Here is a 57,326-nt window from a genome sequence, read left to right as displayed (position 1 = left end):
CAACCAACGGAACACTTTTACCTTTATATGCTGATCAGTTGAAGAGAGCTGGTCTCAATAGAGTCACCATTAGTTTAGATTCATTAAATCCCGACCGTTTTAAGCAAATGAACGGTAGGCATATTTCTATCCAAAAAGTGTTTGATGGTATTGAGGCTGCAGAAAAGGCTGGACTTGCTATCAAGATTAATATGGTTGTTCAAAAAGGTGTGAATGATCAGGATGTCTTACCAATGGCAGCTTACTTCAAAAAAGAAGGACACGTTCTCAGATTTATTGAATTTATGGATGTCGGTAATACGAATAAATGGAATCTAGAACATGTCATGACAAAGAAAGAAATAATTGAATTAATTGATTCAACATATCCTATCAAACCAGAACCTCCTCAATATACAGGTGAAGTAGCCAAACGATTTTTTTACAAAGATGGTTCAGGAGAGATAGGTATTATTTCTTCCGTTTCAGATGCTTTTTGTGGAACATGTAACAGAGCAAGGCTGTCTGCAAGGGGGGAATTGTTTACATGTCTGTTTGCTTCATCGGGTTTTGATCTGAAACAGATGATTCGTACGACAAAAGATAATGAAGAATTAACGAACAGGTTAAAGGAATTATGGTCGAATAGACATGACCAATATTCAGCCGAGAGAGAGCAGAAAAAAGATCAGAAAAAGGTTGAGATGTCATACATCGGTGGTTAATGACAACAAAGTATCATGATCATGTATTTTTGAAAAGAAGAAAAAATGTCATAATCGTTGCTGAAAATCCTTTTTTGAAAACAGGCCATTTTATCTTATGAACTCAGTCATTATAAAAACCAGCAGAATCTCTGCTGGTTTTTAAATTGCTATTTTGCACTTCAAAAAGATTGAGATAAGATTGGAAAATAGATTTTCTCTCATTGTGTGCGGCTTTACTTTTACGAGTGCTGTGATAAGATCAAATCATTCTTTACCAGCTCGACTTTTTCACTCCAGGGATATGACCCTTATAGGCAAGCTCACGAAAAGCAATCCTAGACATTTTGAATTTTCGTAAATAACCTCTGGGACGGCCCGTTAATTCACAGCGGTTTTCTAAGCGGGTAGGGGAAGAGTCTCTAGGTAATTTTCGTAAAGCTTCATAGTCACCTTTTTCTTTTAACTCTTTTCTTAATTCTGCATATTTCAATACAAGCTGCTGTCGTTTTTTTTCTTTAGCAATCTTAGATTTCTTTGCCAATTAAAACCCTCCTGGCCTAATTTTGTATTTTCCATTGAAAGGGGTCCTCAAATGTAGTCCAATCTTGATCAAATTCCTCAGGTGTAAGCAAGCATTGATCAAGAGTACGAATGATTTCTGCTTTAGGTAAATCTACACCAATAAACACAAGTTTTGTATGGCGATCACCAAACTCTGCGTCCCACTCATCTAGAAGCTCTGGTTCCTGATTTAATATCCGTGCTTTTTCTTGTTCAGGCAAAGCAGCAATCCAGTATGCAATTGGTTCAATCGCAACAGATTTCCCAGCTTGTGAAATTAAAATGGTTAAATCATGATGTGTGGCAAGCCAAGTAAAACCTTTCGCACGAACGATCTGCTCAGGCATTTGATCTAACCAAGCATTCAGTCTGCCAGTATGAAAAGGGAGTCTTCTTTCGTAAACAAAAGATGAAATTTGGTATTCCTCTGTTTCCGGTGTATGCTGAACATGTCCTGCGTTGATTTCTTTGATCCACCCAGCAGAAGCACTTGATTTTTCAAAGTCGAATAAACCAGTATTCAAAATGTCATCTGGCTGTACTATACCTTTTGAGGTTCTGATGATAGATGCTTCTGGTTGTAGTTTGTTCAGCACATGCTCAAGTCGATCTAATTCAGAGGGAGATACTAGATCACATTTATTGATAATAAGCACGTCACAAAATTCAATTTGATCAATGAGTAAATCGGAAATTTCTCGCACGTCGTCATCGGAAACCGCTTCTTTACGATCTAATAAACTCTCTCCTGACTGGAAATCAGTCCAGAAACGATTTGCATCTACTACTGTGACCATCGTATCTAGACGGCAAAAGCGGGTCAAATCTATACCCATTTCTTCATCAATATAAGAAAACGTTTGAGCGACGGGAATTGGTTCACTAATTCCGGTTGATTCAATGACAATATAATCAATATTACCCGCCTTACAAAGGCGTTCTACTTCGATTAACAAGTCTTCTCTCAAAGTGCAGCAAATACAGCCGTTAGATAATTCAACGAGTTTCTCATCTGATCGAGAAAGCTCGCCGCCTTGTTTGACTAGTTCTGCATCAATATTAATTTCGCTCATGTCATTGACGATTACAGCCACTTTTAATCCTTTGCGATTTTGAAGAACATGATTTAATATCGTTGTTTTTCCTGCTCCTAAAAAGCCGCTTAATACTGTAACAGGTACACGTTTATTCATTTGTTTTTGTCCTTTTGAAAACGATCATTTTGTTTTCCGCCTCACTTAAAAAGTAATAATTACGATTTATAATATAAAAAATTTATTTTGTTTCTCTATGAAGGGTATATTTCTTTAATCGAGGAGAATATTTTTTTAACTCCAATCGGTCAGGATTCGTTCTTTTATTTTTTGTTGTGATGTAGTTTCTGTCACCTGTTTCAGTACAGGCCAACGTAATATTCACGCGCATAAGTAATAGGATCCTCCTTTAATTCGTAATAGTTACGATTTGTATTTTAAAATGATCAAGACTGAATGTCAAGCAGAGAAGAATGATTCAAGTCAAATGATAAAAACAAAAGGGGTATCGAATGACTATTGATACCCCTCTCCATTAATAAAAGTCACCGAGTTCTTGTTCGTAATCACCTTCATACTGCTGGACATCATAAGGAATTTCTTGAAGGAAGGCTAACCCGCCTAGTATAAGTATCAAAACGATAGCAATGAATGAAAGAATAACTGCGGCAATACTTGAAATGGCAAACAGTGTTTGCATTTTCATCATCTTAGCGTACTGTTCTAATAATTCTTCGTAAGAAGCATCTGGAGCCTGAATCAAGTGTTCAGCTGCTTTTACAGATTTTTGTACATGGATCCCCATCATAATGAGGAAGACGCCAAGGGCTGCAGGAAGAACAAGCCAAAAACCAATAAGAATAGCCAGACCGCCTGAAATATAGAGAAAGATACTACCAACCTTTCCCCACTTTACGATTGAATGAAGAGATTGAATGATTTTCTCAGTTTGTTGCAATGGTGTTCACTCCTTTATGTATTCATTCTTTATCATACTTGAGTAAGTAGTGCTTTAGGAAGAGTGAATGTTGATTGATTCAATGGTTTCTCTCTTCACTTCACTTCACTTCACTTTTTTTACAGCTGTTACATGCGTCATAAAAAAAGCGTCTCTTTTTCAGGGAGACGCTCGTTTTATAATTCTTTTCCTAGGATATCTAAATCGTATCTGCTGCCGTCCATTTCTGCGATGCGTGGCAGGTGGCCCCATGTCTCAAAGCCGTGCTTTTTAAATAGTCGAATGCTGGCTTCGTTGTGCCCGAAAATAAAGGCAAGTAACGTTCGAATGCCTAATGAGGGTGCTAAATCAATGGCTTCTTGCAAGAAAAGTGATCCTAAGCCTTTTCCTCGATAGTCTTGGTTTAAATAGATACTCATTTCAACGGTCCCGTTGTATGCAGGCCTTCCGTAAAACGTTTCAAAGCTCAGCCAGCCGTAGATATTTCCATCCTCATCTGTTTTCACATAGAGAGGTCTTTTCTCGGAATGATTCAAAAACCATTGCCGGCGGTCCTCGACAGAAACTGGTTCTGTATCAGCGGTCACTTCTCTTGAAGCAATGGTTGAATTGTATATATCAACGATGGCTTTGAGGTCATCTTCTGTTGCTATGCGGTTGAAAGTTTTCACAATTAAGTCCCCCATCTTTTTTTTCATTTATCATACATATTATTGATGCGATTGCGCAAAATAAAAAGAAAAATGATTTCGTGTGTATATATTTTTTGAAAAGTGTTCAGAATGTTGCTGAGGTGATGAAAAATGAGAGAGGAAGAAAAGAAACGTACTTCCAAAATCACAAAAGTTCAGCAATTTTTCCGTAAGCGCTGGGTATTCCCTGCTATTTACTTGGTCAGCGCAGCGGTCGTGTTAACAGCCGTTCTTTGGTATCAAGCTGTATCAAAAGATGTAAAAGACCAACTATCTGATGGAAATCAAACAGGGCAAGAACAGCGCGATGATGCCGTTGAAGTTGGAAAGCCAATTGAAAATGTCGCAATGCCGGTCCAGAATTCTGATAATGTTTCTGTCGTGAAAAAGTTCTATGAAGCAGATGCTGACCAAAAAGAAAAAGAAGCAGCACTTGTAAACTATAATAACACCTATACCTTGAGCAAAGGTATTGATCTTGCAGATAAAGATGGCAAAGTGTTTGACGTCACAGCTGCTCTTAGTGGAACAGTGGTTCAAGCGAAAAAAGATCCAGTCCTCGGTCACGTTGTTGAAATTGAACATGAAGATGGATTATCGACTGTTTATCAATCGTTGTCACAAGTGAGTGTCAAAGAAGGCGATGAAGTCAAGCAGAATGATGTCATTGGTGCTTCTGGTAAAAATCTATATGGTGCTGAAAGCGGCAACCATGTACATTTTGAAATTCGTATGGAAGGTTTAGCGCTTAATCCGCTTAGCTTCATTGACAAGCCTGTTTCTACAATTGAAAAAGCAGCGCAAGAAGTGACGGAACAAGCAAAAGAACCTGCTCAGCCAAAGACTGAGGAAAAAACGAAGGAACCTGCTGCTGAAGATAAAGCCAAAGAGCCAGCTGGAGAAAAATCTGAAGAAAAGTCTGATGAGAAGGGGAAATCCTCTGATCAAGAAAAGTCTTCTGATTCCTCTAAAGACAGCAGTCAGTCAGAAGAAACAAAACAATCTTAATGTTTTACAAGGTCCTCTGTGTATATAAATATGCAGAGGTTTTTTCTGCTTAAAAAGATCCTCCGCCACTCGGCGGAGGATACACTATAGGGCGGCAGGTCCTTCTTCACCTGTCCGAATGTTGATTGTATTCGCTATTTCATATATAAAAATTTTCCCATCCCCCGGTTCGCCTGTCCGAAGTACCTTTTGAGCTGTTTCAACGACCTGTTCGACAGGTACTTTGCTTAGGACGATTTCGATCTTTAACCGTTCGTACACGTTGCTTTCTTTTTTGACGCCGCGGTATAGCTCTGTATGTCCCTTTTGTAAGCCGCAGCCGTGTACATTTGAAAAGGTAATCGAGGTGACACCAATCTTTCCAAGCTCCACCTTTAATGTTTCAAAATTAGCTGGACGTGTGACAATCTCCACTTTATACATTTTGCTCATAGAGACACCCCTTTTTCTTTAATCTTGATAAGCTTTTTCACCGTGCATGGTTAAATCAAGACCCACTGATTCTTCTTCTTCGGTTGCACGAATTTTGAAGAAGACATTGACCACTTTGATGATCACGTATGTCACAACGGCAACAAAAGCGTACGTGGCAACAATTGCGACCACTTGCTTCCAAAGTAAGCTGGGATCTCCGTAAAATAAGCCATTGGCTCCGCCGTCATTGACAGAAGTTGTGGCGAAAAGTCCTGTTGCAATTCCTCCCCAAGTACCGCCAATTCCGTGAAGGCCGAATGCGTCCAGTGCGTCATCATAGCCAAATTTGGCTTTGAGTGAAAAGACTCCCCAGAAACAGACGATCCCGCCAATGATTCCTATTATAATAGAAGCAAACGGTGTAACAAAGCCTGCGGCAGGTGTAATGGCGACAAGACCTGCGATGGCTCCAGAGATCGCGCCGAGCATGGTCGGTTTTTTGTTGATCATCCACTCTACTAACAGCCAGCCGATGATTCCTGCAGCAGCAGCTGTATTGGTGTTAATAAAGGCATACATGGCCACGCTGTCTAATGTAAGAGCGCTACCCACGTTAAAACCAAACCAGCCAAACCAGATGACAGCTCCACCAAGAAGGGTGTAGATCAAGTTATGCGGAGAAGAGCTTGCTGCTTCTTTACGCTTCCCGAGCACAATTGCCACGACAAGACCTGCAACACCGGATGAGATGTGAACCACGTTTCCGCCTGCGAAGTCAAGCGCACCCATCTCGCCAATCCAACCGCCACCCCATACCCAGTGTGCGACTGGAGCGTATACAAATGTGACCCAAAGGAGTGTAAATACAACGACTGCTGAGTAGCGAATCCGTTCAGCAAAGGCCCCTGAGATGATGGCTGTTGTTAAGACGGCAAAGGTCATTTGAAACATCATGAACAATGAATGTGGAATGGTCTCACTATAGGAACCAGGCTCAAAGCCTACGCCTTTCAGGCCCACCCAGTCTAATCCTCCAATCCATGCATTGCCTGGTGTAAAAGCTAAGGAATAACCGAATACGATCCATACGATTGAAACGATTGCTAGTGACGTTAAGCTGTGCATGGTTGTGCTTAACACGTTTTTACTTCTCACGAGTCCTCCGTAGAATAAAGCTAAACCCGGTGTCATTAACCACACGAGTAGTGCGCAGAAGAACATAAATACTGTATCACCCATTTGCATGCTGCATTCCCCCGAATCATTCAGAATTATTGTTTTCTTAATTCTTCATTATAGAGAGAATAGTCATATATAACATATACATGGAAGTTTATCTGACATGGTTTTTGGTTAAGTTCAATATAAATGGATGAAAAGTTCGTAAAAAATGAGCAAAAACGTAAGTTAAGCACTAAAAATGAAGGGCGTTTGACCTATAAAATGGAACTGAGAAACAGTTTTGTACGTTCCTCCCTAGGAGAATCAAACAATTCCGAAGGGACGCCTTCTTCGACGATGCGGCCTTCGTGCATGTAGACGACACGATCGGCAACTTCTTTCGCAAAGCCCATTTCATGTGTGACAATGACCATGGTCATGCCTTCTTTTGCGAGGCTTTTCATCGTTTGCAGCACCTCGCCTACAAGTTCTGGGTCAAGGGCAGACGTAGGTTCGTCAAATAACATGACATCAGGCTTCATGGCGAGAGATCTGGCTATGGCTACACGCTGTTTTTGGCCGCCTGATAGTTTAGAAGGATATACGTTGGCTTTATCCGCAAGTCCGACTTTTTCTAGCAAGGTGCTGGCTTCAGCGATGGCTTGCGCTTTCTTTGTTTTTTTCACCATAACAGGCGCTTCGATGATATTTTCAAGCACAGTTTTGTGCGGGAAAAGATTAAAATGCTGAAACACCATTCCTATTTTTTGTCTCATTTCGTTTAATTGATCTCGCTTTGGATGAACAGGGCTGCCCTCAATGATAATATCTCCATCATTTTTTATTTCTAAAAAGTTCATACAGCGGAGCAAGGTGCTTTTTCCAGAACCGCTTGCACCAATTAAGACGACCACATCATTTTCATAAACAGTGAGATCGATATCTTTTAAAACATGAAGCTCTCCAAAGTATTTATTGAGTTTTTCAACACGTATGATTTCCTTTGATTCTGTCATGCTTCTCCTCCTATTGGTCACTGGCTGATAGTTTCTTCTCAAAGGTTTGGACAGCGAATGTTAACAGCAGGACAAGAACTAAGTAATAGACGGCTACAACAAGTAAATACGTCATATTGTCAAAGCTGTTGGAGCCTTGCGTGGTGGCGACGTTAAATAGTTCATTGACACTGATAAAGGCGGCGAGTGATGAGTCTTTTAAGCCGATAATGAACTGGTTGCCAAGAGGGGGAAGAGCACGCCGCATCGCTTGAGGGAGAATGATACGCCTCATTGTTAAAAAACGACCCATACCAAGAGATCGTCCTGCCTCTTTTTGCCCCTGATCGATGGATTGGATGGCGCCTCTGAATATTTCGGCTATATAGGCGCCGTTATGAAAGGCGAGCGCAATGGAAGCAGCCCAGAAGTCGGGTATATTCAATTCTGTGAGGCCGAAATATAGGATGAAAATCTGAACAATAAGTGGTGTTCCGCGTACAAGAAAGATATAAGCATTGGCGATATAACCGAAAACGGCTATGCGGGATATTTTCAATAAAGCAAAGAAAAGCCCGATGAACATACCGATGAAGATGCTGATCACCGTCAGCTGTAAGGTGATCAGCATTCCTTCTAAGAAAATACCTCTTGAATCAATGAGTGTCTGAAAAAAGTGTGATAGGGTAGGCAAAACAATCATCTCCATTTGAAGAAAGTGCGCCTATAAAAAGGGCGCACAATCGTGGTTTTAATCTTGTTTGACCGTGATGTCTTCATCAAAGTACTTTTCGCTAATTTGTTTTAATGTTCCGTCTTTTTTTAGTGCGTCAATCGCATCGTTGATCTCTTTTATGAGCTGTTCATTTTCTTTTGAAACAGCAATTGCCTGCTCACTTTGTCCGAGTCTTTCCTGCGCTGTGATTTTTAATTTTTTCTTCATCGCTTCTGCGCCTGTGGCGAAATCTGTCACGACTGCATCGTGTTTTCCGTTGGCCAGTGCTTCTAAGGCGACGACATCACTATCATAATATTTTGGTTCTTGCCCGCTATGTTCCTTGGCAATATCAGCGTAGGACGACCCTTTGGATACAGCAATTTCTTTGTCTTTTAAGTCATCCGCATGTTGAATGTCTGATCCGGGTCTTGTGAAAATTTGCGGACCAGAGTAGTAATATGGCTTAGAAAAAAGGACGTGTTTTTTTCGTTCCTCATTGATGGTATGACTTGCAACTGCCGCATCAAATTTACCTGCTTTCACGCCTTCGACGATGCCTGCGAATTTATATTTTTTCTGTATAGGTTCGAGACCTAGTTTGTCACTAATCGCAGTGCCTACGTCGATATCAAAGCCGGACATCTGATTTCCATCCATGTAACTAAACGGATGAAATTCACCTGATGCTGCAAAAATAAATTTTCCATCCTCCAAAATTGGCGACCCTTTCGCTGTAGAATTACGTTTATCTCCGTTCCCATTTGTTTCATTTGAACTGCACGAAGACAGAAGTAATACTGCAACCGAGAAAAGGGCTGGGACCCAAAACCGTCTTTTTTTAATAATAAGCTTCTCCTCCTTTTCAGCCGTTCTCCATATCAGGAGAAAGTAGGCTTTTCAATATGTGTAGCATCTTACCATTTGTTCCTCATATTCTCAATTTTATATGTGTTATTCCAACAATCGTCCTTTTTAGAATGTATGTCTTTCTTTTCTAAGAGAGAACTTGAATTGATTAGGGTAAAAAAGGGAAATGAATCTCATAATAACGAAAGGATTGCAAAAGGAGGTCAGTGTATGAACAAGTGGAGAGACAACCGAAAAGTTTTTTTAACCGCTATTGCCTTTGGAACGATGTTGAATCCACTGAATTCATCAATGATTTCTTTGGCCTTGCATCAAATTCAGCATGAATTCGGTTTGTCGTTTACGACCGTATCTTGGCTTATTTCTTCTTTTTATTTAGCCAGTGCAGTGACGCAGCCGGTGAGCGGCCGGATTGGGGATCATGTCATGAGCCGGAGAACCTTATTTTTATTCGGTCTGGTTCTTGTCGCAGTCTCAGCCATTTGCGCGCCGTTTGCCCCAACGTTTGCGGTGCTGATTGTGATCCGTTTGTTACAGGCGATGGGAAGCAGTGCCATTTATCCTTCTGGGGTCGGACTCATTCGGGATCATATTCAAGAAAGACAGGCTTCGGCGTTAGCGGTATTATCCATTTTTGCTTCAGCGATGACGGCGCTTGGGCCGACGCTTGGCGGATTTTTGATGACCATTGGCGGCTGGCCGGCTATCTTTTTAGTGAATCTGCCTTTTATTTTGATCAGTTTCTTTCTCGGCCTATTTTTGTTTCCGAAGGAGCAGAAGAAGAAAAAGCTCCGCATAGGCGAAACTGTGCGAACACTCGATTTGCCAGGGATGCTTCTTTTTACCGTCTGCATTGTTCTCCTGCTTTCATTTTTATTATCACTGGGTGATGGCATTCAATATGTTCAAGGTATTCTTTGTCTCCTGAGTGCAGGCGCTTTTATCTGGTGGGAGTATCAGGTGGATGAACCGTTTATTCAAATACGGATGTTCAGGGAGGAACAGCGGCTGTCACTTGTGTATGTGCAATTTATCATTTTAAATATCTTTTTCTATTGTCTCTTTTTTGGTTTGCCGAGTTATTTTCAGGATGAGTTAGGCTGGCGTGTGGAGATGACGGGTCTTTTTATGCTGTGTATGTCAGGGGTGAGTATTATTGTGTCACCGCTGACTGGAAAGTGGGTGGATCGCGGGGATGAACGCCATCCAGTTTTAGCGAGTGCTGTATTGATGCTGGCTGGAGCGTCTGCCATGACTTTCTTTTTTATTCCTGCGCCATTATGGGGGAAAGGATTGGTTCTAGCTCTGCTTGGGCTCAGTTATGGGATTGGGAATGTTGCGCTCCAAGCTGCGATGCTCAAGGCAAGTCCTCAGCACATGATTGGCACGTCCTCTGGACTTTTTCAAACATGCCGCTACCTTGGTTCTATTCTGTCGTCTGCTGTGCTTGGTATGCTGTTTGGGGATGAAATTGCTGGTGCTCACTTTGCGCAGTTAGGCTGGACATTGATCATCATTTCTCTTATTGGCATTGGTGTCAGTCTTTATTTTTCGAGTATGGTTAGAGGGGGAAAGCCAATAAAAAAAGCGGCGCGATAAGTGGAAGAAGAATCTTCATCACGTTATCGCAAGTCCGCTTAAGAGTTGGACAGGTCTGAGCCCTGATCCTTTGTCTTCCTTCTGAAAATTTTCCCTACAATTGTCTCGTAAAATGTCACGATACGATCAATAGGAGAGTCAAAGAACTTCCATAATTTATTCATGATAAAGACAACCACAATCGATACGACCAAGCTGCCTAAAACATCAAATGGATAATGATGGCCGACCCAGATGCGGGAGAATCCTGTAAGTAATCCAAAGACGAGCAAGATGTTGCCAAGCTTTTTATTACGGGATCGAATGGCAAGTGAAAGAGCCAATGCACCTGTTGTATGGTCACTTGGGAAGGAAGCATCTGCTGAGTGCGGGATGAGTGTGTCGACATTATGCGCCACAAACGGCCGCTCTTCATAATGAAACAATGTAATGGCAAAGTTGACGATAAGTGCTGCAATGCCTGTTACACCAGAAAAGAAGACATGCTTCTTAAATTTGTGATTCCCTAAAAACCAGCAAATCAATAAGACAAGGGCGTACACAAGAATGGCCTTTTTCGTAATAAAGATCATGGCCTGATCTAAAAACTCAGAATGGTGGGCCATCCCGTGTATGACTTTAAACAATTCGTAATTCAAAACATCACCTATACTTTCGTTTAATGCTAACTATTTTTCAACAAAGCCTGTATGCTCTATTTGGAATATCCTATATTTTAGCATGTTTCCGGTGAAGTTTAAAATAGTACCCTTTTATTCTGAAAGGGAGACCTTTTGTGCTTTTGCTTCCTGAGGTTTTCGTTCGCTCCAATAAAAAACGCCCATACTCAGTAAGACCACAATACCCGCAATGAGGTACACATTTGAAAAGTCTGTGAAGCTGACAAGGAGTCCAAAGACAAATGAGCCGGCAGCAATACCTGTATCATACAGGGTGAAGAAAGTAGCCGTCGCATATCCCGTACGATGAGCTGGAGAGTGCTGAATCGCAAGTGTTTGTAAACATGGCACGAGCGAACCGTAGCCAAGTCCAATCACAGCGCCTGATAGAAGAAGCATTGTAGCTGAATGTGTCGCTGTCAGCATCCATAAACCAATGGCAAAAAGGGCAATCGAAGGATAGATCACAACGTGAGCTCCAACCCGGTCAAAAAGTCTGCCTGTAAATGGACGTGATCCAAGCATTGCAGCCGCAAATACAATAAAGAAATAACTGCTTGCACCCATCAAATGAAGTGAATTGGCATAAACTGAAATAAATGAAATAATCGGCGAATAACAGAAGGAAATAATAATGCCGACGGCCGCTGTTTTTAATGCGCCTTTTTCAAACAGGTGAGAAAACGTGAATCGGAAGACAATGCTTCCACCGTTTTCAGGCTCTGGCTGTCTAATCAGCATCGTAAAAGCGGCTCCGATGGTCACGATAATGGAAAAGAGAAGAAATAATGAATGAAATCCTATTTTTCCTACTTGATTCAGTGCGATAAACGGACCGATGACAACAGCGAGGTTCATAGACATCACAAAGTATCCGAGCCCTTCCCCGCGTTTATGTTTCGGGATCATATCAGCCGCAATGGCACTGGCAACTGTCGTCAAAATACTAAAAAAGATCCCTTGTACGAAACGCAGCATAAGAAGCGTTTGGAATTGATCAATCGGGATGTATAAATAAGTGAGTAAGGCAAAGGCCGTAGAAGAGAAAATCGCCATCCGTTTTTTGCCGAATTTCTCGATAATGGCGCCAGAAAACGGTCTTGTCACAATAGCAGATAATAAGAAGACCGTCACAAGGAGACCGCCCTGTGATTCTGTTCCATTTAGTTCATCCATTGTGTAAATGGGCAGTAATGTCAAAAGGGCATAAAAAGAGGTGAACGTAAATAAATTCACCAGGACAATCATGATAAAGTCTTTTGTCCATATGCGTTCGTTCATGATGTATGTCACTTCCTATTCAGTTGATAATTTGTGTAAAAGTGTATGGAGGAGTTGTTTTTCTTCGTAGGTAAAATCTGAAAGACATTCTTCTTCAAATTGTTCCATCGTGCGTTTGATTTCTTCAAATCGGGCTTTTGCATCATCTGTCATCACGATCAGATTCTCACGTTTGTCTTTTCCTTGTACACGTTTCACCCAGCCGTTTGCTTCTAAACGGGTGACGGTTCTGGTGATGGTCGGTGCTTCGACGTTCAAATATGTCCAGATGTCTTTTTGGGTTTTCGGGCCGAATGTATCCAAACAAAAAAGCACAGTCCACTGGGACATGTACAAGTCATAAGCAGCAAGCGCTTCGTTCGCCTTTTTAGACAGCAGCCGTGCGCCTTGATGTATTTGATGTAAACACTCTCTATTTAACGTATCCATATGCTCACCTTTTTTAAATATTTAGCTAGGTAAATAAATTCACCTTTTCTATTTTACGTGCTGAACTCTTTCTTGTAAAGTGAAAATTTTCGCGCCCCGAAATGATTTTTTGTTTTGCCTTTTCTGATAAATCCCTTGTCCCATCTTCATTTTTAGCATATTCCCTATTCAATGCTAATACACTGTTACAAACCTGACAAAGAGAGTGTTTGAGGTGAGGGATCGTGTTTGGCATTTACTACCTAATGGATGAGAAATTACGACGAACAAGCGCCGCTGAAAATGGATAATCTTCATACGGATCTCATTTCACACTTCTCACATCCATTTTAGGGAGGTCGAGTGGTGTGCACGATTACATCAAAGAGCGAACAATCAAGATAGGAAAGTATATCGTGGAGACAAAGAAAACCGTTCGTGTTATTGCGAAAGAATTTGGAGTCTCTAAAAGTACTGTACACAAGGATCTAACAGAAAGACTGCCAGAAATTAATCCAGATCTGGCTAATGAAGTAAAGGAGATACTGGATTATCATAAATCAATCCGCCACTTGCGAGGAGGAGAAGCCACCAAGTTAAAGTATAAAAAAGAAGAAATTTTAGAAGGCGAACCTGTGAAACAGTAAGCTTAGTTCTTTGTTCATAAACATGATATATATATCTTCCTCATATCGGTAGTTTCTAACCACAAATTTTGTAAAGACTTTTGTAAAGAAATATCTTTTTTTCTGCAAATTATGATAGAATATATAATTAGGGCAGAATGTGGTATTTGCTATGGAAACAGATTTTCAAGGAGGATATATATAGATGTTTGCTAGGGATATTGGAATTGATCTTGGTACTGCCAATGTACTGATTCATGTCAAAGGAAAAGGAATTGTGTTAAATGAACCATCTGTGGTAGCTCTTGACAAAAACAGCGGAAAAGTTTTGGCTGTTGGAGAAGAGGCTAGACGTATGGTTGGACGTACGCCTGGGAATATTGTTGCGATTCGTCCATTAAAAGACGGCGTAATCGCTGATTTTGAAGTAACTGAAGCGATGCTCAAGCATTTTATTAACAAATTAAATGTGAAAGGGCTGTTCTCTAAGCCGCGTATGCTCATCTGCTGCCCGACAAATATTACATCTGTTGAGCAGAAGGCGATCAAAGAAGCTGCTGAAAAAAGCGGCGGTAAGCATGTATTTCTTGAAGAAGAGCCAAAAGTAGCAGCGATTGGTGCTGGTATGGATATTTTTCAGCCAAGTGGAAACATGGTCGTAGATATTGGAGGCGGAACGACAGATATCGCTGTCATCTCAATGGGTGACATTGTAACCGCCTCTTCTATTAAAATGGCTGGAGACAAATTTGATCTGGAAATTCTAAACTACATTAAAAAAGAGTACAAGTTGTTGATCGGTGAGCGCACGGCTGAGGATATTAAGATCCAAGTTGCAACGGTATTCCCAGACGCACGTCACGAAGAAATTTCGATTCGTGGACGAGACATGGTGACAGGATTACCAAGAACGATTACCGTCACAAGCAAAGAAGTAGAAGAAGCATTGCGTGAATCTGTATCTGCGATTGTTCAGGCTGCGAAACAAGTTCTTGAAAGAACACCGCCTGAATTATCAGCTGATATTATCGATCGCGGCGTCATCATTACAGGTGGCGGAGCTCTTCTAAACGGGCTTGATCAATTGCTTGCAGAAGAGCTGAAAGTACCAGTTTTCGTTGCTGAAAATCCAATGGACTGTGTAGCAGTTGGTACTGGCGTGATGCTTGATAATATGGACAAGCTGCCAAAACGTAAACTCAGCTAATGATTTCCCTCATTCTTTTTAGAAAGAATGGGGGATTTTTATTAAAGAACCCTGCTAATCAGCCGATATATTTCATAGAAGATTGTGTTTAGGTCATGTGAAAGAATTTGAATGAGGTGAGCACGTGTTAAAAGGACTATACACCGCAACATCTGCCATGATCGCTCAAGAGCGGCGGACAGAAATGCTTTCAAATAATATCGCAAATGCGAATACCCCAGGCTATAAAGCGGATGAAGGGGCAATGCGTGCATTTCCAGAAATGCTGCTGAGCCGAATGGAATCAGGACGTTTCCAAACATCCTCAGGCAAAGGCTTTAGCGTTCCACTGCAATCGCCGATTGGTGGAATCAATACTGGGACATATATGCAGGAATTAATCCCTCAATTTACACAGGGAACTTTAAAAACAACAGATCAAACAACAGATGTAGCACTAGTTGAAAATAATGTGCCGATCAATCCGGAGACCAATCAGAAATCAGCGCTATTTTATGCGGTCAACACACCAGAAGGCGTTCGTTATACGAAAAGCAGCTCCATTACATTGAACGCACAAAATCAATTGACGATTAATGGCCGTGCTCTTCTTTCCGTGACGGGTCAGCCGATTACGGTTCAGAGTGAGAATTTCAAAGTGAATGCAGATGGTACTGTGTCTGAAAATGGGCAAAATCTTGGTCAAATCGATGTACGTGTTGCGATGGATACAAGAAACCTAGCGCGTGAAGGAAATGATTTATACCGTACAGCTGATAACCAGCCCCTGCCAAGTGCAGTCAATAACGGTCAAATGTCCTATACGTTAAGCCAAGGCGTATCGGAGCTCTCGAACGTGGATGTGACGAAATCATATACAGATATGACAACGGCCTACCGAGCATTTGAAACAAATCAAAAAGTGGTTCAGGCGTATGATAAAAGCTTAGAAAAAGCAGTGAATGAAATTGGCAGAGTGTACTAATCAAGAAATGAAAAAGAAAGGAGGATTCTCATGCTTAGAACGATGATAAACGCAGCTGTATCGATGAATGAAGTGCAAAAGCAGCTTGACATCATCAGCAACAACATCGCGAACAGTGAAACAACAGGGTACCGCGCGAAAAACACCCGTTTCTCAGAGCTGATCAGACAGCAGTTTAATCAGGTAGATGAAAAAAATGAGCAGGTGGCAAACAGTCGTCTGACACCTGCTGGGTTAAGGCTTGGCACGGGGACAATGGTCAATGCGTCCATTAACTCGCTGCAAGGCTCTATTAAAGAAACAGGACGTGATCTTGATGTTGCCTTCGGAGCGCCGTCGCAGTATTTGCAGGTCAATGCCGGCGGTAATATCCGTTATACAAGAGATGGTTCACTTTACTTGCAGCCGGGCAATAATCGTAATCAAGTGCAGCTTGTCACGAGCGAAGGCTATCCGATTCTTGATGAAAACGGAAATGCGATCGTCTTAAATGCAAATTTCCGTGATATTTCAATCGATAAAAATGGACGGCTTACGGCGATTTCAAGAGACAATCAACCCAATCAGCAAGTGAATCTGGGCGTTGTACAAGTCAATAATTCGTCAGCACTTGTCTCTGAAGGAGATAATTTGTTCTCAGTCGATGGAACCTATCAAGGTGCATTAACAGCACTAAATGGAGCAAACCGAGAGGCGATTCAGCTTCAGCAAGGTGCACTGGAAACATCAAATGTGGACATGTCGAAAGAATTAACAGACCTCATGACAACACAGCGTTCCTATCAGATGAATTCAAGAACGATTACGATGGGCGATCAAATGCTGGGATTAATTAATACAATTCGATAATCAGCAGGCTGGTATCAGCCTCTCATGATAAAAAAGGCGGCTCGCTCAAAGTCGCCCTTTTTTTTATAAAAATCTGAGACATCAGCAAGAAGATCCTCAAGATCAATCCAGGCTTCTTTTCGTTCAAGACATGTGACGAGCGTGGCGATCTGCTCATCTGCCTTTGGCGTTTGGCTGTAGAGAAGAGATAAGATTTGAAACTTCATTCTTAATATATCAAACTGGGAAGCAACAGCTTCTTTCAGACCTTTTTGAATATACTTCATCCCTTCATCGGTTAAATTTTCTTTAAAACAGGAACGCACAGTTTCGTATAGGCACGATACATAGGAGTGTGCTGACTTTCGGTATGCTGGAAGACGAAGCGCTTTTTTGAAGTATTCCAGCGCTTCCTTATGACGGTTTTGTCTTGACTGAATAAAGCCAGCATCATAATAAACGATACCGAGCAGCTCTTGATCATCAATCTTTTTCACGTAATCAATAATTTCAATGAAAATATCTTCCGCTTCCTTATATTTTTTTTGGTCGCTATAGTTGAGAGCGAGCACAATTTTACACCGATAGATGCTATGGATATCACCGTGCTTTGCAAAAATATCCATGGCTTTTTGAACATGACGAATCGATAACAACGAGTAACGGTTGTTATAATAAACACCGCTTGTACGGAAATGGAACTCTGCTTCCTCCAGCTCATCGTTAAGTAATGGCAGTCGTTCCTCAGCCTTTTCGAGATAATGAATCGCATCATTTTGATCACTTTTTAAAGATTCATATAATCCGAGAAAGAAATAAAAATAATATTGCAGTTCTTCGTTCATTTCATCTTTGTGGGGCAGCAGTTCATGTTTGAGTTTTTCTAAGTCCTCTGTCTGATTCATCCAGAGCTGGTGACGGAAAAGCATCAGCTGATAATGGAAATAGAGTTCTTGTTTTTTTGATAATTTCCGTTTATATTTTAGCAGTGTTTTTTTGATTTCTTCAGCCTTCGAAAAATGTCGATGCTTTAGCATTGTATACCAGGAATGGAGAAGTTTTTTTACGGATTTATCGCTCATAAAATTCATTTTTACCCTCTTATTCAATCAATGATGTAATATATATTACCATATTTGTGAAAAAACATTGAGTGTAGTGTGGATTATATTTGATGACAATTGGTAATGGTAGATTCTATTTTTTACCATATGCATAAGGCGAATATTGAAAAATGCCAGCATTCATAATATACTTCTATAGGAATCAAATGAAGATCAGCGATATAGAAAAGAAGGAGAGATCAAGATATGCTTGATGCTCAGCAAATTCAAGACATTATTCCACACCGTTATCCATTCTTATTGGTCGACCGTATTTTAGAGGTTGAGGGAGAAAAAAGAGCGGTTGGAATTAAAAATGTTACAGTGAATGAAGAATTTTTTAATGGCCATTTCCCTGGTTACCCAGTCATGCCGGGTGTGCTTATAGTAGAAGCACTCGCACAGGTTTTTGGTGTGATTATGTTAGGCAAGGAAGAAAACAAAGGAAAAATCGGTTTGTTTGCAGGAATTGACGGATGCCGCTTCAAAAGACAGGTCAAGCCTGGAGACCAGCTTCGTTTAGAGGTTGAAGTGACGCGCCTCCGCGGGCCGGTTGCAAAAGGAAAAGCAGTAGCGACGGTAGATGGCGAGGTTGCATGTGAAGCAGAACTGACATTTTCTATTGGTCCTAAAGTATCATGATTTTTCTGGCGGTTCATCAAGCATGAATCGCTTTTTTATTTAGAAACGTTCAGTTAGAACGGATAAGGACTTGCAATTTTGACAAAAAAACGTCATATTAGACAAAAAAAGATGAAGGTGATAAAGGATGCTGAAAGAATTTAGAGAGTTTGCAGTCAAGGGCAATGTCATTGACTTGGCAGTAGGTGTCATCATTGGGGGAGCATTTGGCAAAATTGTCACTTCTCTTGTGAATGATTTAATCATGCCGCTTGTCGGTATTATTATTGGAGGGCATGATTTTAGCGGTTTATCCATTAAAATCGGAGCCGTTCAAATTTTATATGGGAACTTTATTCAAACAGTGGTTGATTTCTTAATTATCTCGTTTTCCATTTTTATCTTTATTCGTTATTTGAATAAGTTAAAACGGAAAAAGGTTGAGGAAGAAGAGGTTGTGGAAACGCCGGATCAAACGGAAGTTTTGCTAACTGAAATTAGAGATCTATTGAAAAATCAAAGCCAGTCTAAAGATGTGCAATAGAAAAAGAGCGGCTGATCCCGCTCTTTTTTATGTGTTTTGTTTAAAAGCATCCAGTAGTTTTTCTCCTGACAGCCCCTCTTTGACGAGGTCTTTTAATACTTCTTCAGTTTCTGTTCTGTAACGATTTGTAATCATTTTACCATCGAGTAACACAGAAATGTTTTCTTCTAAGGCAACGATGTTTTTGACTTGGACAGATAGATGAACAGGGCGGTTGTTTTCTTTAGTGATCGTTACAAGAATCTTCACTTCTGTGTGCTGCTGAAAGAGTACCTCAAACACCTGTCTATGTTTCTTTGGAATGAGTGCCTCGATCATCCAGTGATTTTCACCGTCTTCTTTATTAATGATTAAACCGTCACGAAGGGGAATGCTGGACATTTTATCTTGCTGTGGATCAAGTTCAATTTTTAAATCAATCAGCCTAAAGGTTTTCATATTTATCACCTCACAAGCGTTCATTATTCGTAAGTATTATTATAGCATACAACATCTGTATAAATGAAACCGCTGCCTGCTTAGAACTAGCTGCACATGAGTGAAAGGAGATGTTTTATGGAGTCCTATCAATTGAGAAACATTCATATTGGCGACGACAAGGCAAAGAGTGATATACGTGTTTATTCGTGGGGAGATATTCTTTCATTTTGTGATGTGTATATGGAAGAAGGAGAGTCACTCACGTTTCAATATGTCACGGAGGATCAAATGGACTGTTTTGAGTTTCAGCTGTCGGTTCATGATGGCCGGCTTTGTTTTTATTGGTTTGCGTGGGATGGATCTGATTATATTCACATGCCTTCTAGTAATTGGATTCATTCAGATATTTTTTATCAATTTATGAAAAATAAGTATTTTATCAAACAAAACAAGATGATGTTTTATACGCAAGCGGTAAAAAACAGAAATTAATGAGGATATAGAGAATTTGAAGGCCTATTTTGCTATTTTCCTGTTTTGTCACATACGGCCTTTCTCCGTAGACTAGGGGTAGCTGAAAGGAAAGGAGGCAAGTCCCGAATCAAAAGGTAATGTCTATCATCTGACAGCCCCCCTCTAGCTAAAGCTGATAGATGCTGCCTTGTTCATATGAACACTGCGTAATATAGAACCAATGCTTCTTTGTATAGGTCATGTGTCCCCTTGTGAATCCCCTTTGTGTGTATCCGGTCATATTTGCGTGGCCGGATACCCTTTTATTCACTGTTTAACCGATCAGCTCTTGCAAATAGTGGATACTCATTTCATAATGATGATGGATTTTGTTAACGGTATGTCGGTTGAAAATAAAGACAAAAAGGAGAGAACGATGACAAACATTCAATTAATCGCAACGGATTTAGATGGAACTTTATTGAACAGTGAACACAAAGTGAGTCAGGAAAACGAGCAGGCATTAAAGGAAGCAGCTGCGAATGGAATTGAGGTTGTCGTGTCAACAGGGAGAGCGTATTTTGATGTGAGGTCTATTTTTGACCAGCTTGGTATGAATACATGGGTGATTAGTGCCAATGGAGCTGTGATTCATGATCCAACTGGACAAGTGTACCATTCAGCTGCTTTACAAGAAGAAAAGGCTAAACATATATTGTCATGGCTTGAAGAACGTGATTATTATTATGAAGTCTTTACAAACGAAGCCATTTTCACACCAAATCGCGGAAGAGAGCTTCTTGCGATTGAAATGGACCGTTTAAAAAGTGCAAATCCAGAAACGGATCAAAATGTCTTAAAACAAGCGGCAGAAGTTCAATACAGCCAGTCGGGTTTTTCTTATATTGATACATATAAAGAATTGTTTCGTGAGGATCGAAAACTTTCATTTTACAATATCTTAGGTTTTTCTTTCTTTCAGGACAGATTGAAAGCTGGATGGGAGATGTTTGGTGATGATTCAGATGTAACATTGGTCAGTTCGGCTGATCATAACTTTGAAATTGGTTCAAAGGACGCGTCTAAAGGGCAGGCATTAACAAGGCTGGCAGAAAGACTAGGTATTCCTTTAAGTAGGGCAGCGGCTGTAGGAGACAGTTTAAATGATGAATCAATGCTTCGAGCTGCTGGTGTTGGGGTTGCAATGGGGAATGCGAGACAGGATATAAAAGAAATCGCTGATCACGTGACGTTATCAAATGATGAACATGGTGTCGCGCATATGATCCGTCACCTTTTGAAATAGATGAATCAGATGTCGTGGTATAAATCACATAGGATGAAGCGCATTCTACAAAAGAGGAATTCAGAACCACTTCTATTTACACATGATGTGGAACATCATATAATTTAATTATGAATATAACCCGCTTGTAAGGAAAATAAGGAGAGTAAACGAATGGCGCTGGAATCTTATAAGTCCGAAAATCTGCATTTAATCAAGGAAGCCTTGGACTATACTCAGGTTGGCCTGACGGTGACGGACCCGTCTTTACCTGATAATCCTTTAATATATGTGAACAAGGGCTTTTTAGATATGACAGGCTATCAAGAAACCGAAGTATTGGGGAGGAATTGTCGTTTCCTTCAGGGAGATGAAACTGAGCAAATCGCTCTCAAACAAATTAGAACAGCCATTGAGAACAAAGAGGCTGTCACGGTTCAGCTGAAAAATTATAAAAAATCTGGACAAATGTTTTGGAACGAGTTAAGTGTCGCTCCTCTTTGGATTGACGAAAAGGAAGGAAAACGTCTTTATTTCGTTGGTCTGCAAAAGGATGTCACGAAAGAGAAGGAACAGCAGGAGCTTCTTGAGCAATCAATTGATGAAGTGCTGAATATTTCGGTCCCAATCGTTCCTGTGAAAGATGGTATCTCTGTGTTACCGATCATTGGTACGTTAACAGCGCCTAGATTTGATAAGATCATTTCAACGGTCTCCACCTATATCTCTCAATCCAAGGATGATTATTTTATTGTCGATCTGTCCGGATTATTAGCAGTGGATTCATTTGTGGCAGATGCGATCTTTAAGCTGAATGATTTGATTTTAATGACGGGTACTGAACTCATTGTGACAGGAATTAAACCGAATCTTGCAATGAAGATGGGAGAAATGAGAGAGGACTTCCGTGAATTAAATACGTATATGAATGTGAAATCTGCATTGAAAAAACTGAACATTTAGCATACGTTTATATGAAATAAAAAAGAGGACTTTTCATTAGGCTTGAGAAAAGTCCTCTTTTTTGCTGTGATTAAGATGATTGAGCGGCGGCACTTAAGGTAAATAAGTCTTCTAGTTCGTTTGTCGATAGCTCTGTAATCCAGCTCTCGCTTTGGATAATTTGATCATTTAATGTTTGTTTTGTTTCGAGCATTTGATCGATTTTTTCCTCGATTGTGCCCGTTGTGATCATCTTATGGACGTGAACAAATCGTTTTTGTCCAATCCGATAAGCTCGGTCTGTCGCTTGGTTTTCCACAGCAGGATTCCACCATCTATCGTAGTGAATGACATGGTTTGCGGCGGTTAGGTTGAGTCCTGTTCCTCCTGCCTTTAAAGAGAGAATTAAGATATTGAATTCTTTCTTCTGAAAGCGGTCCACCATTTTGTCCCGCTCCTGTTTTGAGAGACTGCCATTTAAAAATTGGACTGGTTCTCCAAACATCTTTTCTGCCAGCTGCTTGATCATGTTGCCCATTTCAATATACTGCGTAAAGATGAGGCAGCTTTCTCTTTGCTCATGTATTGTTTTTAACAGCTCTGCGAGTTTATCCATTTTTAACGAACGTTTCAGCAGTTTCACATCTGTTCCCCGCTCTTTTAAATAGAGCGCAGGGTGATCACAAATCTGTTTGAGTCTGCCAAGCATACTTAAAATAATGGCTTTTCGCTGCATCCCTGTTAATGATGCCATATGTTCAAATGTATCCTTCACGAGCTGTTCATATAAAGACGCCTGCTCAGCGGAGAGCGGAATGAATTCTTTTTCTTCGAGTTTCTCAGGCAAGTTTAGGGCAACCTCTTCATCTTGTTTTGTTCGTCTTAATAAAAATGGTTTGATCAGCTGCTGCAGCTGTTCAATTCTTTTTTCTTCACGGTCTTTTTCAATCGGAAGGACGAACTTTTTATGGAAGCTGGTCAGGCTGCCGAGATATCCTTTGTTGACGAAGTCGAATATGGACCAAAGCTCTGTCAAACGGTTTTCCATTGGTGTCCCGCTGAGGGCTATGTGATGCTGTCCTTTGAGCTGTCTAATCGCTCTCGATTGTTTCGTATGGGCGTTCTTGATGTTTTGGGCTTCGTCTAAGCAAATGGTATTCCACTTTGCTGCCGTTAATTCATCACGATCAGAATGTGAGAGTCCATAGGACGTCAGAACAATATCTGTTGACTCGTATGCTTTTGTGAAGTCCTCTCCCTGTGGACGCGATGGGCCATAATGCAGGGCAACATTCAAATGTGGTGCGAATGTTTCGAGCTCTCGCTGCCAGTTTCCTAAAACAGAGGTCGGCGCAATGATGAGAGATGGAGCGGCATTTTGCTCCTGCTCCTTCAAATACGTGAAATACGCGATCATTTGAATCGTTTTTCCAAGTCCCATATCATCTGCTAAACAAGCCCCAAATCCATGAGATCTTAAAAATAAAAGCCAATTCACGCCATGCTGCTGATACGGACGCAGTGTGCCTTTGAAGGACTCACTCATTTCGTAAGAAGGCAGCTCGTGCGAATCATTTAATTGGTGGACAAGCCCTCTTAATTGCGATGAAAGTTCAAATTGAATATGGGCAAATGCTGAACTGTCTAGAAGCTCTGGAATCGATTCAGAGGAAGCTTCTTGATCTGCCAGTTCGCGTGACAAAATATCAGACATGTGAAGTCCTTCATTTTCGGCACGCTCCATCCACTTTTTCATTTGCTGTATGAAGGTCGGGTCTATTTTGATCCATTGTCCTCGAATGTTGACAAGGCGGCGTTTACTTTGGACAAGCTCGTTGAACTCATCTTCTGTCAGTTCAATGCCGTTTGTAGCAAAGCGCCAATTAAAGTCCATTAATGCGTCCATTCCGACATGTGATTCGCCTCGAGGGGTAGAAGAAATCCTTGCTTTTAACATCATCGTGCTGTCTTTGACAATTTGCCACCATGATGGGAGCAGAATCTCAATGCCCATATTGACAAGTGTTTCACTTGCTTCAGATAGGAAGAGCCATGCTTCTTCTTCTGACATAAGTGTGGTGCCAGATGTAAAAGAAAGCCAAGGGACGATTTGACTGAATCGTTCCAGCTCTCTTGAAATTTTATCTTGATATGGATGCCAAGACCTTTTCAATTTACGAATGCCTTCAAAAAAGTGAAGGTCGCTGTTTTTCTTGTCCCGCAAAAACAATTCGATTTTCCAATCATCTCCGTCAAAATCCGGTTCATTTAAGCGCAAGCCGACAGTGAACGGCGTCTCGTCATCAATCCAGCCAATTGTCTCCAGGAAATCCTGCTCATCTAGAAAATGTCCTTGGAAGGATGAGAGCGCAGGCGATTGTGCGGTCATGCGGTTCCATTTGTGCTGCAAGGCATCATCATATTGAATGTAATCCTGTACAGCAAGGGAGAACCAATCAGCCGTATAGCCATCTAATAGGCCTTCTTTATCTTTAAACCGAAGTTCGCCTTTTGTCCAAGCCTCATAATCGGGAACGAAATCTTCGTCCTCGATGAATTCGTAAATGGTGGAGGCTGTCTTCATCAGTGGTTCCGTTTCATCCGTTAATGTCACATGACTAAACGTATTAAATGAATTTTTTCCCAGCAACTCAACGGTCATCCAAGGGCTTAATAGAAAGGCAGGTGTGCCAATAAAGCTGACATCTTCTAAGAATGTTCCGTAGAAAGAAGATTCGTGCCATTGGAAAAGCTGCCTCTTCATTTCATTAAGCGGAACAGGGTGTCCGTCCTCTGCTTGCGCTGAAATGGTGAAAGAGAAATCTTCAGTTTGTTCTGCATGAATGACAATTTGTTTATGGCGTGTCATCAATCAATTTTCCTTTCTTCATTTCCTCTTGGAACGCACGCAGCCGTTTTGTTGAATCTTGCAGCTGCTTTACATACCTTTCCCAGATCGCGGTTTTTTTCGTTTTATGATAAAGCGTGCGCAGTTTCTTCAGCATTTTCACAGACTCTCGATAAGCACTTCGATTCTTTTGATCGAGGAGCAGTGAGATTTCACGGTGGTACGATGGAATGAGGGCTTCCGGCTCCTCTTTTGCAATCTGTTTGATCAAATCCTTCTCCAGTTCACTAATGGAGAAACCAACAAGGCTGTGAATCTCTATCCATTCCGCATAACGCTGCTGTGCATACAAGAGCTGACTGTATTCTGTAAACGCATAGGGCATACAGATTTGTAGGTAGCGTTCATATAAATGATGATCCTTCGTCTGCTTAAAGTATGCATCTAAATAAAAGAAGAAATCACTGACGGCTCCCCGCAGTTCTCTATAGGAAAGGTCGAGCTGGCAATATTCCTCTAATATATAGGTGATTTCATGATACCAGAGCTTGAGGCGCTTCCAGTCCTTTCGGTTTGTGAGATCCTTCAGCCAATTAAGCACATTTGGCAGCATATCCGCATTGAGCAGCTGTAATTGCTGAAAGAGGCTTTCGTCTTCTTTCAGTAAATAATCCATGTGCATCAGGCCGATGGTACGTTCAACCGTTTGTTCTTTCTTCTGTGCGTTCTTGAGTAATTCTGTTTCTTTTTTGACCCATTTCCCTCTATTTAATATGGTGCCCCAAATCTCCATAAAGACCGCTACTCGTTCATGCTGGAAAGGTCCATTGATTTGAAGAAGTGTGCGAACGGCAGTTGGTGTGTTTTCAAGAAACGGATCGAGGGAAAAGGAAAGGGCGTATGTCTTCAAATGATCCACTGAATCGAAAATGGTGTTCATGAGCTGTTCTACATATGGATTCATGGAATAAAAGTCCTTTTCGGCATCAAGCCGGCCGAGGTCGATGAGTTCATGAAGCCTCAGCCATACATCGATCGACGTATGAATCGCATACAAGCTCTTGAATTCAGGTGAAGCAGGTGCGTGTTTTTTTAGGATCGATAAATAGCCGTAATACAAATGCTGCGGTGTTTGCTGATGCTTCGGTGTCCGTTTCAGCCAGAGGTTAAATTCCTCTTGGAAAAAAGTCAGCCAGCTTTGGAGTGATTGTTCGTCTGGGCGCTTCACTTGGAAGTGCTGGCGAATCAGTTCTTTGCTGCGCTGTAATTCATCTTTTTCTGACCAATTTTCTGTAAATCCGGTCACACTCTCTACTTGAGCGTATAGCGAAAAGAAGACAGCAAGAATGTGTTTGCAAAGTCCATCTGCTGGACATGAGCAGCTGCTTCTCACAGGAAACAGCACATGAAGGTGGACCTTTGCTGCCACGACGTCATGTACATAAGCTGACCATTCGGTATCAGACTCTTGCTTGAGCCGATATACGCTGTCCTGTCTATAAGTAATCAATGCTTTTTTGATGAGTTGTTTGTTCTCATCTGTTGCAGGAAGAAGTTCTTTGATCTGTTCGGCAGTTTGTTTGATTTCTTCTTCGTTGATGTTGTGCTGAAGCATTTGATCCGCTCCTAACCAAGTAAAAGATTCCAATTCTTTTATTATAGCTCAATGGGGATTCATAAAAAAGTTTTTCATGAAAATGGTCATAAATTTCAAAAGCTGTCGAATGATGTAATAGAGTATTGCATAAACCAACCTTACAGCATATAATAATGAAATTAGTGGAATCGAAAGGATACAGACATGGATAATAAGGGTTTAAATCAAGAAGAATTTTTAAAGATTTTGATGTACGCTCATGATATTGGTGAAAATTCAAATGATGTCACAACAAAAGAAATGCTTGAAAATCTGATTGCTCATATTCGAAATGGTCTTGTTTCATAAAAGTGACCCCCTGCTAGTGATGGCAGGGGGTTTTTGTATGCTTTTAAGAATGGAATGAAAGCTCCCGGCATACGATGTCATTACAAGCATAAGGAGTATGGGGAGCTGATGGTGTCATGAATATTGCGATTGCAGGCTGTGGGTATGTGGGGCTTGTGACAGGTGTGTGTTTAGCGGAGGCAGGTCATGATGTCGCGTGTATTGATATTGACCGCCGAAAGGTCATGCAGCTGAAACAGGGAAATCCCCCAATGTATGAGCCAGGGTTAAAAGAGCTATTGAAACGCAATCTTGAGCAGGGACGAATTCATTTTCACATAAATGGAGCGGAAGTCTACTCGCGGGCAGATGTGTTAATGATTGCAGTCGGCACCCCGCAGCAGGCAGATGGCCAAGCTGATTTACAGTATGTGTTTCAGGCTGCAAAAGAGATGGGGATAAAAGCAAAGTCAGGGGCGATCCTTGTGGTGAAAAGTACGGTGCCTGTTGGAACGGGTGATCAAATCGATCAGTTGATCCATCAAGAATTAGGACGGAAGGAGCCGCTAGCGATTGCATCTAACCCAGAATTTTTACGGGAAGGCTCTGCCATTTCAGATACATTGAGGGCGGACCGGCTTGTGATTGGAGCTGAAACAAAAGTCGTATTAGATCAGCTGGAGGAGATGTATGCTGATTTCCACCTTCCAATGGTCAAAACAGACCGTAAAAGTGCTGAAATGATCAAGTATGCATCAAATGCATTTCTTGCGACAAAAATCAGCTTTATGAATGAGATTGCCTCCATTTGTGAAAAAACAGGGGCTGATGTTGAATGGGTGGCGCAGGGAATGGGGCTTGATCAGCGGATCGGTTCGTCCTTTCTCAGAGCGGGCATTGGCTACGGTGGTTCTTGTTTTCCAAAGGATACAAATGCACTTGTCCAAATTGCAGGGCATGTGTCCCATGATTTTGAGCTGCTAAAGGCTGTCATCAAAGTAAATAATGAGCAGCGGGCAGGTTTTATCCGAAATATTCAGGATCGGCTGGGGGCAGCTCTTGAAGGGAAGCGAATTGCGCTTCTTGGTCTGTCCTTTAAACCGAATACAGACGATATGAGGGAGGCACCATCTATTCCGATCGCTCATGAGCTCCATCAATTAGGTGCGGAGCTTGTGGCATATGATCCTGTTGCTGCCAGGCATGCAGCTCGCGAGCTGCCGGATCAAGTCTTATTTGCTCAAACGATTGAAGAAGCGATCAAGGATGCTGATGCGGTCTGTCTATTAACAGAGTGGGCGGATATTCAGTCGTTTCCACTTGCTTCCTATAAGAAATGGATGAAGCGGCCGCTTATTTTCGATGGACGAAACTGTCATACACTTGAAGCGGCAGAACAAGCTGGGGTCGAGTATCATTCGATTGGGCGCAGATCAGTTTCTCCAATTTATATGTAAAAGAAAACCGATAACAGTGAATGTTATCGGTTTTTATGAATGCGGCAGAATGAATCCGCCATATAAGAAAGCAGCCACAATCAGAAAAGCAGGGTGCAGCTTGAATTTGGTCATCAAGAAAAAGGAGACCGCAGCAATGGAGAGCGATTGCGTCCAGCCGACGGCTTTCACTGCATCTCCGCCGATTTCCCATGTTAATAAAAGCATCATCATCGCAATGACGGGCTGAACGGATAAGGTCATGCCTTTTACGACGAGAGATTGACGAAAGCGGTCAATCAGCTTGAGCAATAAAATCAGCCCAACAGCGGACGGCAGTACAGTGGCAAGCAGTGCCACGATAAAGCCTGGCCAGCCCATGACGTCATAACCGACATATGCTGCAATCTTCGTAGCGATTGGCCCCGGCAGTGCATTGGCTAAAGCCAGCATATTGGAGAATCCTTCGTTCGTCATCCAATGAAAATGATTGACGATTTCTTCATAATTGAGCGGGATTGATGCAGGACCACCGCCATATCCTAATAGATTAGATAAAAAGAATGCCCAGAATAAAAAGAGAATCAGGATCATGAAGACACTCCTTTCTCTTTATTTGGCCGATTCCAATGATTTTTCAGTTTAAAATGAAAAGCGCCATAAAATAAAAAGATCATCACGATGATTCCTGGATGAATGGACAGCACTTGCAGTCCAATAAAGGCAAGAAGGAATAGAGCGATCCCGAAGATCATGCCGAATCCTTTCAGCGTTTTTTGTCCAAATTCATATGCCATGAGGCCTAACAGAACCGCTATGACAGGGGTCACAGCGCCAATCATATTTTGAATGATTTGTGAGGAGCTTAAGACGCTGACAAGCGTGACAAGGGCTACCATGGCGAGACAAGTAGGTAAAATATGAGCAGCTGTGGCAACAATTGCGCCAGATACACCCTTTAATCGATAGCCGAGGTATGCTGACATTTTTGTTGCGATCGGGCCTGGTAAGGCATTGGCGATGGCGAGTGTTTCTCCGAATTCGTCATCGTTGATCCATTGATATTTCACCACCGCTTCATGGCGAATAAGCGGTATGACGGAAGGGCCTCCGCCAAAACCGAGAATCCCGGTTCGCACCATAGCGATAATGAGTTCGATATATGATTGCAAGTGGTTCAACTCCTGTCTACAATTTCATGCCCATGCGGCTTTTGTATCGTTTAATGAGCATTTGGCAGTCCACACTGACGACGCCTTCTAAGGGGTATAGCTTTTTTGTCAGGAAAGTCTCCATTTCCTGTTCATGTTGAAAAATGCCATGCATATGCAGCTTGCTTGGTCCTGTCATGTGATAAAGACTTGTGACAGCCGTTTCCTTTTCAAGCTGAAGGGCAACCGCTTCTAAAAATTTTGGCTCTACCTCTACATTAAAAAAGACAGAGACATGAATGCCAACCTTCGCGGGGTTAATTACAGCGGTGAATCGTTCAATGACCCCTGCTTCAATGAGCTGCTGAATGCGGGCTTGTACGGCTACACGTGACAGACCGACCTGTTTGCCGAGATCTGTATAAGACATGCGCCCGTCCTCGTGTAATAGGGATAGAATTTGTTTATCTCTTTCGTCTAATGTTAGGTTTGGAATGCTATAGTCTTTTGACACCGTATAACCACCTTTCTTCTGTTGATATTCTATCATATTTTATTACGAATAGACTGGATAATTTCTATTTTGCTATCGAAACGAAAACATCACGTGCAAGAAATCATCTTTGTGCATAAAAAAACACCCCGGAATCATCGGGGTGTTTTCATTTATTGATCCGGGCTGCTTTCTGCACTGGCAATTTGCTGTGCAAGGTCAGCTCGATCAATGTCTGCTTGGAAGAATTCCTGCGTATTTGGCAGATGTAAATTCATATGGCGTTTTTGAGAAATGCGGATGGTGACTTGATCAACGGTGTAATCAAATACGTGTCCGCCAACACTTCGATCTTCATCAATAAAATGAAGATGATATCCACTCACCGCAATGCCGTGTGCGTACTGCGGTGTACGGAAGCCTGCGATCGTACCTTGAATATCCTCAAAGTCGAAAATAGGCTGAGACTTGACTGCTTCTACCATCGGAACGTAAGGTTTTTCCTGTTTTTCAACCGTACGTGTTTGAACCTTTTTGAATGATCCATCAATGCGGACCGCATAAAAGATATTCTTACTTGGTAAAATGCGGTCGATTTCTTCTTCAAGTTCTTTGGACGTCATTGGTGCATCAATTCGATGAACGATATCTGTTTCAAAGAATGCTAGAGAGCAGAATGGTGAATAATCTTGATTGGTGACCGGTGTCGCTGTTCCATCCGAGCGCAGCCGGTAGAATGCGCCGTCAAAGCCGATCAGTTCTCCATCTAATTGATTGAATGTACCGATGCCAAAATCACCGTGTTCAGGAATATGTGCGAGGGAGAAATCTCCATCATATACGGCTTCCAGCAGGGAGGTCATTGTCGATACTTGATAGACCTCTTGCTGTTTGTCATGCTGTCTTGTGTCATTCTGTTGATTCATTGGGTGCATCATACCCATAACCGCTCACTCCTTTAATGTAATGTATCGAAGTCTTATCTGACGTTCATTGCATGTTTTTTGCGAAAGACTTCTGGCCATTTTTGACTGGCGAGGTCAGGGTTGTCTTGATAGTCAATCGGAATATCAATAATCACGGGTCCTTCTATGTTTATACCCTTTTGAAGGACGGTTGAAAGCTCCTCAGGTGAGTTGACCCTTAGTCCAGTCGCTCCAAAGCTTTCTGCATATTTCACTAAATCGATCTGCCCGAATTCAACGCAGGATGTACGGTCATATTTCATTTCCTGCTGGAACGCGACCATGTCGTATGTGCTGTCGTTCCAAACAAGGTGAACGAGATTTGTTTTCTTCCGGACTGCTGTTTCTAACTCCATTGCGGAGAAGAGAAAACCGCCATCACCTGAGACCGAGATAATCTTTTCATCTGGATTCATGATAGAAGCTGCAATTGCCCATGGTAATGCGACGCCTAATGTTTGCATGCCGTTACTCACCAGGAATGAGTTCGGTTCATAGACGCGGAAGTGACGGGACATCCAAATCGCGTGAGATCCGATATCACACGTGACCTTCGTGTCATCAGGAATCAGACGTCTCAATGTATGAATGACATCCAGTGGATGAGATCGATAACTTTCTCTTTCTGGTGTCTTTTCGATGTCGCTTAATAGCTCCTGTAATTCAGTGACTAATTCTATGTTCTCTTTGCTTAAAGAAAGGGGAACACTGTCATGCGCTAGATGTTTGACGGTTTCAGAAATATTGCCTATAAGCTCAAGCGCTGGCTCATAAAAATGGTCAATGTCTGCCTGCATGTCATCAACATGGATGATCTGACGCTGCTGCGGCTGAAGATTCCAATGTTTCGGATCATATTCAATTGGATCAAAGCCAATGGTCAAAAGGACATCTGCTTGTTCAATGAGAAGGTCACCCGGCTGATTACGGAATAAGCCGATTCTGCCTACATATTGAGACTCGAGCTCTCTTGAGAGAACGCCGGCTCCTTGGTACGTTTCAACAAATGGGATACCAAGTGTTTTTAATAATGCTCTTGTGGCATTTGCAGCAGCTGGACGACTAGCTTTCATTCCCACAATCGCAATAGGTAAGTGTGCATTTTGAATTTTGGCGATAGCCGAACTGATGAGAGCATCTGGTGCAGGACCTAATTCTGGAGAAGGGTGAGCAGACACTGGTGTTTGTGTGGTGTGTTCTGTCACGACATCTTGTGGAAAGCTGATAAATGCTGCTCCAGCCTGCCCTTTTTGTGCCGCGCGAAAAGCATTTGTTAATGCTTCTGGTATATTGTTTACGTCTTGTACTTCAACGCTATATTTTGTGACTGGTTTGAATAATGCCGCATTGTCGAGTGATTGATGTGTTCGTTTCAGACGATCTGCACGAATGACGTTTCCAGCGATTGCGACAACAGGATCACCTTCTGTATTGGCTGTTAATAGACCTGTTGCTAAATTAGATGCACCAGGTCCTGATGTGACGAGACAAACACCTGGTTTGCCAGTTAAACGTCCGACAGCAGCTGCCATAAAGGCTGCATTTTGTTCGTGTCTGCATAGGACAAGCTCTGGACCTTTGTCTTTTAATACATCAAATACAGCGTCAATTTTTGCACCTGGAATCGCAAAAACATGGGTCACACCTTGAGCAATCAGCGTATCAACAATCAACTCTGCTCCTCGTCTTGTTAGGGGTTGTGCTTGAGATTTCATTTACCCCGCACTCCTTTCGGCAAGTAAAATTTTTTATGAAAATATATTTTCATGATATGATTTACTATACAATTCATAAAATAAATTTTCCAATATATGTTTAACGTAGTTTTGATATGTTTCACGAATAAGTGTGTGAGGAGTGAAAGGATGGAACTGAGACATTTGCAGTATTTTGTCACAGTAGCGGAGGAGCTGCATTTTGGCAGAGCAGCCGCGCGGTTGAATATGACACAGCCTCCACTTAGTCAGCAAATTAAGCAGTTTGAGGAAGAATTGGGTTTTCCTTTATTTCACCGGTCGAAGCGGGTGGTGGAGCTAACAGCAGCTGGAAAGGTCTTTTTACAGGAGGTTCGGGGAGTGCTGCAGCAGCTTGATAAAGCCGTTGATCATGCACGTCATACAGCAAGAGGAGAGCTGGGGAAAATCATCATAGGTTTTGTTGGAACGGCGACATATGATATTCTGCCGCCCGTTGTACGTGAATTTAGGGAGCTGTATCCCTCTGTCAGTATTGAGCTGCAGCAGCTTTCCGTTCCGCAGCAGCTAGAGGCACTTTTAAATGGTGAGATTGATATCGGTTTTTTACACCCTACATCGCCGCATGAAGAATTAGTCAGTCGTTTGATGAAGCAGAGTGAATGTATTTTTGCGATTCCAAAAAATCATCGATTGGCTAAAAAAGAGACGGTCACAATTGAAGATATCCGTCATGAACCGATTATTTCTTTATCACAGGAATCATGGCCGTCTCTTTATCAGCACTTTGTCCTGCTATGTGAAAAGTACGGATTTTCTCCAAATATCGTGCAGGAAGCAGCGGAATATCAAATGATCATTGGCCTTGTCACAGCAGGGATCGGTATTGCAGTGATTCCACAATCAGCCCGGCGTTTATTTAATCTGGATGTTGTATATCGCTCCATTGAGGATGAACAGCTTCTGGCGGAATGGACGATTTCCTATAGACGGGAAAATCATAATCCTGCTTTATTTCATCTGGTCCACCATATCCTGCATCGCACCGAGCTGGAATAAGAGGTAGAGAGAAAGGGTTATGGTATGATGTCGTTACATTAAAAGGAGGCGTACCTGAATTGATTACATTGCTACTGGATCAGCTGTCACGAAAAGAGGCATATAAATTATTATCTGGATCTATCGTTCCAAGACCGATTGCATTTATTACAAGTCTATCTAAAGAAAATGTCGTCAATGCCGCACCATTTAGTTTCTTTAATGTCATCAGCGGACACCCGCCGCTCATTGCGGTTTCTATCGGACGACGTGATGGTCAGATGAAAGATACTGCGCAGCATATCATCGATAAGAAAGAGTTTGTCGTTCATGTGAGTGATGAAGACATGATAGAAGATATTAATGAAACAGCTGCTACTCTGCCTAGGGAAGAGAGTGAGCTGGATCGCACCGGACTTCACCAAGTAGAGAGTCATGTCATTTCGGTGCCGGGGATCAAGGAAGCACGCATTCGTTTTGAATGTCAGCTGGAAAAACATCTGACCTTTCAAAATGATGAAGGGGAGATCACAGTTGATCATATCATTGGCCGGGTTGTATGTGCACATTTAGATGAGGCTGTTTATGATGCAGAAAAAGGCTATGTTTCTACTAATGAACTGAAACCAGTCGCTCGCCTAGCAGGTAATGATTATGCCCATTTAGGCACGTCATTTGTGCTGAAAAGACCACAGTAATAGAAAAATACCCCCGAGGGATATCGGGGGTTTTCTGTTTATTTCTTCTGTTCTAGTTTGAGTGGAGCTGCGATGTTCTTTTGTACTTTTTTCCCTTTTAATACGTCGTTTGCAGCACCGACTGCCAGTTGACCGATCAGCTCTGGCTGCTGCGCAACCGTTGCAGAGAGCTTTCCTGCTTTGATCGAGCTGAGTGCATCTTCGTTGCCGTCAAAGCCAACGACAAGAATGTCTTTCCCAGAGCTTTGAATCGCTTCTAGTGCGCCGAGAGCCATTTCATCATTGTGGGCAAAAACGGCTTTGATGTCAGGGTTTCCTTGAAGAAGGTTTTCCATGACATTCAGTCCTTTTGTCCGGTCGAAGTCAGCAGCTTGTTTTGCAGTCACTTTTAGATCTTTATCCGCTATTTGATGGAATCCTTTTCCACGCTCACGTGTAGCGGAAGCGCCTGGTACGCCTTCTAATTCAGCGACTTTTGCTCCTTTGCCAACCTTGTCAATGATAAATTTAGCTGCCATTTCACCGCCTTTGACGTTATCTGAGGCGACAAGTGCTTCTACCTTTCCACTTTCGGCTGAGCGGTCTAATGTGATGACAGGTATATCTGAAGCGTTTGCTGATTCGACAGCGGTTGATATGGCAGATGAATCCGCTGGGTTGATGAGCAATGCGTCGACACCTTGCTGAATTAAATCTTCTACATCACTTGTTTGTTTAGCAGAATCATTTTGTGCATCTGCAATCACGACTTCAATGCCAAGCTTTTTTGCTTCTTTTGTCACACCGTTTTTCAGAGAAACGAAGAATGGGTTATTTAATGTCGAGATCGACAGACCGATTTTGATGTCTTTTTTCTTGCCATCCTTAGATGACTTGGCCCACTCCGGCGGTTCAAGCGAGCAGGCAGAAAGCAGAAACAAAGAGAGAGTCAGGATGAGAATAAGATATTTTTTCATAGCAGCTGCCTCCTTAAGCAGATTTCTTTCTGTCTAGCAGGACTGCAATCAAGATGACAATCCCTTTCACAACAGATTGATAGAATGATGAAACACCAAGTAAGTTCATACCATTGTTCAGGACACCGATAATGAGCACCCCGATGAGTGTGCCGACAATTCGTCCTCTTCCGCCGGACAGGCTTGTCCCGCCAAGTACGACGGCAGCAATGGCATCAAGCTCATAGGACGTACCAGCTGTTGGCTGCGCTGAATTTAGGCGAGATGTTAAGATCGCACCTGCTAAGGCAGACATGAAGCCTGCTAATGAATAGATCATAATTTTCACGCGCGGTACTTTGATTCCTGAGATGAGAGCCGCTTTTTCATTCCCGCCGATGGCATATGTTCTTCTGCCGAAAGGTGTTTTATGAAGCAGTACCCAAAGTACGATAAAGGTGAGAAGCATCGTGATCGCTGGAACAGGAATGCCTAAGAAATATCCGCGGCCGAATAACTGAAAGGCATAGTTAGAGCCAAGCCCAGTAATCGGGTTTCCGTCTGTATAAACGAGTGTCAAACCTCTGAAAATCGTCATCGTGGCAAGCGTTGCGATAAAAGGAGCCATTTTTCCTTTTGTAATTAAAAGACCGTTGATCATCCCAAGAACGGCACCGATGATACAGCCGACAATAATGGCTAAAATCGGGTCCATGCCAGAAACGATAAAGCCGGCAGTCAGGGCACTGGACAGTGCAAGAATGGCACCGACAGATAAATCAATGCCTCCAGTTAAAATAACAAATGTCATCCCAAAGGCAATGAGGGCATTAATGGAGATTTGTCTCAGTAAGTTTAAGATGTTTAATGGCTCTAAAAAGGCCGGGTTTAAAATAGAAACAATGGCGACAAGGATGATGAGTCCTAAGAATGGCCCAAGCTTTTGCATGATGTGATCAAATCGTCCATTTGAAGTAAGTGGTTTCATGTTACTTCCCTCCTGTAGCTAGTGTCATAATTCGTTCCTGCGTTGCTTCTGTTTTGTCTAATTCTCCGCTGATGGTTCCTTCATGAATGACGAGCACTCGATCGCTCATCCCGAGTATCTCTGGGAGTTCAGAGGAGACCATTAAAATGGCAACGCCTCGATCGGTCAATTCATTCATTAACTGATAGATTTCTCGTTTCGCTCCGACGTCGACACCTCGTGTCGGTTCATCTAAAATCAACACCTTTGGCTGTATGCCGATCCATTTGGCGATGACGACTTTTTGCTGATTTCCACCAGACAGGCTTCGGGCAGAGATGTCAGAGGAAGCCGTTTTAATCGTCAGTCTTTTAATGAGCAGGTCGACAAAATCCTGTTCAGTTTTCTTATCAATCAATCCCTTTGGAGAGAAGCTTTTTAAGTTTGGCAGACCGATGTTTTCTCGGATGGATGCATCAAGCATCAATCCTTCATCCTTGCGATCCTCTGTGATAAAGCCGATGCCGAGCTTGACGGCATCACTTGGTTTTTTAATAACAGCCTTTTTTCCATGAACCCAGATTTCTCCTTGATCAAGAGGATCAAGGCCAAACAGCGACCGCATCATTTCGGTCCGGCCAGCACCCATTAAGCCTGCAACACCAACGATTTCTCCAGCCTTAACTGAGAAATTGATATCTTGAAATTGTCCTTTTCTCGTTGCTTGTTTCACCTCAAGGACAATGTCTCCTGTAGAAGGCGTTCGCTCAGGATATCGATCTGTCAATTCACGGCCGACCATTTTCTTGACGACTTCATGGAAATTCGTTTCAGGTATGGCTTTCGTATCGACCGTTTTCCCATCACGCATGATCGTAATCCGGTCACAGATTGCAAAGATTTCCTCCATACGGTGAGAAATATAGACAATGGAAACGCCTTCTTTTTTGAGAGATTCAATGACCTGGAAGAGCTTCTCGATTTCCCGTTCCGTAAGAGCTGCTGTCGGCTCATCCATGATGATGACCTTTGCATCGGTCATTAATGCTTTTGCAATCTCAATCATCTGTTTTTGTCCAACAGAACAGCTGCCTGCCTCTTGTTCAAGTGAGAGATTCACAGACAAACGGTCCAGCTGCGTTTGGGCGAGGGTCTTCATTTTCTTAGTATCTAGCAGTCCGAGTTTCGTATAGATTTCTTTCCCGATGAATAGATTCTCCAAGACGGTCATATCCGGCCATATGTTGAGCTCCTGATGAATGAAGGCGATGCCGTGCTGTTCCGCTTCCTTCGGATTTTTGAAAGCGGTTTCTTTTCCGTCGATTTGTATCGTTCCTTGATCTAAAGAATAAAGACCTGTAAGCAGATTCATTAAAGTTGATTTTCCCGCACCATTTTCACCCATGAGTGCGTGGACTTCACCTGTGACGAGGTCAAAGGAGACCCCGGAGAGAACGGTGTTTTTTCCAAAAGCCTTATGGATGTTATGCATCTCTATGTTCATATCTGGCTCCTCCTTTTAAAAGATGACACCGGCATGAAGAATGCAGTTTGCGTATGGGGTGGCTTCACCCGTTCGAATGACTGCTTTTGCCTGTTTGGTCATGTCTTTGAACGTCTCGTGGTCTACTTCATGTAACGGTTTTGAGAGCGCTTTCTTAAGAAATAAATGATCTCGTTCATTGGCTTCTTTGATTTCACTAGCTACAGTGATGTTTTCAACGGCCATTTCCTGAAGAAGGAGGGAGGTGACCTCCTGAAAGGATGGTGTGCCGATTGATAACGCCAAGTCGATTTTGACTGGACCTTCTGGGATAGGGAGACCACAATCTGCGATGACGATTGTATCTGTGTGGCCAAGGTCAGCAAGCACCTTGGCGATATGGCTGTTTAGGATGCCGTTTTTTTTCATTTCTTTTTCTCCAATTCTTCTCTTGTTGGCATGCCGCCTTGTGCGCCAAACTTTGTGACGGACATTGATGCTGCAAGGTTGGCAAAGGCAAGTGCGTCATAGAGGGATTTGCCTTCTGTTAGAGCGACAGCCAAGGCTCCGTTAAAGGTATCGCCAGCTCCTGTTGTATCGACTGCTTCGACAGGAACGCCTGGAACCAACACGTCTTTCGTTCCATCAAAATATCGAACCCCATTTTTTCCTTCTGTGATCAATAATTTGTTAGGGTATTGACGCAAGGCCTCACTGGTTGGCAGACCATCAAACATTAGAACAGCTTCATGTTCATTCGGTGTAATGTAAGCAGCCTGCTCTAAAACCTGCTGCGATACTTTGCGGGCTGGTGCAGGGTTTAAAATGACAGGGATTTCTTTTTCACTGCAAATGGCGCAGACCGCTTCGACCGTTTCTTCAGGTATTTCCTGCTGGATGAGAACCATCCCGATATTATCAATTGTAGAAAGAGCATCACTTACATAGTCAGGAGTAACCTCGTCATTTGCCCCTTTGACCACTACAATGCTGTTATCACCTTCTGCTAAAATGATATGAGCTGTACCGCTCTCCATTTCGGTAACCGGTTTCATATATGAGGTGCGGACACCTTGTGCTTCTAAATTGCTGAGAATATCCTGACCATAAGCGTCATCACCAACTCGGCCGACCATGTATACATCTGCACCGAGTCTGGCGCTTGCGACTGCCTGATTGGCACCTTTCCCGCCTGGGACCGTTTTAAACGATTTGCCTAAAACCGTTTCACCGGCATTTGGCCGTTTATCTGATGTGACGACTAAATCCATTGAACAGCTTCCTACTACAACAATATGACTCATTGTGAATCCACCTTTCTTGTGGTCTCTCGTTCAATAAAAGAGACGGGCATTTGAATAACTGGTTCATCTATCGGTTGTTTCTGAATCGCTTTGATTAACAGCTGTGCCGCTTCTTTTCCCATCTCATAGGCGGGCTGCCTTATGGTCGATAAGGAAGGGAAGAGCAGCTCACTTTGCGGGATATCATCAAATCCAATGATTTGAACGTCTCTTGGAATGGCTTTTCCGATCCGAAGCGCTTCATGGATGACCGCTGTTGCGACGATGTCATTGCTGGCAATGATCCCATCTGTTTCAGGGTACAGCTGGAAAAGGGCCTTGGCGCTTTTTCGGGCTTCTTGAAAGGAAAATGAAGCATTTGACATCACATGAAAGTCGACGCCTGTTTCCGTGAGAACATCGAGTGCGCCTTTGAATCGCTGCCGCGCTGTTTGCAGATGGGCAGGTCCTTTTAACAGTGTGATCTGCCGGCTGCCGCGTCTGATTAATTCCATTGCCGCCATTTTCCCGCCAGCTGCAGCATCTGCAAAAACAGAAGGTGCATGTGGGACCGTTCGATCTAAAAACACAACAGGCAGATCATCATCATTGTATATATCTGATTCAGGTTCATTTGTGACCGCGATGACACCGACTACTTGATTTTGTTTAAAGGTTTGTAAGTAAGCCATTTCCTTCTCTCGATCTTCATCACTGTTCCCGAATAATAACCGAAAACCGTGCGCATGAATCTCATCCTCAACGCCTCTAGCAAGCTGAGGAAAGAAGGGATTTGTGATATCAGGCAAGATTAAGCCGATTAAGCGTGATTCTCTTTTAAAAAGGGATCTAGCCACTTCATTGGGAAAGTAGTTCAACTCCTGCATCGCTTGTGTCACGCGGATTTTCGTATCTGAATGAACATATCCAGTATCATTGAGCACGCGTGAAACAGTGGCAACAGACACTTGTGCAGCTTTTGCAACATCTTTAATTGTAGCCAATGGAGAGCCTCCCTTCATGAATGTGTAACCGTTTACACACATAGATTATCACGAAAGCATCGAAATGACAATCTAAAAAAATAAAAAAAGAAAAGAAAGATGGCTTCTTCCTTTTCTTAACTAATGATACCTGTTTGTGTAATGTTCACTTTCACTTTTGGAATGATTTTCACCTTCGGATAATCGGTGACCCAATTCATTTTCATATATTCATCATAGTGTCTGACCCGATATTTTCTGCCAAGGCTGAGGACGTCAGAATTCGCCTCTTGCAGGGCTGCAATGACTTTTTCGGCATCTTTTGTAAAAATAGCTGACAGCCTTTTATTTAACATTTCGATTTTCTTGTCTGTATCTAAATTGTCTTTCGGATATTCAACAACAGAGGTGGTGAATTCATAGTCAAGAGAGAAGGTTACGTTTCGATGATCAGGATTGACGATTTTTATGTCTCTCTTTGAATCCGTTACTTGAATGGTGATGTAATTGTTCTCGTTTGATTTCATATCACTTCTTACTTTTTTCGTGAAGTTTGCATAACTGCCCATTTTTCCATCCATAATGGTGAGCAGAATGGCATCCTGTGCATACAGTTCACCTTTCTTTTTCTCATTATCAAATAAGGCAACCCCTCTCACACTCGTTAACTTTTTTGACTTATCGTAGTAGAGTAACGGCAGTGTGAAATCCTCGCCGGTTTGCAGCATTTTGGACCGGATATTTTGAATGTTCTTAGGTGCAACTTGTGAGGAGCGTGATGCGGAAGTGATCAGGTTGTTTAAATAGTCGCTCACAATGAGTTTTTCCTTGAGCAGAGAATTGATTAAGTCCACACAGCTCCCCCCTTGCACCACTGCCAAGTTTGCGAGCAAAGGGCTTTTGGGATCGCGATAAAACATATCTAAGTAAGGAAGCAGCCGGTTTTGGGCAAATTCATCACCGATCAGCAGCACCCTCATTTTCGACATATCAATTTTTTGGTCTACACTCCGGCTAAAGTTGCTTCTTGCTTTTCTTAAAGTAGGCGCATCGGTTGTGAGAACAGTGGTTAAATAGCTGCCAGAATTCCCTTGCTGCATACTTTGAGACTGCTGCACCTTTCGATAGGTAATCGAATATCTCGCATTGTCATCTTCTCCTTGATCAACAGCTGAAGTTAATACGAGAGAGATGTCTTTTAATAGGTTTTGATCCCAGCAGCCAGGCATGAAAATGAGGGAAACACACATAAGCAGTGTCAACATGTACCTATGATGCATGTGATTTCACCTTCTTTTTACGGTGTTTGATCAAGATGATCACGGCCATCATGATCGGAAGTGTGTAAATAAATGAATATTGTGCAACGGTGGTAAAGTCATTGAAGCGCTGAATTCTAAAGTTATCAGTTGACAGAAAACAGCTTGCAGCATAAATCAAAATGGCAAAATAGTAGACATATTTTTTGTGATTTTTTTTCTTCAGCATACTGGACACACCATTTGCACAAAAGTACAGATAATTACTCAGTGTGGCTAAAATGACAAAGACCCAAAAGCTCAGAAAAATTAAGTCCGTGCGTTCAATGACACCGAATGTAATGGTTTTTAATAGATACAAAACAGGATTCGGGATCACATCAAGCTCAGCCGGGCTGAAAAACATAAAACAAATCAATGTAATAAATAGGTAATAAAGCGTCGTGCATATATTTGAAATGGTCATCACTTTATATCGTTCCTTAATGGTGCCCTTCATCAGTGGAGAGATGATCAAAATCATCTCAAATCCATTCATTGACAGCACTACGTCCTTCAATCCAAGCTGAAATTGAGAGATACCCGTTTGGAAAACAGGCAGGAGGTAATCAATATTGGTTCCTTTCAATGCATAGAACATCAATAGAGAGAGCATGAGCAAAAAGGGAGTTAAGATAAAGTTAAACCTGACAATGGCTGTAATTTGCTCCTTTGCGATATAGATAATGCATATCATCAGTAATAGGTTAATCACCCAGTTTGGTGTGAGCGGGAGCACCCATATGCCAAGAATCCTTGTGAATATAGAAAGGACAACGATGCAAACCGAGGCAAAGTATACCGTATAGAGCACGACCAAGGCGTGTCCAATCCATTTTCCAAAGACCTCAATCAGTGCTTGGAAGAATGACGTTTCTGGATACTTGTAGATAATATAAAGAAAAATGGTATTGATGATTTGGATGAAAAAACAAGCTAAAATAATCGCTATCCAGCCATCGTGCCCCATGTCTTTCATCAGCAAATGGGGGAGCGCTAAAATACCAACACCAATTTGAGACTGGATGATAAAAAAAACAGCTTGAGGTGGAGATATTTTATTTTTCATTTTTCTTTGTCCACCCTCTCAGTTGTTCAATTTGTTTTTTCTTTTGCGGATTTAAATAAACAGGTCGATTTTTGTACATCCACATTGGGAGTCGAATCACAGTATCTTTTAAGTCCTGCCAGTTAAATGGAGCAACAGGTGATAAATATGGCACCCCTAGTGATTCTAATCGGCATAAATTCATGAGAATAATGGCCAGTCCAAATGAAATGCCAATAAATCCAAACATCGATGCCATAAACATGAGCGGGAAACGAAGCATCCTGATGGTGGACGTCATTTCAAACGACGGAAGTACAAATGAAGCCACAGCCGTCACAGCGACTACAATGACTAGGACATTCGAGATAAGTCCTGCTTGTACAACCGCATCCCCAATAACCAAACCACCTACGATCCCAATGGTTTGCCCGATTGGTTTAGGCAGACGCACCCCAGCTTCACGTATAAGTTCAATCGTGATCTCCATCAGCATGGCCTCTATCAATGGAGGAAAGGGAATTCCGATAATAGAGTTCTTCATCGTAATGGCTAGTTCATCTGGGACAACCTCATAATGAAACGCAATAACAGCAATATAAAAAGATGGCAATATGACTGCAATGATGCAGGCAAGATAACGAAGAATACGAATAAACGTAGCAGGAATCCAGCGGCTGTTATAATCATCTGGCGACTGAAAAAAACTAAAGAACGTGATAGGCAGAATGATGGCCATTGGACTGCCATCCATGAGTACGACGATCCTGCCTTCAAGGATCGCAGATCTCACCTTATCCGGCCGTTCTGTATCAATCAGCTGCGGGAAAATAGAAAATGAATCATCCTCAATTGCCTCAACGATAGAGCCAGGACTTATCAGTGTGTCTACTTTAATAGAAGAAATCCGTCTGTTGACCTCTTCAACCTTTTCTTGATTGGCAATATCAGATATATAAACCGTCGCAAGCTTTGTTTCTGATTTTGTACCGACCTTATGATATTGAATGGCGAGCTTCCGATCATTTAAATGCGAACGCAGTAAGTAGATATTGGTATCAAGACTTTCAACAAATCCATCATGTGCGCCTGCGATAATACTTTCAGAAGAAGGTTCAGAAATAGAACGCAGCGGAGGCTGTCCGACAGCAAATAGCTTTATTTGCGAGGAGTTTTCATCAAGAAAGGCAATACTTCCTGCAATAATACTATCTGTAATGAGCGTCAAGTCGCCTGTTTCAAGTGTGCTAAGAGATTTTATATAATCCTGCTTTCCGGGAGAGCCTAACAAGTTGCCGATAATGAAATCATTTAGTTTTCCTTCATCTATTCTTGTTTTAATAAAAAACAGTGCAGATTTTGTTTCATTCACCATTAACTCTCGGTATTCAAAATCGCCGCTTTGCTGAAATGTTTTTTTTAGGATACGGATTTTTTCCTCGAAGCTGCCTGATAAAAAATGCAGGCGGGTCTGCTCATTGGTGTTTGGCATCTTTAGCCTCCTCTCACAGATTTTTTACCCATAGTGTAAGCGGAGAAGCGAATTTTATTCGTCTCCTTTGGGGAAAGCATGACATAAGCTGACAACTTTCAACTAAATTCACATTAAAAATGTTAAGAAATGATGAATCTTGATAAAAACAAATGAATAATGTTTCATTGTTTAGGTCATAAGATGCGAATCTCGTAAAGAGAAGGTACACCGAAATGATCAAATATTTACATCTTATCCCAATTTTTCGTGACCTAAAAATAAGCAGATGACTTGATTTTTTTAGAGGTGACCTTTGTCATAGGTCAACACACAGCAATCTGATCAATGAGAATGACTTTCTAACCTGTTCATTCAAAAATATAAAACATTCCAAAACACGCACTATTCATTTAAAGCGCTGATATGACTGTTTTTATAGAGAAGAGCGGGCTTTAAAACATTGATTCAAAATACATCTTAATAATTGTCAAAAAATTTAGGGAGAAAAGGACAAAAGATTTTCGGATCATTGATGGTAACGCTTTCTCATGAATTCAGCGGAAATTCAGACTGATTTTTGTCCGCCTTTTGGCCTTTTCATTTAAAGGATGGGTAGGCAAAAAAGCCTTCTGATTAGAGGAATTTGGCATATGAGGAAGTGAAAGATTATGTTACATAATACCGATTGTGATTTTATGCTGAACAGATATACTGTTGATTGAATTTACATATCACACTCATAAAAAAAGGAGATGTAGATAGCGATGTGGTTAATCGTTATAGCCTGTGTCATCATGTTAGGGATTGGCTTTATTGAAAAGAAGCGTCATCAGAAAAATATCGATGCCCTGCCGGTGCGCGTCAATATTAATGGTATTCGCGGAAAGTCTACCGTCACAAGATTGACAACCGGTATCTTAATGGAGGCAGGTTATAAAACTGTCGGCAAAACAACGGGAACGGATGCAAGAATGATTTATTGGGATACGCCAGAGGAGAAACCGATTAAAAGGAAACCGCAAGGACCGAATATCGGAGAGCAGAAAGAAGTTATGAGAGAAACAGTTGAAAGAGGAGCAAATGCCATCGTCAGTGAATGTATGGCGGTAAATCCAGATTACCAAATTATCTTTCAGGAAGAGCTGCTTCAAGCAAACATTGGCGTGATCGTAAACGTTCTTGAAGACCATATGGACGTCATGGGGCCGACACTTGATGAAATAGCAGAAGCCTTTACAGCGACAATTCCTTACAATGGACACTTGGTTATTACGGATAGTGAATATACGGATTTCTTTAAAGAGATTGCGAAAAAACGCAACACAGAAGTCATTGTTGCAGATAATTCCAAGATTTCCGATGAGTTTTTGCGGAAATTTGAGTACATGGTTTTCCCAGATAATGCTTCACTTGCACTTGGTGTTGCCCAAGCATTAGGGATTGATGAAGATACGGCATTCAGAGGAATGTTAAATGCGCCGCCTGATCCAGGAGCGATGAGAATTCTTCCATTAATGGACGCGAAAACGCCTGGACACTTTGTAAATGGATTTGCGGCAAATGACGCAGCATCTACATTGAACATTTGGAAGCGTGTGAAAGAAATTGGATATCCAACAGATGAACCGATTATTATTATGAACTGCCGTGCGGATCGGGTAGATAGAACGATCCAGTTTGCGGAGGATGTACTTCCCTATATTGAAGCAAGTGATCTTGTCTTAATTGGTGAAACAACAGATCCAATTGTGAAGGCATATGAGGAAGGGAAAATTCCGGCTGACCACTTACACAACCTTGAATATCAATCTACAGAAGAAATTATGAATATGCTTGAGAAAAAGCTTCATAATCGAGTGGTTTATGGAGTCGGCAATATCCATGGTGCCGCTGAACCGTTAATCGAAAAAATTCAAGAATACAAAATTAAGCAGCTTGTCAGCTAGGAGGAAATATAGAAAATGTTCGGATCAGATCTTTATATCTCGTTAATTTTAGGTGTTCTACTTAGTTTAATCTTTGCAGAAAAAACAGGAATCGTACCAGCTGGACTTGTTGTACCAGGTTATCTGGCGCTTGTATTTAACCAGCCAGTCTTCATTTTAGTCGTCTTATCTGTCAGCTTGCTTACGTATGTCATCGTTCGCTTTGGTCTATCAAAATTTATGATTTTATACGGACGCAGAAAGTTTGCTGCGATGCTGATTACAGGGATTGCTTTGAAACTGATATTTGATTTCTTCTATCCTGTGGTCCCATTTGAAATAGCAGAATTCCGCGGAATTGGAATCATCGTTCCTGGATTGATTGCGAATACGATTCAAAAGCAAGGTCTTACGATTACCCTTGGAAGCACGTTACTTCTAAGTGGTGCAACATTTGCCATCATGTATGTTTACTATCTATTTTAAGATAAGGTGTGTCCAATGATGAATAAAAAATTGAGCTTTCAGGAAAAGCTGCTGAAAATCACAAAGAATCAAAAGAAAAAGACGAATAAACATGTACTGATTGCTTTACCGATCGTTATTGTTTGTACATTTCTATTTACGTTTATCGGGCAAGCACAAGTGCCAACTGTACAAAAGAATCCAGAAAACATCCTGACCGCTTCGTTTGTCGGTGACATTATGTTTGGAAGAAACGTAGAGAAAGTAACAGACCGCTATGGAAAAGAGCATCTCTTTCGTTATGCCAAGCCATATTTTGATGTGTCAGATTATGTGACAGGCAACTTTGAGCATCCAGTCGCTTCAGATAAGGAGCAGGCAGCCCAAAAGAATATTCATTTAAAAACAGATGAAGATTCTGTCCAAGCGTTGAAGAATTTAAATTTCTCTGTCTTAAACTTTGCGAATAACCATGCGGCAGACTATGGTGAAAAAGGGCTGAACAACACGATCAATGCCTTCGAACAAAATGGCATGGATTATACAGGTGCAGGCCGTAACCTCCAAGATGCAAAGCAGAACATTTCATACAAAGAAGTAAATGGTGTCAAAATTGCTACACTTGGTTTTACAGATGTGTATGGGAAAGATTTCAAAGCAACGAATCGCCAGGCGGGTATTCTGCCAGCCGATCCATCTATCTTTATTCCGATGATTTCGCAGGCTGCTGAAAAGGCAGATCTCGTCGTTGTTCATGCTCACTGGGGACAGGAGTACAACAATGAAGTAAACGACAGACAAAGAGAATTGGCAAGAGCGATGTCTAAGGCCGGAGCTGATATCATTATCGGTGCTCACCCGCACGTCCTTGAACCAATGGAAGTCTATAACGGAACAGCGATTTTCTATAGCCTAGGCAACTTTATTTTTGATCAAGGCTGGTCAAGAACACGTGATTCTGCACTTGTTCAGTATCATCTGAATGAAGATGGAAAAGCGACATTTGAAGTTGTCCCAATGTACATCAAAGAAGCAACACCTGCTCCAGTAAAAGCAGGATCTCTAGAATCAAAAGCCATTATCCGTATGCTGACCAATGGAACGAATGCGGATTGGAAAGAAAAAGACGGACACATTTTCTTTGAAGTAGATCACGCTGATAAAGTTAAAAACTTAAAAGAAAACGGAGGGAAAGAGAAGAAATGAAATTCCTAAAAGCAAGCTGGCCGTTTGTTGCGTTAATTTTAGTCTTTGTCTTTATGTCTGCTTTTAAATTTAGTGACAGTCTGACAGATCACGAAAAACAAAAGATTTCGGTTGAAATGCAGAAAATTGAACAGCAAAAGCAGTCAAAAGCGGAAGCAGGTAAATAACCTAAAAAGGATAAAGGGCACGCACATCGCGTGCTCTTTTTTTGTCGAAATACGGTGTAAAATGAAAGGTGTCATGTCGAAACTATAGAAGAAAGGAGGGAAAGGATCATGAAATGGAAAGGAATGTTAATTGGAGGGTGTGCGCTTGTAGGGCTGATGTTCATGTCTCAAACAGCGGTTTCTGCTCAAACACCATCTCTTTTGGAGCAAGCGGAAAAGCTGATTGGCTCACCTTATCATAAAGGAGGAACCGATCCAAAAACGGGCTTTGATGCATCTGGGTTTATTCAATATGTGTACAAGACATCCGAAACATTTGATTTGCCGCGGAAGGTCATCGACCAATATCAGATTGGAAAAAAGGTATCATGGGATAAAGCGCAGCCCGGTGACCTTGTGTATTTCCGAAGCCTTGAAGAAACAAAGGATATCCCAACACATGTGGCGTTGTACGCTGGGAACAATCAGGTTATCCACATCACGCTTAGTCAAGGTGTGGTGAAAACAGATGTCAGCAAAAGCAAATATTGGACTGATCGATTTTATGCGGTCAAACGACTGCCTGGCACACAGGAAATTTCTGATGACCCTCTTGTGAAAGATGCGATGACCTACTTGGGAATTCCTTATGTGTTTGGAGGAGCAGATCCAAAGACTGGATTCGACTGCTCAGGATTTTTACAGTATTTATTTGAAAAATCACTTGGAATCTATTTACCTCGAAGTGCTGAACAGCAGTGGATCGTTGGAGAAAAAGTGGCATTAGGCGATATCCGCCCTGGGGATTTTGTTTTTTTTAGTAACACATATAAGCCCGGAATTTCTCATGTAGGTATGTATATTGGAGGCGACCGCTTTATTCATGCGAGCCGTTCTGAAAGTGTGACAATTTCTTATTTGTCTGAATCGTATTGGCGCGAAAAATGGACAGGTGCGAAACGATTAACAGATCTGGAGCTTGCGAAAGAGGACCCTATCGTATCAAAAGCCGCTACGTATATTGGTGAAGTCCCTTATGTCAAAGGCGGTACGAACCCAAAGGAAGGATTTGATACAGCAGGGTTCACGCAGTACGTGTATCAAGAAGTGCTTGGCATTGAGCTGCCCCGCTATGCATCAGGTCAAATCAAAGCAGGTATACCTGTGAAACGTTCTGAACTTCAGCCGGGAGATCTTGTCTTCTTCAGCGGAACATCATTGATGCCGGCGATATATGCAGGATCCAATCAAGTCATTCATGTGACTGTCTCAAACGGTGTTGTCTTAACCAATATGAAAACAAGTACGTACTGGAAGGACAAATATGAAACGGCTGTTAGAATCAAAAAATAAAGAAAAAGCCCGATCAATACTATCGGACTTTTGCACTTCTCTCTAGGCGCTGATCAGACAAGCGTCTTTTTTTCATAGAATTGATTTTGTAAAAGAAGATCAATAAAATAAGCGACACCATCTTCATGATTTCCTTTTGTGATGAAGGTGCTCTTTTCTTTAATGACATCAACAGCATTCCCCATTGCAATGCGGTGGCCTGCTTCTTCAAACATAGAAAGATCGTTTGGGCTGTCACCAATTGCATAAATATGTGAGCGGTCTACACCATAATGGGCTGCGAGCTTTTTCAGGGCATGTCCTTTTCCAGACTCTTTTGGCAGCACCTCAATAATATGTTTACCAGACGAGGTCAATGAAAGCTCGGGCATGTCTGCCAGAAGATTTCGTGCTTCGTTCAGTTTGTTCATATCAAACGAGAAGCAGAGTAATTTATAGGTCGGTTCGTTCGACTCAAAAATCTCACGGATATCATCCACTGGTTTGATGCCAAATTGTTTAAATTGCGTCATGGCACCTTCCCATAGATCAGCGAGATCCTCATTTGGGTTTGCGCTTTTGATCAGATCAAATTCTGCTTTCAGCTTCTCTTTTCCATCAAAAGGAGAGAGGAGAGCATCATCTGTATAGACTTCAAAGTAAATGTTTCGTTCCACTAATGCCTTTGCAGCCCGCTTGCCCGCTTCTTGGTCCAATGTGATACGGCTGAAGAGCTCGTATCCTTCTGTATGGACAGTCCCGCCGTTTGCCGCAATAATGGGGATGTCCAAATCGTCAAGCAGCTCCTTTACATCAAAAGTTGCCCGCCCTGTACAGATGGTCACAATATAGCCAGCATCCTTCGCACGAATCAATGCCTCACGGTTTTGAGCGGATATTTCACTTTTTGTATTTAAGAGTGTACCGTCTAAATCAATTGCAATCATTTTTTTCATCGCTGTCAAATCCTCCTTCATTCATGCAATAGCCTCTTCAAAGTATGTACGATTTCCTTCATTCTCATAAAAAAGGAAGGTTGATTCCTCTCTATCAAGGCTAAACAAAAATGAGTGAATGATCAAGGAAATAAGAAAAAGCGCCCCATAGGGACGCTTTTATTTATGATAATTCAAGCTGCTTCTTCAATTCAGTTTTCACTTCGTTCAGCTGGTTTTGATCCAATTGGAAATAATAAACACCGTTTGGCTGGTAATCAGATCCTTTAAGCTGAATGGTATCAACCGATTTCAATGATGTCAGAAGCGGAAAAAGACCGACTAACTCCTTCATTGAAAGGGTGGTTGACACATTATCGCCGAGTGTATCAATGATATTGTCGTATGACGGAATAGATGTTAATGATTTTGATTTATCAAAAATGGCTTTTAACACTTCCATTTGACGCTGTCCACGCATTAAATCACTATCTGCTTTTCTTGTTCTCACATATGCGAGCGCTTGATCACCATCTAGTGTATGAGTTCCAGTTTGAAGCACAACCTTGCCTTTTGTATCCTTTTTAATCTGTTTCACAAGATACTCATCCTTGATGTTAATAGGAACACCGTTTAATTCGTTGACGATTTCTTTAAACGCTACGAAATTACTTTGAATGACAAAATCGACCGGAATATCTAGTAAATCTTCAACTGTGCTCACTGTTAAATCTGCACCGCCAAATGCGTGTGCGTGAGTAATTTTATCAAAACCGTGGCCTGGAATATTAACGTATGAGTCCCTAGGAATGCTTAATAATTTAACGGTTTTATTTGTGCGGTTAATGGTTGCCAAAACCATTGCGTCACTTCGTGCTTGTTTCACTGTTTCGCCCGGTCTGCTGTCAATTCCAAGCAGCAAGACAGAAAAACTGTCTTTTCCTGGATCGAATGCTTCAATTCGTTTCACAGATTGTGCGCCGCGATCAAGAGATACTTGAGCCTTTTTAGCAGCATTGGTTATTTTATAGTAGGCATAGCCTGTGACTGAAGCCGTTGTCAGTAAAAGAATACTAATGATAAAAAGAGTGACTTTCACCCATGGTTTTAAACGCTTTTTTCCTTTGCGTTTACTTCGTGATTGATCCATATATTTTAAACCCTCGCTATGATTTTATAGTAAAGATGTCCTTCTTTCTGCTTACAAACTAAAACAAATATACCTTAAAACGGGATATAGTGCGACATTTTTTTCACTAACGCTTAATTGACGTTTCCTTCTCGTAAAAAGTTTCAAAGATACACAAATGAAATATATTTGTCATAAAACATCGAAATGTTTGAAATGACAGGAAGTGAGGAAAATGACTTTTCATAGAGTACAGAGACAAAAGTGGGGTTATGTATATGAAAAATCGGAATGGATGGCTTTATTTCTTCGGCGCCCTTGGCGGTGCTTTATATGGCTATGATACAGGTGTCATCTCTGGCGCCATCTTATTTATGAAAGAAGATTTAGGTTTAAATGCGTTTACAGAGGGGCTTGTCGTCAGCTCGATTTTAATCGGGGCGATGCTTGGTTCCTCTCTTTCTGGAAAGCTGACAGACCAATTTGGGCGGAAAAAAGCCATCATCGCCGCAGCTATTTTGTTTATTATCGGTGGATTTGGTACAGCTCTCGCCCCGAATACGGAAGTGATGATCTTATTCCGAATTGTACTAGGGCTCGCTGTCGGGTGCTCGACAACGATTGTTCCATTATATTTATCTGAACTTGCGCCAAAGGAATCACGAGGGGCACTGTCCTCTTTAAACCAGCTCATGATCACATTTGGTATTCTTCTTGCCTATATTGTGAACTACGCTTTAGCGGATGCAGAGGCATGGCGCTTGATGCTTGGAATTGCGGTTGTTCCTTCTGTTCTTTTATTATTCGGGATTTTGTTTATGCCGGAAAGTCCCCGCTGGCTGTTTGTCCACGGACAGGCTGACCGTGCGAAGGAGATATTATCTAAACTCAGAAAAAGTAAGCAAGAAGTGGCAGAAGAAATTTCAGATATTCAAAAGGCGGAAAGTGAAGAGAAAGGCGGTTTTAAGGAATTATTTGAGCCATGGGTACGCCCAGCATTGATTGCTGGTGTCGGCCTTGCCTTTCTGCAGCAGTTTATCGGTACAAATACGATCATTTACTATGCACCAAAAACATTCACAAGTGTTGGCTTTGGAAATTCAGCAGCGATTTTAGGAACTGTCGGAATTGGTGCAGTGAATGTCATCATGACGTTTGTTGCCATTAAAATCATTGACCGTGTAGGGCGTAAAGCGCTGCTCCTATTTGGGAATGCAGGAATGGTCCTTAGTTTAATTGTCCTGTCAGTGGTCAACCGATTTTTTGAAGGATCAACAGCAGCAGGATGGACAACCGTTATTTGTTTGGGTCTCTTTATCGTCATCTTTGCTGTCAGCTGGGGTCCTGTCGTTTGGGTGATGCTCCCAGAGCTGTTCCCAGTACATGTCAGGGGAATCGGTACAGGTGTCTCGACCTTCCTTCTTCATACAGGAAATTTAATCATCTCGCTGACATTCCCAGCTTTATTAAGCGCGATTGGCATCAGTAATCTCTTCCTCATTTATGCGGTCATTGGCGTAGTCGCCTTCTTATTTGTAAAATACTTGGTGACCGAAACGAAGGGGAAAAGTCTTGAAGAAATTGAAGAAGATTTAAAAAAGAGAAATCGTGCCGTCACAAGTGGCGAAGGAAAAACGGTATGAACGATGGCCAGCTGCCGTGTGCAGCTGGTTTTTCTATGTTAAACAAACGTTTAATCAAGAAAGGACATTCCCTCATCTTCTGAACGTGCTGCCTATCACATACATATGGAACAGGCGGGTGAAAGGTGGAAATGAGATGAAAGGGAAAACAAGCATTGTCATGCTGACGTACAACGAACTGCAATTAACGAAAACATGTATCGAGAGCATTAAACAGCATACGAACAGCGGCCAATATGAACTCATCGTCGTCGATAATGCGTCAACTGATGGCACGAAGGAATATGTAAGAGAGCTGGATGATGTGATTTTCATTGATAATGAAGAGAATAAAGGTTTTGCAAAGGGATGTAATCAAGGGGCAAAAAAAGCTTCAGGAGACAGCATTCTCTTTTTAAATAATGACACGATCGTGACGGAAAATTGGCTCCCTCCATTAAAAGAGGCGCTATTCGCTTCAGAACAGATTGGGATGGTGGGGCCCGTCTCTAATTATGTAAGCGGCCCTCAGATGGTCCAGCCATCGTATACAGATGTGAAGGAGCTCCCAGCCTTTGCTAAGGAGTATACGTCTAAGAGAAAAGGTCAGAGAACTTATGTGCACCGGCTTGTAGGGTTTTGCTTGCTCGTGAAAAGAAAGCTGATCGAGGATGTGGGGTTATTTGATGAGCGGTTTGTATATGGATCGTTTGAGGATGACGATCTATGTTTGCGGTCATTATTAAAAGGATATCAGCTGCAAATTGTGCATGATTCCTTTGTGCATCATCATGGTCATGCTACCTTCAATGCCAATCAAGAAACGAACATCTCTACACTGTTTACTGAGAATAGACTTCGATTTTTAGATAAGTGGGGCATAGATCTAAATTTGATCACTCCTCATCCGTATATTGCGGAATTACTCCCTGAGGACGCTGCTCGCGTGCTGGATGTTGGGTGCGGAGCTGGCGCAACTGGGCTTGAACTGATGAATCGGCAGTCTGTACACATGTACGGGGTAGAGGCAGATACATTAAAAGCAGCGGTCGCAAAGGCGTATTATGAAGAAGTCTTCGAGGCAAATGCAGATGAATACCCATGGTCAGAAAAAGAGGCCTTTTTTGATGCGGTCATTTTTTCGGATGTTTTAGAGCATGTGTCAGATCCTTGGCACATCATTGAGCAAGCGCACGCCTCTTTAAAGCCAGGCGGCGTCATCATTTGCTGCCTGCCTAACATGATGCATGCAGAGGTGCTTCTTCCTTTGATGACAGGTGATTTTACTTATCAAGATGTAGGAATCTTAGACCGAACCCATATGCGGTTCTTCACACCAAACACCATGCGTGCGCTTTTCCCAGACCAATTATTTGAACGCGTGATCGAGCAGCGGATCAATGTACAGATTGATCAAAACGTCCAATTGTTTTTTGACGAGGTGGCAAGAATAGGAGCATCACTTGGCTTTCAAACAAAAGCGTTGTCTGATCAAGTGACTTTGTATCAGCTTCTCATTGTCGTACGTAAAAAAGGCGGCTCTCTTTTGGGATAACCGCCTTTTTGTATTACCATTTGAAGCTTTTCGTTGCACCTTCTGCACCAAAGTTCAAGATGCTCACTTTGATGTCATACGTTATGTCTGCTTCTTGAAATAGTTTGTCCCATTCATCTCGATGCTGATCCCAATATTCAGGATACTTAATACGAAACTGCCGGCTAAAAAAAATAGGATCAACACCTACTTCATGTTGCATATGACTGACCGTTTTTTGTATGCGCTCTTTAATTTTATGAGAAAAAATCTTCTCAAATCGTTTAATGTACTGTTCATCGTATGAGTTTTCCGGGGGATATTGATCCTCTGACAATTTTCCATTTGTTTGTACACTAACGTTAAATGAAACCTTTCCGTCTTTCAGGTAGGGTTCAATTTTGGTTTTGGCTTTCTTAATTTCATACGTAATTGGAAAGCCTTTATAGGTGGCAGGTACAACGCCGCCTGAGATACGGTCCATCACCCAGTTTAAATATTGTACATCCTGTGCAGAAATGAAACCGATCAGCTTTCTTGTTTTTCCGTGAATGATACCTGCCCCATCATAAATAAGTTCACCGTCTACCGCATCTACACTTTGTACAAGGAAGCTAATGCCCATCTGAAAATAATCAGATGCCCGGCCAATACGTGTTGGCAGTGCGATCTTCCCGTTAAAGCTTCGGTTTTTGGATGTTTCGAAGATATGTTCAACCGGAACCTTTTGCTGTGATTTCAATTTTTGATTGATGACTTTTGACGCATCACCTCGTGACACGAGGAGATAGCTGCTGCGCCGAACCTCATCATCTCGAATAAAATGATTGAGTGTTCCTTGAATATCGTGATGCTCCGCCTGGGTTTTGCCGAACAAGAAGATTTTCAGGTGATCACTATAGATCGGCGGGTCCTTCAAGGCGACATTACTGACAGCCTCCAGCACATTTTTTCCCTTCGAGACGACATTCACATAGCCGGGAGAATCGGCTTCTTGTGTTCCGCCTGTTTTCGGTACAAGGTTTTGATAGGTCAGCTTAACTCCATTCTCATCTTGTTCATCAATGCCAACACCGCGTACAAACGATAGTTTTTCAATATCCTTTAAGTCCCAGCAGCCTGCTGATAGAAGGAAAAGAAAGCAGGATAAAAAGAATAAAAGTACACGTCTTCCTCTCATGCAGAACGACCTCCCCATTTTTTGCGTATCATCAGCAGGGCAGCTGTAATAAAAGGAATGGCTAAAACCGCGAACAATGCGTAGCCGAGTAAAGTAGAATAGTAAAAGACTTCATTAATATTTTTAGGGAAAAGTGAGAGGGCTGATGTAATCAAAAATAGCAGCCATAACAGTCTCGTTAAATTGGTTGTTTTAAAAACGGTGAAACAGCCTTTAATCGCAAACTGGAAAAATCCCAGCATACAAATGAACTGCTGACACGTCCAGATCGTCAGTAAGAAAATATCAAATCGTTCGATAAACACCCCTTCAATTTCAAGCGCTTGAATGAGGGACACCGTCGGCCAGGTGAGAGATTTCGTTTCACCCACGGTCATGGAGCCAATCACAATAAAAAGTGTGAGGGAGTACACGAGAGACGTAATGCCAACGCCGATGGCAGCTGCCCATTTTGCCTTCGACCATTTGTCTTTATAAATGAGTGGCACGACAAACAAAATCACTTCAAAGCCTGTAAATTGAATAAAGGTTTGAGAGAACAGTTTACTAAAATCTTTAAAACCATGCGCCATCACAGGACGCAAATAATCAAAATCAAATATTTTCAAACAAAACAGCATGAGCGCTATGTAAATGACCATGGTGATTGGATAAATATAGGTCACCATTTTGACAACTGGAAAGATACCGCTTTTCAAATGATAGATCGCCACAAGTAGAAAAATCATTACAATCACTGCCATGGGAGTCGATTGCAGGAGGAAAAACTGGACCACTTCGCCGAGAACACGTGCCTCAAAGCCGACAATGCCTAGTAAATAGGCGACCAGCATTAAATTAAAGATCGTCCCGAAGAATGCCCCTGCTCCTTTTGTATTTGACTCAAAAATGGTGTCTGGTGCATTCTTTTCGGCAATCCACCCCAACAAAAAAGCAACGAAAGCAAAGATGACTCCCTGTATTAATACAATGATCCAGCCATCAGGGTATCCTGAATTGGCAGAACTGCGTGGAATGGTTAAAATTCCAGCGCCTATCATTGTAGAGCTGCAGAGGATGGTGACTTGTAACAATGATAGCCTTTCAGGTCTGTACATCGTTTAATCTCCTTGTCTTTTGAGATTTTTTATTTTTGCTGTTTTTGGTCTGGATTTAAATAGCCCGATTGGTAAACGAACGTACGTATCCTTTAGATCTGAAAACGGTGAAGACAACACTGGTGTGAAATAGTCAAAACCAAAGGTCTTTAATTGCATCAAGTGACAAAGCACAAATAAATAACACATGATTAAGCCGTATAATCCAAACAATGCTGAACTAAATATCGCCATAAACCGCAAAATACGCAGTGGAAAACTAAAGTCATATGACGGTGCCGTGAAGTCAGCCAATGCAGTCAGTGACACAATAATCACCATTAAGGCACTGACGATATTGGCTTGGACAGCTGCTTGACCAATAATTACGCCGCCAATGAGCCCAATTGTCTGTCCGATGGCTCTTGGAAGCCGTAGTCCAGCTTCACGCAGCAGCTCTATCGTAAAAGACATGAGAATGGCTTCGACAACAGGAGGGAAGGGAACATTCTGCCTGCTGCCTGCGATGGTGAGTGCCATTCTTGTCGGTAATAAACCGGGATGATAAGAGACAAGTGCAATGTAAAGCCCGGGTAAAAAAATCGTGAGGAGCACGGCAATATAACGAAGTAAACGCAAAAGAGTCGCGCTTGTCCACCTCTGATAATAATCTTCCGGAGATTGCATTAAAGCTGTAAGTGTCATAGGTAAAATAAGGGCAAAAGGAGTCCCATCGAGCAAAATGGAGACTTTTCCTTCAAGCACAGATGCTATCACCCGGTCAGGACGTTCTGTGTTTTGAATCTGTGGAAAAATGGAGATGTGACTGTCCTCAATCAGCTGTTCAATATAGCCGGTTTCAGGGATATCATCCATCTTGATTTCGGTCATGCGTGATAGCACATCTTCTACTAGTTTAGGATCAGCAATATCACGAACATACACAAGAGCAGCGGATTTTTTATTTCGAGTACCTATACTCACCTTTTGAATCACAAGGTGAGGATCGTTTGCCCGCTCACGG

At 41.9% G+C, this 57,326-nt stretch carries 59 protein-coding genes (2 of these 59 only partly in view); 23 read left to right on the top strand and 36 right to left on the bottom strand.

All coding sequences use genetic code 11. The features are described from left to right. Positions 1–704: the 3' portion of a GTP 3',8-cyclase MoaA gene (moaA, locus tag NSQ25_RS16840; protein ID WP_034281212.1), read on the top strand. The gene continues 304 nt to the left of window position 1, outside the view; 704 of the gene's 1,008 nt are visible here — the last part of the coding sequence; the start codon falls outside the window, past its left edge; it ends in the stop codon at positions 702–704. 253 nt (positions 705–957) lie between these two features. On the opposite strand, the gene rpsN is transcribed toward moaA, so the two are convergent. The 5 genes from rpsN to NSQ25_RS16815 all read right to left on the bottom strand — a co-directional run bounded on the left by rpsN (position 958) and on the right by NSQ25_RS16815 (position 3,925). Beyond that, positions 958–1,227 carry a 30S ribosomal protein S14 gene (rpsN, locus tag NSQ25_RS16835; RefSeq protein ID WP_326135882.1) on the bottom strand — a complete coding sequence of 90 codons (270 nt, stop codon included), beginning with the start codon at positions 1,225–1,227 and terminating at the stop codon, positions 958–960. A gap of 16 nt (positions 1,228–1,243) precedes the next feature. Then, positions 1,244–2,440: a GTP-binding protein gene (locus NSQ25_RS16830; RefSeq protein WP_034281211.1), complete on the bottom strand. Its 1,197-nt coding sequence runs from the start codon at positions 2,438–2,440 to the stop codon at positions 1,244–1,246. A gap of 82 nt (positions 2,441–2,522) precedes the next feature. Then, the gene (gene rpmG, locus NSQ25_RS16825; protein WP_024423713.1) at positions 2,523–2,672 is read right to left on the bottom strand and encodes a 50S ribosomal protein L33; all 150 of its coding nucleotides are present in this window, start codon (positions 2,670–2,672) and stop codon (positions 2,523–2,525) included. A gap of 144 nt (positions 2,673–2,816) precedes the next feature. Next, a complete protein-coding gene (locus tag NSQ25_RS16820; protein ID WP_070326111.1) occupies positions 2,817–3,239 on the bottom strand; it encodes a DUF5362 family protein in 423 nt (140 codons plus the stop codon). Between the two features lie 176 nt (positions 3,240–3,415). Further along, the gene (locus NSQ25_RS16815; RefSeq protein ID WP_029706351.1) at positions 3,416–3,925 is read right to left on the bottom strand and encodes a GNAT family N-acetyltransferase; all 510 of its coding nucleotides are present in this window, start codon (positions 3,923–3,925) and stop codon (positions 3,416–3,418) included. A 117-nt stretch (positions 3,926–4,042) separates the two neighbouring features. Between NSQ25_RS16815 and NSQ25_RS16810 the strand changes: the two genes are divergently transcribed. Further along, positions 4,043–4,939: a peptidoglycan DD-metalloendopeptidase family protein gene (locus NSQ25_RS16810; RefSeq protein WP_034281210.1), complete on the top strand. Its 897-nt coding sequence runs from the start codon at positions 4,043–4,045 to the stop codon at positions 4,937–4,939. A gap of 84 nt (positions 4,940–5,023) precedes the next feature. On the opposite strand, the gene NSQ25_RS16805 is transcribed toward NSQ25_RS16810, so the two are convergent. The 5 genes from NSQ25_RS16805 to NSQ25_RS16785 all read right to left on the bottom strand — a co-directional run bounded on the left by NSQ25_RS16805 (position 5,024) and on the right by NSQ25_RS16785 (position 9,109). Beyond that, on the bottom strand, positions 5,024–5,371 hold the full coding sequence (locus NSQ25_RS16805) for a P-II family nitrogen regulator (RefSeq protein ID WP_034281209.1): 348 nt from the start codon (positions 5,369–5,371) through the stop codon (positions 5,024–5,026). A gap of 18 nt (positions 5,372–5,389) precedes the next feature. Beyond that, positions 5,390–6,598, bottom strand: coding sequence for an ammonium transporter (locus NSQ25_RS16800; protein ID WP_326135881.1), 1,209 nt, complete (start codon positions 6,596–6,598; stop codon positions 5,390–5,392). A 191-nt stretch (positions 6,599–6,789) separates the two neighbouring features. Continuing rightward, positions 6,790–7,530 (bottom strand): amino acid ABC transporter ATP-binding protein, encoded by a 741-nt coding sequence (locus tag NSQ25_RS16795; RefSeq protein WP_034281207.1) that lies wholly within the window; start codon positions 7,528–7,530, stop codon positions 6,790–6,792. Between the two features lie 10 nt (positions 7,531–7,540). Next, complete coding sequence (locus NSQ25_RS16790) at positions 7,541–8,218, bottom strand: amino acid ABC transporter permease (protein ID WP_080652918.1); 678 nt, start codon at positions 8,216–8,218, stop codon at positions 7,541–7,543. Positions 8,219–8,260: 42 nt separating this feature from the next. After that, entirely contained in the window at positions 8,261–9,109 is an 849-nt protein-coding gene (locus NSQ25_RS16785) for a transporter substrate-binding domain-containing protein (protein ID WP_326136000.1), read from the bottom strand. A gap of 195 nt (positions 9,110–9,304) precedes the next feature. Between NSQ25_RS16785 and NSQ25_RS16780 the strand changes: the two genes are divergently transcribed. Further along, positions 9,305–10,693: an MFS transporter gene (locus NSQ25_RS16780; RefSeq protein ID WP_101676545.1), complete on the top strand. Its 1,389-nt coding sequence runs from the start codon at positions 9,305–9,307 to the stop codon at positions 10,691–10,693. Positions 10,694–10,731: 38 nt separating this feature from the next. Here NSQ25_RS16780 and NSQ25_RS16775 read toward each other — a convergent pair whose 3' ends face one another. The 3 genes from NSQ25_RS16775 to NSQ25_RS16765 all read right to left on the bottom strand — a co-directional run bounded on the left by NSQ25_RS16775 (position 10,732) and on the right by NSQ25_RS16765 (position 13,062). Continuing rightward, the gene (locus NSQ25_RS16775) at positions 10,732–11,331 is read right to left on the bottom strand and encodes an undecaprenyl-diphosphatase (protein ID WP_326135880.1); all 600 of its coding nucleotides are present in this window, start codon (positions 11,329–11,331) and stop codon (positions 10,732–10,734) included. A 114-nt stretch (positions 11,332–11,445) separates the two neighbouring features. Continuing rightward, on the bottom strand, positions 11,446–12,633 hold the full coding sequence (locus NSQ25_RS16770; RefSeq protein WP_041115530.1) for an MFS transporter: 1,188 nt from the start codon (positions 12,631–12,633) through the stop codon (positions 11,446–11,448). A gap of 15 nt (positions 12,634–12,648) precedes the next feature. Further along, positions 12,649–13,062: a MarR family transcriptional regulator gene (locus NSQ25_RS16765; RefSeq protein WP_024423697.1), complete on the bottom strand. Its 414-nt coding sequence runs from the start codon at positions 13,060–13,062 to the stop codon at positions 12,649–12,651. Positions 13,063–13,409: 347 nt separating this feature from the next. On the opposite strand from NSQ25_RS16765, the gene spoIIID reads away from it, so the two are divergent. The 4 genes from spoIIID (at position 13,410) to NSQ25_RS16745 (ending at position 16,687) form a co-directional block, all read left to right on the top strand. Beyond that, positions 13,410–13,688: a sporulation transcriptional regulator SpoIIID gene (gene spoIIID / locus NSQ25_RS16760; protein WP_008343327.1), complete on the top strand. Its 279-nt coding sequence runs from the start codon at positions 13,410–13,412 to the stop codon at positions 13,686–13,688. Positions 13,689–13,872: 184 nt separating this feature from the next. Further along, the gene (mbl, locus tag NSQ25_RS16755) at positions 13,873–14,874 is read left to right on the top strand and encodes a cell shape-determining protein Mbl (protein WP_007497573.1); all 1,002 of its coding nucleotides are present in this window, start codon (positions 13,873–13,875) and stop codon (positions 14,872–14,874) included. Between the two features lie 124 nt (positions 14,875–14,998). Further along, a complete protein-coding gene (locus NSQ25_RS16750; RefSeq protein ID WP_061110178.1) occupies positions 14,999–15,838 on the top strand; it encodes a flagellar hook-basal body protein in 840 nt (279 codons plus the stop codon). 30 nt (positions 15,839–15,868) lie between these two features. Continuing rightward, on the top strand, positions 15,869–16,687 hold the full coding sequence (locus NSQ25_RS16745) for a flagellar hook-basal body protein (protein WP_034281197.1): 819 nt from the start codon (positions 15,869–15,871) through the stop codon (positions 16,685–16,687). 14 nt (positions 16,688–16,701) lie between these two features. On the opposite strand, the gene NSQ25_RS16740 is transcribed toward NSQ25_RS16745, so the two are convergent. Beyond that, complete coding sequence (locus NSQ25_RS16740) at positions 16,702–17,757, bottom strand: tetratricopeptide repeat protein (protein ID WP_034281195.1); 1,056 nt, start codon at positions 17,755–17,757, stop codon at positions 16,702–16,704. A 219-nt stretch (positions 17,758–17,976) separates the two neighbouring features. On the opposite strand from NSQ25_RS16740, the gene fabZ reads away from it, so the two are divergent. Together fabZ and mscL are read left to right on the top strand one after the other, a co-directional pair. After that, positions 17,977–18,411, top strand: a complete 435-nt coding sequence (gene fabZ, locus NSQ25_RS16735) for a 3-hydroxyacyl-ACP dehydratase FabZ (RefSeq protein WP_012011512.1) — start codon at positions 17,977–17,979, stop codon at positions 18,409–18,411. Between the two features lie 127 nt (positions 18,412–18,538). Then, positions 18,539–18,934, top strand: coding sequence for a large conductance mechanosensitive channel protein MscL (gene mscL / locus NSQ25_RS16730; protein WP_326135879.1), 396 nt, complete (start codon positions 18,539–18,541; stop codon positions 18,932–18,934). 27 nt (positions 18,935–18,961) lie between these two features. Here the strand turns inward: mscL and NSQ25_RS16725 are convergent, their stop codons facing one another. Further along, positions 18,962–19,372 carry a YwpF-like family protein gene (locus NSQ25_RS16725; protein ID WP_024423692.1) on the bottom strand — a complete coding sequence of 137 codons (411 nt, stop codon included), beginning with the start codon at positions 19,370–19,372 and terminating at the stop codon, positions 18,962–18,964. Positions 19,373–19,489: 117 nt separating this feature from the next. Here NSQ25_RS16725 and NSQ25_RS16720 point away from each other — a divergent pair, with 117 nt between their 5' ends. The 3 genes from NSQ25_RS16720 to NSQ25_RS16710 all read left to right on the top strand — a co-directional run bounded on the left by NSQ25_RS16720 (position 19,490) and on the right by NSQ25_RS16710 (position 22,055). Next, positions 19,490–19,846 carry a hypothetical protein gene (locus tag NSQ25_RS16720; RefSeq protein WP_034281192.1) on the top strand — a complete coding sequence of 119 codons (357 nt, stop codon included), beginning with the start codon at positions 19,490–19,492 and terminating at the stop codon, positions 19,844–19,846. 406 nt (positions 19,847–20,252) lie between these two features. After that, positions 20,253–21,113 carry a Cof-type HAD-IIB family hydrolase gene (locus tag NSQ25_RS16715; protein WP_211253649.1) on the top strand — a complete coding sequence of 287 codons (861 nt, stop codon included), beginning with the start codon at positions 20,253–20,255 and terminating at the stop codon, positions 21,111–21,113. Positions 21,114–21,266: 153 nt separating this feature from the next. After that, positions 21,267–22,055: an STAS domain-containing protein gene (locus tag NSQ25_RS16710; protein ID WP_034281190.1), complete on the top strand. Its 789-nt coding sequence runs from the start codon at positions 21,267–21,269 to the stop codon at positions 22,053–22,055. A 70-nt stretch (positions 22,056–22,125) separates the two neighbouring features. Here the strand turns inward: NSQ25_RS16710 and NSQ25_RS16705 are convergent, their stop codons facing one another. Together NSQ25_RS16705 and NSQ25_RS16700 are read right to left on the bottom strand one after the other, a co-directional pair. After that, positions 22,126–24,903 carry a DEAD/DEAH box helicase gene (locus NSQ25_RS16705; protein WP_326135878.1) on the bottom strand — a complete coding sequence of 926 codons (2,778 nt, stop codon included), beginning with the start codon at positions 24,901–24,903 and terminating at the stop codon, positions 22,126–22,128. Next, a complete protein-coding gene (locus tag NSQ25_RS16700) occupies positions 24,890–26,497 on the bottom strand; it encodes an SWIM zinc finger family protein (RefSeq protein ID WP_070326105.1) in 1,608 nt (535 codons plus the stop codon). Before NSQ25_RS16700 ends, NSQ25_RS16705 begins: the two co-directional genes overlap by 14 nt. A gap of 186 nt (positions 26,498–26,683) precedes the next feature. Here NSQ25_RS16700 and NSQ25_RS16695 point away from each other — a divergent pair, with 186 nt between their 5' ends. Continuing rightward, entirely contained in the window at positions 26,684–26,827 is a 144-nt protein-coding gene (locus NSQ25_RS16695; protein ID WP_003214884.1) for a hypothetical protein, read from the top strand. A 116-nt stretch (positions 26,828–26,943) separates the two neighbouring features. Next, positions 26,944–28,263, top strand: coding sequence for a UDP-glucose/GDP-mannose dehydrogenase family protein (locus NSQ25_RS16690; protein ID WP_326135877.1), 1,320 nt, complete (start codon positions 26,944–26,946; stop codon positions 28,261–28,263). A 33-nt stretch (positions 28,264–28,296) separates the two neighbouring features. Here the strand turns inward: NSQ25_RS16690 and NSQ25_RS16685 are convergent, their stop codons facing one another. The 5 genes from NSQ25_RS16685 to alsS form a co-directional block, all read right to left on the bottom strand. Further along, positions 28,297–28,833 (bottom strand): chromate transporter, encoded by a 537-nt coding sequence (locus NSQ25_RS16685; protein WP_326135999.1) that lies wholly within the window; start codon positions 28,831–28,833, stop codon positions 28,297–28,299. Then, positions 28,833–29,414, bottom strand: coding sequence for a chromate transporter (locus NSQ25_RS16680; RefSeq protein WP_034281186.1), 582 nt, complete (start codon positions 29,412–29,414; stop codon positions 28,833–28,835). The genes NSQ25_RS16685 and NSQ25_RS16680 overlap by 1 nt, the downstream gene beginning before the upstream one ends. A 16-nt stretch (positions 29,415–29,430) precedes the next feature. Continuing rightward, complete coding sequence (locus NSQ25_RS16675) at positions 29,431–29,907, bottom strand: Lrp/AsnC family transcriptional regulator (protein ID WP_024426311.1); 477 nt, start codon at positions 29,905–29,907, stop codon at positions 29,431–29,433. A gap of 152 nt (positions 29,908–30,059) precedes the next feature. Next, positions 30,060–30,830 carry an acetolactate decarboxylase gene (gene budA / locus NSQ25_RS16670; protein ID WP_024423683.1) on the bottom strand — a complete coding sequence of 257 codons (771 nt, stop codon included), beginning with the start codon at positions 30,828–30,830 and terminating at the stop codon, positions 30,060–30,062. Between the two features lie 35 nt (positions 30,831–30,865). Beyond that, positions 30,866–32,566 (bottom strand): acetolactate synthase AlsS, encoded by a 1,701-nt coding sequence (alsS, locus tag NSQ25_RS16665; protein WP_326135876.1) that lies wholly within the window; start codon positions 32,564–32,566, stop codon positions 30,866–30,868. A gap of 150 nt (positions 32,567–32,716) precedes the next feature. Between alsS and alsR the strand changes: the two genes are divergently transcribed. Both alsR and NSQ25_RS16655 read left to right on the top strand, forming a co-directional pair. Further along, positions 32,717–33,604 (top strand): acetoin biosynthesis transcriptional regulator AlsR, encoded by an 888-nt coding sequence (alsR, locus tag NSQ25_RS16660; RefSeq protein ID WP_326135875.1) that lies wholly within the window; start codon positions 32,717–32,719, stop codon positions 33,602–33,604. A gap of 59 nt (positions 33,605–33,663) precedes the next feature. Then, positions 33,664–34,281 carry a flavin reductase family protein gene (locus NSQ25_RS16655; RefSeq protein ID WP_034281182.1) on the top strand — a complete coding sequence of 206 codons (618 nt, stop codon included), beginning with the start codon at positions 33,664–33,666 and terminating at the stop codon, positions 34,279–34,281. Between the two features lie 38 nt (positions 34,282–34,319). Here NSQ25_RS16655 and rbsB read toward each other — a convergent pair whose 3' ends face one another. From rbsB to NSQ25_RS16610, 9 genes are all read right to left on the bottom strand, one after another. After that, positions 34,320–35,237 (bottom strand): ribose ABC transporter substrate-binding protein RbsB, encoded by a 918-nt coding sequence (gene rbsB / locus NSQ25_RS16650; protein WP_034281181.1) that lies wholly within the window; start codon positions 35,235–35,237, stop codon positions 34,320–34,322. Positions 35,238–35,250: 13 nt separating this feature from the next. Then, positions 35,251–36,204: a ribose ABC transporter permease RbsC gene (gene rbsC, locus NSQ25_RS16645; protein WP_024423678.1), complete on the bottom strand. Its 954-nt coding sequence runs from the start codon at positions 36,202–36,204 to the stop codon at positions 35,251–35,253. Position 36,205: 1 nt separating this feature from the next. Further along, positions 36,206–37,687: a sugar ABC transporter ATP-binding protein gene (locus NSQ25_RS16640; protein ID WP_326135874.1), complete on the bottom strand. Its 1,482-nt coding sequence runs from the start codon at positions 37,685–37,687 to the stop codon at positions 36,206–36,208. 15 nt (positions 37,688–37,702) lie between these two features. Then, the gene (rbsD, locus tag NSQ25_RS16635; RefSeq protein WP_025093920.1) at positions 37,703–38,095 is read right to left on the bottom strand and encodes a D-ribose pyranase; all 393 of its coding nucleotides are present in this window, start codon (positions 38,093–38,095) and stop codon (positions 37,703–37,705) included. Beyond that, positions 38,092–38,970, bottom strand: coding sequence for a ribokinase (gene rbsK / locus NSQ25_RS16630; protein WP_326135873.1), 879 nt, complete (start codon positions 38,968–38,970; stop codon positions 38,092–38,094). Before rbsK ends, rbsD begins: the two co-directional genes overlap by 4 nt. After that, the gene (locus NSQ25_RS16625) at positions 38,967–39,953 is read right to left on the bottom strand and encodes a LacI family DNA-binding transcriptional regulator (RefSeq protein WP_326135872.1); all 987 of its coding nucleotides are present in this window, start codon (positions 39,951–39,953) and stop codon (positions 38,967–38,969) included. Before NSQ25_RS16625 ends, rbsK begins: the two co-directional genes overlap by 4 nt. A 116-nt stretch (positions 39,954–40,069) precedes the next feature. Continuing rightward, entirely contained in the window at positions 40,070–41,212 is a 1,143-nt protein-coding gene (locus NSQ25_RS16620) for a Ger(x)C family spore germination protein (protein ID WP_326135871.1), read from the bottom strand. After that, positions 41,202–42,299 carry a GerAB/ArcD/ProY family transporter gene (locus NSQ25_RS16615; protein ID WP_176967155.1) on the bottom strand — a complete coding sequence of 366 codons (1,098 nt, stop codon included), beginning with the start codon at positions 42,297–42,299 and terminating at the stop codon, positions 41,202–41,204. The genes NSQ25_RS16620 and NSQ25_RS16615 overlap by 11 nt, the downstream gene beginning before the upstream one ends. Next, positions 42,289–43,770, bottom strand: coding sequence for a spore germination protein (locus tag NSQ25_RS16610; RefSeq protein WP_065214856.1), 1,482 nt, complete (start codon positions 43,768–43,770; stop codon positions 42,289–42,291). Before NSQ25_RS16610 ends, NSQ25_RS16615 begins: the two co-directional genes overlap by 11 nt. 746 nt (positions 43,771–44,516) lie before the next feature. Here NSQ25_RS16610 and pgsB point away from each other — a divergent pair. The 5 genes from pgsB to NSQ25_RS16585 all read left to right on the top strand — a co-directional run bounded on the left by pgsB (position 44,517) and on the right by NSQ25_RS16585 (position 48,847). After that, the gene (gene pgsB, locus NSQ25_RS16605) at positions 44,517–45,698 is read left to right on the top strand and encodes a poly-gamma-glutamate synthase PgsB (RefSeq protein ID WP_024423670.1); all 1,182 of its coding nucleotides are present in this window, start codon (positions 44,517–44,519) and stop codon (positions 45,696–45,698) included. Positions 45,699–45,713: 15 nt separating this feature from the next. Beyond that, on the top strand, positions 45,714–46,163 hold the full coding sequence (gene pgsC, locus NSQ25_RS16600; RefSeq protein WP_007497520.1) for a poly-gamma-glutamate biosynthesis protein PgsC: 450 nt from the start codon (positions 45,714–45,716) through the stop codon (positions 46,161–46,163). 18 nt (positions 46,164–46,181) lie between these two features. Then, a complete protein-coding gene (locus tag NSQ25_RS16595) occupies positions 46,182–47,348 on the top strand; it encodes a CapA family protein (RefSeq protein ID WP_326135870.1) in 1,167 nt (388 codons plus the stop codon). Beyond that, positions 47,345–47,515, top strand: coding sequence for a hypothetical protein (locus NSQ25_RS16590; RefSeq protein WP_087976066.1), 171 nt, complete (start codon positions 47,345–47,347; stop codon positions 47,513–47,515). The genes NSQ25_RS16595 and NSQ25_RS16590 overlap by 4 nt, the downstream gene beginning before the upstream one ends. A gap of 108 nt (positions 47,516–47,623) precedes the next feature. Beyond that, on the top strand, positions 47,624–48,847 hold the full coding sequence (locus tag NSQ25_RS16585; RefSeq protein WP_326135869.1) for an NlpC/P60 family protein: 1,224 nt from the start codon (positions 47,624–47,626) through the stop codon (positions 48,845–48,847). Between the two features lie 53 nt (positions 48,848–48,900). Here the strand turns inward: NSQ25_RS16585 and NSQ25_RS16580 are convergent, their stop codons facing one another. Continuing rightward, positions 48,901–49,782, bottom strand: a complete 882-nt coding sequence (locus NSQ25_RS16580) for a Cof-type HAD-IIB family hydrolase (RefSeq protein WP_326135868.1) — start codon at positions 49,780–49,782, stop codon at positions 48,901–48,903. 163 nt (positions 49,783–49,945) lie between these two features. After that, the gene (locus NSQ25_RS16575; RefSeq protein WP_025093927.1) at positions 49,946–50,911 is read right to left on the bottom strand and encodes an LCP family protein; all 966 of its coding nucleotides are present in this window, start codon (positions 50,909–50,911) and stop codon (positions 49,946–49,948) included. Positions 50,912–51,168: 257 nt separating this feature from the next. On the opposite strand from NSQ25_RS16575, the gene NSQ25_RS16570 reads away from it, so the two are divergent. Together NSQ25_RS16570 and NSQ25_RS16565 are read left to right on the top strand one after the other, a co-directional pair. Next, entirely contained in the window at positions 51,169–52,533 is a 1,365-nt protein-coding gene (locus NSQ25_RS16570; protein ID WP_117603441.1) for a sugar porter family MFS transporter, read from the top strand. Positions 52,534–52,669: 136 nt separating this feature from the next. After that, complete coding sequence (locus tag NSQ25_RS16565; protein WP_326135867.1) at positions 52,670–54,067, top strand: bifunctional glycosyltransferase family 2 protein/class I SAM-dependent methyltransferase; 1,398 nt, start codon at positions 52,670–52,672, stop codon at positions 54,065–54,067. Between the two features lie 13 nt (positions 54,068–54,080). On the opposite strand, the gene NSQ25_RS16560 is transcribed toward NSQ25_RS16565, so the two are convergent. The 3 genes in view from NSQ25_RS16560 to NSQ25_RS16550 are tightly spaced (at most 3 nt apart) and all read right to left on the bottom strand, a layout consistent with a single transcriptional unit that may run on beyond the window. Continuing rightward, positions 54,081–55,226: a Ger(x)C family spore germination protein gene (locus NSQ25_RS16560; protein WP_326135250.1), complete on the bottom strand. Its 1,146-nt coding sequence runs from the start codon at positions 55,224–55,226 to the stop codon at positions 54,081–54,083. Further along, complete coding sequence (locus NSQ25_RS16555) at positions 55,223–56,323, bottom strand: GerAB/ArcD/ProY family transporter (protein WP_326135251.1); 1,101 nt, start codon at positions 56,321–56,323, stop codon at positions 55,223–55,225. Before NSQ25_RS16555 ends, NSQ25_RS16560 begins: the two co-directional genes overlap by 4 nt. A 3-nt stretch (positions 56,324–56,326) precedes the next feature. Continuing rightward, positions 56,327–57,326, bottom strand: the 3' portion of a protein-coding gene (locus tag NSQ25_RS16550; protein ID WP_034281156.1) for a spore germination protein. Its footprint extends 467 nt past the window's final position; the window shows 1,000 of its 1,467 coding nt (coding positions 468–1,467); its start codon lies beyond the right edge, outside the window — the gene reads right to left on this strand; the stop codon is at positions 56,327–56,329.

It is taken from the genome of Bacillus sp. FSL R5-0512 (genome assembly GCF_038593295.1).
In the GTDB taxonomy this organism is placed as follows: domain Bacteria; phylum Bacillota; class Bacilli; order Bacillales; family Bacillaceae; genus Bacillus; species Bacillus safensis.
This window is presented reverse-complemented; position numbering and strand designations above follow the sequence as displayed.

Excerpts from the sequence above, each read along its gene's own strand:
- NSQ25_RS16830 (WP_034281211.1), bottom strand. The coding sequence starts at position 2,440 with ATGAATAAACGTGTACCTGTTACAGTATTAAGCGGCTTTTTAGGAGCA.
- rpmG (WP_024423713.1), bottom strand. The coding sequence starts at position 2,672 with ATGCGCGTGAATATTACGTTGGCCTGTACTGAAACAGGTGACAGAAAC.
- NSQ25_RS16815 (WP_029706351.1), bottom strand. The coding sequence starts at position 3,925 with ATGGGGGACTTAATTGTGAAAACTTTCAACCGCATAGCAACAGAAGAT.
- NSQ25_RS16810 (WP_034281210.1), top strand. The coding sequence starts at position 4,043 with ATGAGAGAGGAAGAAAAGAAACGTACTTCCAAAATCACAAAAGTTCAG.
- NSQ25_RS16805 (WP_034281209.1), bottom strand. The coding sequence starts at position 5,371 with ATGAGCAAAATGTATAAAGTGGAGATTGTCACACGTCCAGCTAATTTT.
- NSQ25_RS16800 (WP_326135881.1), bottom strand. The coding sequence starts at position 6,598 with ATGCAAATGGGTGATACAGTATTTATGTTCTTCTGCGCACTACTCGTG.
- NSQ25_RS16795 (WP_034281207.1), bottom strand. The coding sequence starts at position 7,530 with ATGACAGAATCAAAGGAAATCATACGTGTTGAAAAACTCAATAAATAC.
- NSQ25_RS16790 (WP_080652918.1), bottom strand. The coding sequence starts at position 8,218 with ATGGAGATGATTGTTTTGCCTACCCTATCACACTTTTTTCAGACACTC.
- NSQ25_RS16780 (WP_101676545.1), top strand. The coding sequence starts at position 9,305 with ATGAACAAGTGGAGAGACAACCGAAAAGTTTTTTTAACCGCTATTGCC.
- NSQ25_RS16770 (WP_041115530.1), bottom strand. The coding sequence starts at position 12,633 with ATGAACGAACGCATATGGACAAAAGACTTTATCATGATTGTCCTGGTG.
- NSQ25_RS16765 (WP_024423697.1), bottom strand. The coding sequence starts at position 13,062 with ATGGATACGTTAAATAGAGAGTGTTTACATCAAATACATCAAGGCGCA.
- mbl (WP_007497573.1), top strand. The coding sequence starts at position 13,873 with ATGTTTGCTAGGGATATTGGAATTGATCTTGGTACTGCCAATGTACTG.
- NSQ25_RS16745 (WP_034281197.1), top strand. The coding sequence starts at position 15,869 with ATGCTTAGAACGATGATAAACGCAGCTGTATCGATGAATGAAGTGCAA.
- NSQ25_RS16740 (WP_034281195.1), bottom strand. The coding sequence starts at position 17,757 with ATGAATTTTATGAGCGATAAATCCGTAAAAAAACTTCTCCATTCCTGG.
- fabZ (WP_012011512.1), top strand. The coding sequence starts at position 17,977 with ATGCTTGATGCTCAGCAAATTCAAGACATTATTCCACACCGTTATCCA.
- mscL (WP_326135879.1), top strand. The coding sequence starts at position 18,539 with ATGCTGAAAGAATTTAGAGAGTTTGCAGTCAAGGGCAATGTCATTGAC.
- NSQ25_RS16725 (WP_024423692.1), bottom strand. The coding sequence starts at position 19,372 with ATGAAAACCTTTAGGCTGATTGATTTAAAAATTGAACTTGATCCACAG.
- NSQ25_RS16720 (WP_034281192.1), top strand. The coding sequence starts at position 19,490 with ATGGAGTCCTATCAATTGAGAAACATTCATATTGGCGACGACAAGGCA.
- NSQ25_RS16710 (WP_034281190.1), top strand. The coding sequence starts at position 21,267 with ATGGCGCTGGAATCTTATAAGTCCGAAAATCTGCATTTAATCAAGGAA.
- NSQ25_RS16705 (WP_326135878.1), bottom strand. The coding sequence starts at position 24,903 with ATGACACGCCATAAACAAATTGTCATTCATGCAGAACAAACTGAAGAT.
- NSQ25_RS16700 (WP_070326105.1), bottom strand. The coding sequence starts at position 26,497 with ATGCTTCAGCACAACATCAACGAAGAAGAAATCAAACAAACTGCCGAA.
- NSQ25_RS16695 (WP_003214884.1), top strand. The coding sequence starts at position 26,684 with ATGGATAATAAGGGTTTAAATCAAGAAGAATTTTTAAAGATTTTGATG.
- NSQ25_RS16690 (WP_326135877.1), top strand. The coding sequence starts at position 26,944 with ATGAATATTGCGATTGCAGGCTGTGGGTATGTGGGGCTTGTGACAGGT.
- budA (WP_024423683.1), bottom strand. The coding sequence starts at position 30,830 with ATGGGTATGATGCACCCAATGAATCAACAGAATGACACAAGACAGCAT.
- alsS (WP_326135876.1), bottom strand. The coding sequence starts at position 32,566 with ATGAAATCTCAAGCACAACCCCTAACAAGACGAGGAGCAGAGTTGATT.
- alsR (WP_326135875.1), top strand. The coding sequence starts at position 32,717 with ATGGAACTGAGACATTTGCAGTATTTTGTCACAGTAGCGGAGGAGCTG.
- rbsB (WP_034281181.1), bottom strand. The coding sequence starts at position 35,237 with ATGAAAAAATATCTTATTCTCATCCTGACTCTCTCTTTGTTTCTGCTT.
- rbsC (WP_024423678.1), bottom strand. The coding sequence starts at position 36,204 with ATGAAACCACTTACTTCAAATGGACGATTTGATCACATCATGCAAAAG.
- NSQ25_RS16640 (WP_326135874.1), bottom strand. The coding sequence starts at position 37,687 with ATGAACATAGAGATGCATAACATCCATAAGGCTTTTGGAAAAAACACC.
- rbsD (WP_025093920.1), bottom strand. The coding sequence starts at position 38,095 with ATGAAAAAAAACGGCATCCTAAACAGCCATATCGCCAAGGTGCTTGCT.
- rbsK (WP_326135873.1), bottom strand. The coding sequence starts at position 38,970 with ATGAGTCATATTGTTGTAGTAGGAAGCTGTTCAATGGATTTAGTCGTC.
- NSQ25_RS16620 (WP_326135871.1), bottom strand. The coding sequence starts at position 41,212 with ATGCATCATAGGTACATGTTGACACTGCTTATGTGTGTTTCCCTCATT.
- NSQ25_RS16615 (WP_176967155.1), bottom strand. The coding sequence starts at position 42,299 with ATGAAAAATAAAATATCTCCACCTCAAGCTGTTTTTTTTATCATCCAG.
- NSQ25_RS16610 (WP_065214856.1), bottom strand. The coding sequence starts at position 43,770 with ATGCCAAACACCAATGAGCAGACCCGCCTGCATTTTTTATCAGGCAGC.
- pgsB (WP_024423670.1), top strand. The coding sequence starts at position 44,517 with ATGTGGTTAATCGTTATAGCCTGTGTCATCATGTTAGGGATTGGCTTT.
- pgsC (WP_007497520.1), top strand. The coding sequence starts at position 45,714 with ATGTTCGGATCAGATCTTTATATCTCGTTAATTTTAGGTGTTCTACTT.
- NSQ25_RS16595 (WP_326135870.1), top strand. The coding sequence starts at position 46,182 with ATGAATAAAAAATTGAGCTTTCAGGAAAAGCTGCTGAAAATCACAAAG.
- NSQ25_RS16590 (WP_087976066.1), top strand. The coding sequence starts at position 47,345 with ATGAAATTCCTAAAAGCAAGCTGGCCGTTTGTTGCGTTAATTTTAGTC.
- NSQ25_RS16585 (WP_326135869.1), top strand. The coding sequence starts at position 47,624 with ATGAAATGGAAAGGAATGTTAATTGGAGGGTGTGCGCTTGTAGGGCTG.
- NSQ25_RS16580 (WP_326135868.1), bottom strand. The coding sequence starts at position 49,782 with ATGAAAAAAATGATTGCAATTGATTTAGACGGTACACTCTTAAATACA.
- NSQ25_RS16575 (WP_025093927.1), bottom strand. The coding sequence starts at position 50,911 with ATGGATCAATCACGAAGTAAACGCAAAGGAAAAAAGCGTTTAAAACCA.
- NSQ25_RS16570 (WP_117603441.1), top strand. The coding sequence starts at position 51,169 with ATGAAAAATCGGAATGGATGGCTTTATTTCTTCGGCGCCCTTGGCGGT.
- NSQ25_RS16565 (WP_326135867.1), top strand. The coding sequence starts at position 52,670 with ATGAAAGGGAAAACAAGCATTGTCATGCTGACGTACAACGAACTGCAA.
- NSQ25_RS16560 (WP_326135250.1), bottom strand. The coding sequence starts at position 55,226 with ATGAGAGGAAGACGTGTACTTTTATTCTTTTTATCCTGCTTTCTTTTC.
- NSQ25_RS16555 (WP_326135251.1), bottom strand. The coding sequence starts at position 56,323 with ATGTACAGACCTGAAAGGCTATCATTGTTACAAGTCACCATCCTCTGC.